The organism is Arthrobacter sp. ov407, from assembly GCF_900102895.1.
GTDB lineage: Bacteria > Actinomycetota > Actinomycetes > Actinomycetales > Micrococcaceae > Arthrobacter.
The window spans coordinates 166,633-224,303 of sequence record NZ_FNGD01000007.1 but is presented as its reverse complement, the minus strand read 5'-3'; the positions used below and the strand labels follow the sequence as shown (position 1 = coordinate 224,303).

The following is a 57,671-nucleotide window of genomic DNA, read 5'->3' as shown; positions in this document are numbered from 1 at the left end:
GGAGGCAGCGGCCCGCCGTGCGTCGCCGGGTTTGATGCCGACCTTCTGCGCCGCCTCGAGGTTGACCTCGACTTCGACGATGGGCGTCAAGGCGCTGGCATTGATCGTCGGGTTCTTCACGCCGTCGACCTTTTCGATCGCCTTGCGGACCTCTTCGGCCTTTTCGCGAAGGACCGGCAGGTCGGTTCCGTAGACGCGGACGGCGAATCCCGGATCCATGCTGCTGCGCTGTTCACCAATCTTTTGCTGGGAGTAGTTGACCACGTTGTGCGCAATGCCCGGGTATCCCTGGACGACGTCGCGGACCGCCTGCTCCGTTTCGCTGAAGTTGGCATCCGGTGTGACGGACACCCAGAGTTCCGCGGAGCTGTTCCCAACAACCTGGTCGGAGGAAATGGCGCGGCCGATATGCCCGCCCACTCCCGAAACACCCGGCAGGGTCCGCAGTTCGTCGGACGCCTTCGACGCCACCCTGCGGACTTCGTCGTTGGACGTGCCTGCCATCGAGTCCCACTGCACCAGGAGCGTTCGGTCCGGAATGGTCGGAACGACCGCCCGGTTTCCGACCACCTGGGATGCAGCGGCCAGTCCCAGCAGTCCCACGACGGCGACAGCGACGATGCCGAGCGCGGTGCGGGAGCGTGCGCCCTCGAGGGCCCGGTTGTAGTAGGACCTGGCCCGGACAACAGCCTGCGAGTCCGCCCGGCGGGCTTTCTCACCGGGAAGCAGGAGATATGCCAGGACCGGTGTCACGGACAAACCCACCAGCATGGACGCGGTAAGCGCCAGTGCCAGGGACCAGAAGAGCGGCTGGAAGAACGCACCGCCGACTCCCGTAACGAACAGCGTCGGAACAAGCGCAAGGGCCATGATGAGGGACCCGTGGAACAGCGGGGTGCGGACGCTGCGGACAAGCTGGACCATACGGAACCTGATGGTGGCATCAGTCTCGGTCTCGGTGGTCCGCAACGGCCGGCGCCGCTGCGCCTGCACATCCTCCACGATGTCTCCCACAATCACGGAAACACCCAGGACGATGCCGGCCAGGATCGAGATATTCAGTGTGGAATCGAGCAAGTAGAGCACGACTCCTGCCGCCATGACTGTCGTGGTGATGGCCACGAGGGCAATCACGGCGACACGCCAGGAGCGGAAGAGGACCCAGAAGAGCAGGACGGCGATCAGGAGGCTCACGAGCAACGCCACGCCGAGTCCGTCCACTGCATCCTGCAGGAACGAGGCGGGCCGGAAGACGGACGTATCCATCTGGACTCCGGAAAGTCCGGGCTGCATGTCGCTCAGGGCAGCTTCGATGTCCTTGGTGACTTGTAACGCGCTGGTACCGGGGAACTTCTCCACGACCAGCAGGAGGCCTGCATCCTGACCGACGACGGCGTCTCCGATCAGCGGCTGATGGTCCTCCTTCACCTGGGCAATGTCACCGAGGAGCATGGGAGGTTGGGCGTCCTCGACACTGACCTTGGCCAAGTCCGCGGGCGTTCGGATGGGCAAGACGTGCTGGATGCCAAGACGCTGGCTTGGCGACTCCACAAAGCCGCCCGTGCCGGGGGTAGACGCCTCGAGGAAGCTCAGGGGCGACACCCAGACTGCGTTGCCTGTGGTCTTGATGATCTGTTCGAGCGTGATGCCCTTGTCGCGCATCTGCGTGGGGGTCACCTCGACCTGGAGCTGCTGCTCGCGCTGTCCCCAAATGGATACGTTGGCGACACCGGGAATGCCGATCAGCCGCGGCTTGATCTTCCACCGGGCCAGCACCGACATTTCGATCCCGGAGAGCTCCTTGGAGTTCATCCGGACCATGAGGACGCGGCTGGTTGACGACAGCGGTTGCATGATCAGTGGCGGCGCGGAGACGTTCGGCAGTGCGTGGGCCTGGGTCATACGTTCGGCCACGAGTTGGCGCGCGCGCAGAAGGTCGGTGCCCGGTTCGAACACGAGCTCGATGGAGGACAGGCCGGGAACGGATTTGGACCGGATTTCATCCAACCACGCCACGCCGTTCAGGAGGTCGGCTTCCATCGGAGCGGTAATGAGCTGTTCGACTTCGGCAGCTGAGAGGCCCAAGGCCTCGGTCTGGATCTCGACGTGCGCGGGGGCAAACTCGGGCATGCTGTCGATGGCTACGTTGGGGACGTTCACTACCCCGAAGGCAATGAGCCCGGCGGCCACGGCGAGAACCAGGATGCGGAACTGCATACTGAAACGGGTGATCCAGCCGAACATGGCTAGCCCTGTTCCAGGGAGCCGGCGCCGCGAGTGCGTCCAGCGGGAGTTTTCGGCAGGCACGCAGAAGAATTACGCAAGTGATACATGACAGGCTCCTCAACCCGAGACCATTTGCGAATCCCCCCAAGAGATCCCATTTGCTGATCTTTATCGAATAGTGTTCCCATTCGAATCGTTTGGCAAGATTAAAATTATTGGCTCCGTCACCGGTTTTTCACAGGTTTTTCCCAGCGTGAAGACCCATAATGCATTTTCGGTGCAAACTTCGTGGAACTGCCCGGGCTCTCGCCGACAGCTACCCGAGTGCCGATCGTTCTTATACCCGTTTTTTCCTTGAGGAGCTCCCCGAATTTCCGTTTCGGTACCCGCCGAGGGCGTGCAGCAACGGGCTGTAAGTACCGCTAGTCCATAGGTATGGCATTTGTAACAATTTTGGACCTAGCGGCCCACGAAGGACGCCGGAGCGCGAGTCGGCTCCGACTACCGGGCAGCATCGGCGCTGTCGGTTGAGCGCGAACCAGCCCGAGGGGCTAAAGTGGTCCTATGCGCGCCGTGCTCCTGCTTAGATAGCCGCCCGGCATCCCGACGAGACCTCGATTTCGAAGAGTCCCCGGATTGCCGAGCGGCGGCCCCTCCATGTCGAGGGGCTTTTGTGTGTCCGGGGTAAATTCGGGGGCGCAAAGCACGAAGTAAGAGCAGGAGTACGACGTACGGACAGTATGGAGTCAGGGCCGGGCAACCGGCCGTGGCAGTGCAGACTTGATGGTGAACAGGCCTGGCGGCAGGCAGGCCTGAAGGTAGACAGGCCTGAGATAACAGGCCGCATAGAACAGAAGAGGCCAGCAGTGAGCGTTCAGCCGGAAACACAGACCGGATCACCAGCAGCCGCGGCGGAGGGGCCCGAAGAAGGTGCCTACAGCTTCGCGGCAATGGAAGCCAAATGGCCACAGGTCTGGGAAGACCTGAAGGTCTTCACGCCGCTCGACGACGGCTCAAGGGAACGCCGCTACGTGCTGGACATGTTCCCGTATCCGTCCGGTGACCTTCACATGGGTCACGCCGAGGCATTCGCGATGGGCGACGTCGTGGCGCGCTACCTGCGCCAGCAGGGCTACGACGTGCTGCACCCGATCGGCTGGGACTCCTTCGGCCTGCCCGCGGAGAACGCAGCGATCAAGCGCAACGCGCACCCCAGCGAGTGGACGTACGCCAACATCGACACCCAGGCGGCGTCGTTCAAGCGCTACGCAATTTCAGCAGACTGGTCCCGTCGGCTGCACACCTCCGACCCGGAGTACTACCGCTGGACCCAGTGGCTGTTCACCCGTTTCTACGAGCGTGGCCTGGCCTACCGCAAGAATTCGCCGGTCAACTGGTGCCCCAAGGACCAGACCGTGCTGGCAAACGAACAGGTAGTCAACGGCGCCTGCGAGCGGTGTGGCACGCCCGTAACCAAGAAGTCCTTGAACCAGTGGTACTTCAAGATCACCGACTACGCCGACCGTCTGCTCGATGACATGGACGAACTGCGCGGGCACTGGCCCGAGCGCGTCCTCGCCATGCAGAAGAACTGGATCGGCCGCTCCGAGGGCGCCCACGTCAACTTCGTGATCGAAGCCGACGGCGGCAAGGCCGCCAAGGAAGTCACGGTCTTCACAACGCGTCCGGACACCCTCTACGGCGCCACGTTCTTCGTCGTCGCCGCCGACGCGCCGCTCGCCGTCGAACTGGTCACCAACGAGCACTCCGCGGCCCTGGACGCCTACCGCGAACAGGTCAAGGCGCTGTCCGAGATTGAGCGCCAGTCCACGGAGCGCGAGAAGACCGGCGTCTTCACCGGGCGCTACGCGACCAACCCGCTCAATGGCGAGAAGCTGCCCGTCTGGGCCGCGGACTATGTCCTGGCCGACTACGGCACGGGCGCCATCATGGCCGTGCCGGCCCATGACCAGCGCGACCTCGACTTCGCCAAGACCTTTGACCTGCCCGTCCGGGCAGTACTGGACACCGGCCAGGAGGACCCCGCGGCCACTGGCATCGCCACCACCGGCGAGGGGACCCTGATCAACTCCGGCGCGCTGGACGGCCTGCCGAAGGCTGAGGCCATCCCGGCCGCCATCGAGATCCTGCGTGAGCTGGGCACCGGCGAGAAGTTCGTGAACTTCCGCCTGCGTGACTGGCTGCTCAGCCGGCAGCGGTTCTGGGGCACCCCGATCCCCATCATCCACTGCCCGGCCTGCGGCGAGGTCCCGGTCCCGGACGATCAGCTGCCGGTGACCCTGCCGGCGGACCTGCGCGGCGAGGACCTGTCCCCGAAGGGCACGTCTCCGCTGGCCGCGGTCGAAAGCTGGGTCAACGTCGAGTGCCCCAACTGCCACGGCCCGGCCAAGCGGGACACGGACACCATGGACACGTTCGTGGATTCCTCCTGGTACTTCCTGCGCTTCGTCTCCCCGCAATACACCGAGGGCCCGTTCGATCCGGAGAAGATCAACGACTGGATGCCGGTCGGCCAGTACGTGGGAGGCGTGGAGCACGCCATCCTGCACCTGCTCTATGCGCGGTTCTTCACCAAGGTCATCCACGACCTCGGCCTGATCGAGGCCGACGAGCCTTTCCGCGCGCTGCTGAACCAGGGCCAGGTGCTCAACGGCGGCAAGGCGATGAGCAAGTCACTGGGCAACGGCGTGGACCTGGGCGAGCAGCTGGACAAGTTCGGCGTGGACGCCGTACGCCTGACCATGATCTTCGCCTCCCCGCCGGAGGACGACGTCGATTGGGCGGACGTATCGCCGTCGGGCTCCGCCAAGTTCCTGGCCCGTGCCTGGCGCCTCGGCCAGGATGTGACGAGCGCACCCGGCGTCGACTTCGCCACCGGCGACCGTGCACTGCGCACCGTCACCCACCGCACGATCGCCGATGCGCAGGCCCTGCTGGACCACAACAAGTTCAACGTGGTTGTCGCAAAGCTGATGGAGCTGGTCAACGCGACCCGCAAAACCATCGACTCCGGGGCCGGCGGCGCCGACCCCGCAGTCCGCGAAGCCGTGGAGGCCGTTGCCGTCATCCTGAGCCTGTTTGCGCCGTATACCGCCGAGGACCTGTGGAACGTCCTGGGACACCCGGCCTCGGTCGCCAACGCCGGCTGGCCCACGCACGACGACGCCTTGCTCGTGGAGGACACGGTCACCGCCGTCGTCCAGGTGCAGGGCAAGGTGCGGGACCGCCTGGAGGTTTCCCCGGACATCTCTGAGGAGGACCTGCGCGAACTCGCGCTAGCCTCGGAAAACGTCCAGCGCGCCCTCGACGGCCGTGCCCTCCGCACGGTGATCGTGCGGGCGCCTAAACTGGTCAACATCGTCCCGGCCTAGCCGGGCGTACCATCCTGCACTGGCCGCCGGCTGATACCGGCGGCCAGTGCAGAGAACGCGTCGGGCACGGCTGCCCTGGCCGGAGAAAAAGTTCAGCGTCCCGATAGCAGGAGGTCCCTCGTGCCAGACCGCGAACCGTCAGGCTGGCCATGGCTGCGCGAGCGGCTTATTCGCCTTCGGCAGGGCACCCGGGGCGGCGTCCCCGATACGGCTCCCGCCGCCGTCGTCCAAGTGGCGGTGGTCACGGACTCTGCGGCCGCGCTGCCCGCGGACTGGATCCGGTCCTTCACTGCCGACGGCGGGCTGACCGTGGTCCCGATGCCCGTCATGGTCGGCGCCGAAATCTACGGCGAGGGTGAGGACGACATTGCCGAGACGATCGCCGTGGCCCTCGCCAGCGGCAAGCCCGTCAAGACCTCGCGTCCGTCACCTGGGCAGTTTGAACACGCTTACCGGGCGGCCAGCGAGCGTGGCTTCCAGTCCGTGGTCTCGATTCACATCTCCGGCGCACTGTCCGGGACTGCCGACGCCGCCCGCCTGGCAGCCCAGCGGGTCGGCATCCCGGTAGAGGTCCTCGACTCCCGGACGGTTGGGATGGCGCAGGGGATGGGCGTGCAGGGCGCCGTCGTCGCGGCCGCCGATGGCCGGAATGCGGCCGGCGTGTTGGCCTTCGCGCAGGAGCGGCTGGACCGCACCAAAGTGTATTTCTACGTTCCGAGCCTGGAGCAGTTGCGCCGGGGCGGCCGGATAGGGGCCGCGGCCTCGCTCTGGGGAACCATGTTCTCCATCAAACCCATCCTGGCAGTTGATGATGGCCGGATCATCCCGCTGGAAAAGGTCCGGTCCGCGGCGAAGGCCATCGCACGGCTGGAAGAAATTGTTGCCGCCGATGCGTCCACCCGCCCTGCCGGTCAGGCGCGGCTGGCTGTGCACCATTTCGGAAACCAGGCCGAGGCCGAGGAGCTTGCCCGGCGCCTGGCCGTGGCATTGCCGTCTTGTCCGCCGGCCCAGATCAGCGCACTCCCGGCCGTCCTGGCCGCCCACGCGGGGCTCGGTGTGCTGGCGGTGATCGTGGGGGAGGGCAGCACCCCCGCAAGCTCGAGCTCCAGCGAGGCCAGCGGCGCCACTCCGAATCGCGGGGAATCGGCGGCCGGCGAGCTGGACGGCGGGAAACCTGGCGCTGGCCGGGCAACCGCGCGGGCAGGCGACTAGCACCGGAGGCCTCCCCGTTGGGCGAAACGCTGGTCGCGAGGGGGCGCTGGCGGTACAGTCACTGCACCGAACCCCAGCGAACCCGGAGGCCGCCATGGCAATGCAGGTGCACCACGTAGCCCAGTTCGACCGCGACGTTGCCGAAGAGGTGACCAAGTGGCTGAAATACCTCAAGGGCCAAGTGACAAGTGTCCAATTCCTCACCACCACCGTGCCCGATCCCAAGGCCGCTGACAAATGGCGGGTGCAGTACGAGGCCTACATCACCTACCAGCAGTGAATCCCGGGCTGACGCTGCGTCTCACGGGGTAGGCGTGGGCGACTGCGTTAGCGCAGATGTCTCCTGGGAGGTCGGCGAGGACGTCGGCGTCGGCGGAAGCGTTGGCTCGAGTGTCTGCGGTGGCGTCGGCGTCGGCGTCAGTGGAAGTGACGGCGAGGGAGTCGGCTCGACCGCCTGGGGCGTCGGCGTCAGCGGTGTCGACGGCGAGGGGGGCGGCTGGAGCGCCTGCGGTGGCGTCGGCGTCAGCGTCAGTGGAAGTGACGGCGAGGGAGCCGGCTGGAGCGCCTGCGGTGGCGTCGGCGTCAGCGTCAGTGGAAGTGACGGCGAGGGAGTCGGCTCGACCGCCTGCGGCGGAGGCGTCAGCGTCAGCGGGGTCGTTGGCTGGAGTGTCTGCGAGGGCGAGGGCGAGGTCGTCAGAGGAGTCGTCGGCAGAGTTGTCGGCTGGAGCGCCTGGGATGGCGTCGGCTGGGGCGCCTGCGAGGGAGTCAGCGGAGGCGTCGTCTGGGACGACTGCCGGCCCGGCTTGATGGTGTAGCTGGGCTGCGGGCTCGAGCCGTTGACCCAAAGGGCCGCAGTCACCCTACGGGAGCCCCCAGGCTCCAGCCACCAGAGCACCTGGACGTTGCAGTGGTAGACAACCGTGAAATTACCGACGGCGCCCCCCGGCGGAACCGAGTGAATCGACGTGGCGGCCGTCTGCGTGGTCCAGATGAAATTCTGGTCGGCCCTCATTCCTGCCGTGCCGTCAACCGTCACATGCGCTATGCCGTAGAGGCCGTGCTGCGGGCAGAAACCGCCGTCAAGGGAAATGTTGACGATCTGGGTTGAGGTAGCTTGCGTTGTGTCTGCCACCGCAGGCGGGGCTGGCAGCATAGCGCCGCCAAGAGCCATGACCGCCGCCGGCCCAAACAACCACTTCATTGCACACCAGCTTTCGACGCTTGATGGTGACATCCAGGCGATCAGAGTTGCCCCCAGCCGGCAGTCTTCTCGATTGGATGCAGACGTTACCACCGGGTCCTGGTGGGCACCAGCGTAGGGAATACTTGCCCGGTGCCGCGAAATTACGCGTATTACTCAGGTATTTCCACATACGAGTGGTGCCGGATGTCGGTGCGGGTGAGGGTTTCCTAGAGTCGTTCCATGTCACGTCGGATCCCGGGAGCCACATCCGCCTTGGGCGTTGGGGTTGCCCGGGAACGCCTGGCGGCGACGCTGCGAGATGCCGGAGACGCCGGAGACGCCGTTGATTTACCGTCCGCAGGCGGCGCCGGAGATTCGTCGCAGGCCGGGAGTACGGGGATGTCGGTGGACGCGCACCGGGCGGCGGATCTGTCCTCGGGGCTGTTGGAAGTGCCGGCATCTGGCCTCCCCGTCGCGTCCCTGGCCGCCGCTCCCGTCTGCGCTTCTCTCTGCGCCGCCGGCAGGCGCCGTGCCGGCGGCGGCGCCGGAACGGATGCCGTGCAGCTCTCCGGAGGCGGGGACGTAGCAAGGGCGCCGCTCTCCGCATGGTTGCGGGCCAGGACGGGTCTGCGGGCGGCGGCTCTGCTGGGCGTCCTCGCCGCGGTGTTGGGCGGCTGCTTCTGGTGGCAGGCCGGCACCGGCGGCGCGCAGGTGGTCGCGCTCAGTGAGTCCGCCCCGGCCGCGGAGGAAGCACCCGATCCGGCAGCCGGCCAAAGCATCGCGCCGCCGGGAGAAGATCCCAGCCCGGGGCCGGAAAGCATCGAGGTTCATGTTGCCGGCGCCGTGCTCAGGCCGGGGGTGGTTCAGCTGCCGGCGGGAAGCCGGCTGTACGAAGCAATCCTGGCTGCGGGCGGGGCCAAGGACACGGCGGATCCGGACCGGCTCAACCTGGCAGCCGTGCTGGAGGACGGCCAGAAGGTCCTGGTGCCCATCCGCGGCGAACCCGATCAGACGGATGCATCCCCGGGCGGCTCACCTGCGCCCGGTTCCGCCACAGGCGGCACGAGGCCAGGCAGCGGTGGCGGAAAGATCAACCTCAACACCGCCAGCCTTGAGGAACTGGGGACTCTCCCGCGCGTCGGCCCGGTCTTGGCGCAGCGCATCGTGGACTGGCGTCAACAGCACGGGCGCTTCAAGACCGTGCAGGAGCTCGACGCAGTTGACGGAATCGGTCCGAAGTTGCTCGAGGCCCTGCTCCCGTTAGTGGGCATCTGAGATGGCAGGGCGGGACGCTGACGTAGGGCGGCAGGACATGGCACCGCATGATGTGGCACGCCACGCCGTGGCACCGCACGACGTGGCACGCCGTGGCGCGGGTCGGACCGGCCTGCGGGGTTCTGCGGCAGCCCCGCTGAGCCGCTGGCAGCGCTACGTCGACGCGGCCGTCCATTCCCCGGCGCACGCGGAACGGGATGCCCCGGCGGGCGACGGCCGTGTCCGCGGATCGGGAACGCCCGCGCCAGAAGCCCACGGTCTGCAGCCCGGTGGCAGCTCGCCTGCGAGCCAGGGTGCGAAGCGCCTCCCGGGCTCCCCAGGGCGCCTGGGGCGGCTCCCTCGCGGGCACCTGACCGGGTACGTCACCGAAAGCCTGCTGTCCCGGGCCGCGCGTGACACCGCCTTGCGTCGACGACTCACGGAACGGACACGGCGGACGGACCTTCGGCTGGTGCTGCCCGCCCTCCTTGTCTGGGGGACCGCGGCGTCTGGAAACTGGTTGTCCCCTGCAGGGCTGGCGGGTCTCTGCGCGGCACTGGCGGCGGCCGCGGGAATCTTGCTGTTCTTGGCCGGCCGCGGCAACACCGGCCGCGCTGGGTTCGGTCGCGGCACAATGAAAAGCGCAAGGGTTCGGAGCGCCAGGATTCGGAGCGCCGGGGTTGTGCGGGAAGCCGCCAGGCATGGCCCCCGTCCCCGGCTGGCGGCAGGACGCAGCCTTCGCGCCACGGTGGCTGTGGCGCTGTTGCTGTCCCTCGCGGCGGCCGCGCATGCCGCCGTCGAGGCGTCCTGGCGGCATGATGGCGCCATCGCTGAGGCCGTGGCCGCGCGCGCGGCTGTCGTCGCGGAACTGGAAATTGCGGGTGCCCCGCGGCGGCTCAGGATTCCCGGGGCCGGCGGACTGGCCGACCGTTGGGCAGTCCCGGTGATGCTGAAGGCGATGACCTTCGGCGGCCACAGGGTCGCCGGAGACGCCCGGCTCGTCGTCATGGGTGGAGCGGCGTGGGAACACCCAGTTCCGGGCCAGCGCCTGCGCGCTACGGGCAAGCTCCGGCCGGCCGCGCCGGGGGAGCCGGACGCGGGAATCCTAACGGCGACGTCCGCTCCAACGGTGTTGCGGGGACCCGGGCCCTGGCAACAGGGTCCCGGTGAGCTGCGCCGCGCCTTCACCACCGCGGCGGGACGTTTCGGCGGCGACGCCGGCGGGCTGCTGCCCGGGATGGTCACCGGCGACACCAGCGCCCTGGACGCGGAATTGGAAGCCGCCATGAAGACGGTGGGGATGACGCACCTGACTGCCGTCAGCGGTGCGAACTGCAGCCTGATCCTGGGCACGCTGCTGCTCGCTGCCCGCACGCTGCGCCTTCCGCGCATGGCAGCCGCCGTGGCCAGTCTCGCGGGGCTCGGCCTGTTCGTCCTCATGGTGGGACCGGATCCCAGTGTGCTGCGGGCCGCGCTTATGGGCAGCGTCGGGCTCGCGTCCATGGCCTTTGGTCGCGCAGGGCGCGGACTCAGCCTGCTGTGCGTTGCCATCATTGGTCTGCTGTTGGCGCAGCCGATCCTTGCCACCAGCTTCGGATTCCTGCTCTCTGTGCTGGCCACGCTGGGAATCGTGGTCACCGGACGCCGCATCATGGACTGGCTGCCACCCGCGGTGCCGCGCTGGGCGGCAGCCGGCGTTGCCGTACCCCTGTCCGCCCAGCTGTTCTGCGCTCCGGCGATCGTGCTGTTGCAGCCGCAGTTCGGCGCTTACGCCCTGCCAGCGAACGTGGCTGCTGCGGGGCTCGTGGCGCCAGTGACACTCCTCGGCACGGCCGCTGCGGCGCTCCTGCCCGCAGTCCCTGCCGCAGCGGAGCTCCTTATGATCGCTGCTGCTTTCTTCGCAGGCGCAGTAGCCGGAATCGCCCGGTGCTTCGCGGCACTCCCGGGCGCCGCGCTGCCCTGGCCGGAAGGGGCCTTCGGCGCAGCCACCATGGGCATCTTTTCCGCGACCGTGCTGGCAGCGGCGTGGCTGGCCCTGCACCCGGTCCCGGTTGTTCGGGCCGCCCTGGCGGCACACGCGCGGGTCGTCGCCGTCCTCGAAAGTCGCTCGGTTGCGGCGGCACGGCCAGCCTCCCGGCAGGCCGGCCGGCGCGGCTTGGAGCACCGGTCCGGGCGTGGGACGCTTAGAGTTCGCAAACCAACTTCCGGGAGGAATCACGAGTGGCTGCTGCCCAGACCCAACGGCCCAGGACCTCGGCGTCGAACACCGCCACCTGGCGCGACGTGACACCGGCTGCCGTAGTCCTGGTGGGCGGCCCGGAAGACTATTTGGGTTCGCGTGCAATGGACCGTATCCGCGGGCAGGTCCGCGAGGCGGCGCCCGACGTCGAAATTACCCGGCTCAATGCCGGCAGCTACGCGGCCGGGTCGCTGGCCATGAACGTCAGCCCTTCACTGTTCGGCGAACAGAAGCTCATCGAGGTCGACGGGCTCGAGGCGATGAACGATGCCTTCCTCGCCGATGCCCTGAAATATGTGGCGCAGCCGGAACCGGACGCCGTTCTGGTGCTCCGCCACGGCGGGGGAGTCCGCGGCAAGAAGTTGCTGGACGCCATCAAGGCCGCGGGCTGGCCCGTTGTCGACTGCCAGCCGCTCAAGAAAGACGCCGAGAAGATCGCCTTCGTCACGTCCGAGTTCAAGACCGCCTCCCGTCGTATCGAACCCGACGCCGTGCACGCCCTCGTCAATGCGGTCGGCGCGCAGCTCGCGGAACTCGCCGCCGCCTGCAGCCAGCTGATCGCTGACGCCACCACCGGCGTGGACGCTGCGATGGTGGACAAGTACTACGGCGGCCGGGTCGAGGCAACGGGCTTCAAGGTCGCCGACGCCGCGATGGCCGGCAACGGCCCGCTGGCCCTCTCCACGCTCCGCCACGCCCTGGCCACCGGTGCGGACCCGGTACCGATCGTGGCGGCCCTGGCGTCCAAGCTGCGTTCCCTGGCCAAGGTGGCCGGCGCGCAGGGGTCGTCCTCGCAGATCGCCAAGCAACTGGGAATGCAGCCCTGGCTCGTCGAACAGGCCCAGCGGGAAGTTCGGCGCTGGACGCCAGAGGGGCTGGTCCGCTCCATCCAGGTAACCGCCGAAGCGGACGCCCAGGTCAAGGGGCTTTCGCGCGATCCCGTCTATGCCGTTGAACATGCGGTAACGGTGATTGCCACCTCGGTCCGCAGGTCCTGACGCAGGGGTTCGAAACAACAGCGGTTCGGACGCACCCACCCGCCCGGCGTGTCGGGTCAGGCCCGGCCGCGGCCAGCTGGCGGCGGCCAGCTGGCGGCGGCCAGTTGGCGGCGGCCAGTTGGCGGCGGTGGGGAATGGGGACGGTTCCTGCGGCTTAGCGGAATGTGGCCGGCACCCACGGCTTAAATGGATGTGGCCGGCACCCATGGGGTGCCGGCCACAATCATCAGTTCAAGTGAACTGGAAACCTTAGAGTGCGTTGACCTTCTTGGAGATCGCGGACTTGCGGTTTGCAGCGTTGTTCTTGTGAAGAACACCCTTGCTGACAGCCTTGTCCAGCTTGCGGCCGGCGGCAACCAGTGCGGCAGCGGCAGCATCCTTGTCGGTGGACTCAACGGCGGTGTTGACGGCGCGGATGGCCGTCTTCAGCTCGGACTTGACTGCGTTGTTGCGCAGGCGAGCCTTTTCGTTGGTCAGGATGCGCTTCTTCTGGGACTTGATATTAGCCACGTGTGAACTCTCTTTTTCAATGCGGAAAATGGTCTAGAGGGCTTTCAGATTGGCCATTGACTGAGCGGCGTGGGGATACCTATGGCGACCAACCATCTGTGGCCGTCGACCTGCACGGACACACAGCTGTAAATAATAGCAGAGATGAACGAGCAGGCACGAGTACGGGTGGTGATCCGCCGCCGCACCCGGGCCCTGGCGGGTCAGCTCCAGCCGCGGCGCTCCCGCAGGGCCGCTGCGATGAGGTTGAAGCGGCCTACGTCCAGGATCGCTCCCTCGCGCCGGATGTCCTTGGCGTTGATCTGCAAAACGCGGTCCAGCTTCGCTTCGCTGGGCCGCCACTGGCGGTCCCAGGGCCCGGTGCCGATGTCCACGTAGTCATCCGACCGGCGTGAGTCGCCGTCGTGGTCCTTGCTCGTCAGCATCAGGCCGAGCAGATACCGGCCACTGGTGCCCACCAGCAGCACCGGACGGTCCTTGCCCTGGGAATAGTCCTCTTCATAGGGCACCCAGGTCCACACGACTTCGCCGGGCTCGGGCAGGCCGTTGGGAGCGGGGGCGTAGCGGACGGCCGCCCGCCCCAAGAAGTCGCCGGGATACGTCCCGGTCAGTCCGGCGGTCGGGGCGCCGGCCCGTGCCGGGCCCGGGCGCCGCTTCCCCGCCGGTTTTGCCGCCGGCCCGCGGGTGGTGCCCGGTGCGGAGCCGCCGAGTTTGTCCAGGTAGCGCAGTGCGTCGCGGACCGCGTTGCCGATTGATCGTAAGTTCCAAGCCATGGGGAAACCTTACCGGCAACCCCCACAGGGGAGAGGGGAGTGGGGGAGAGGGAAGGGGAGGGGAGCGGAAATTCCACGGCACGATGCGGCGTCCGGAACGCAATGCAGGGATGCACTGCCACCGGCCCGGACGTGGGAGACTATAGGAACGACAAATGCGCCACGTCGCAGGATGGGAAACCAGCATCCGCGCCGATCCGTGGACAAGCCAACCTTAATGCCAACAGTAAGGACCCTGCGTGTCTCCCATGGCCCGCACCGCCCCGGTGCCCGCCGCAACAGATCCGGCCATCATCCGGAACTTCTGCATCATTGCGCACATTGACCACGGCAAATCCACACTGGCCGACCGGATGCTTCAATTCACCGGTGTCGTCCAGTCCCGTGACATGAAGGCCCAGTACCTGGACCGCATGGACATTGAGCGCGAACGCGGCATCACCATCAAATCCCAGGCCGTCCGCATGCCCTGGGAACTCGACGGCACCAGCTACGCGCTGAACATGATCGACACCCCCGGGCACGTCGACTTCACGTACGAGGTCTCCCGCTCGCTCGCGGCCTGCGAAGGCGCGATCCTGCTGGTGGACGCGGCCCAGGGCATCGAGGCCCAGACCCTCGCCAACCTCTACCTGGCGATGGAAAACAACCTCACGATCATCCCGGTCCTGAACAAGATCGACCTCCCGGCAGCCCAGCCCGAGAAGTACGCGGCGGAACTCGCCAACCTGATCGGCGGCGACCCCGACGACGTGCTCCGCGTCTCCGGCAAGACGGGCATGGGCGTCGAGGTCCTGCTGGACAAGATCGTCCGCGACCTGCCTGCCCCCGTGGGTGACCCGAACGCGCCCGCCCGGGCCATGATCTTCGACTCGGTCTACGACACGTACCGCGGTGTGGTCACTTACGTCCGCGTGGTCGACGGCATGCTGCACCCCCGCGAACGCATCCAGATGATGTCGACCCGCGCCACGCACGAACTCCTCGAGATCGGTGTGAGTTCCCCGGAACCCACCCCCTCCAAGGGTCTCGGCGTCGGCGAAGTCGGCTACCTCATCACGGGTGTGAAGGACGTCCGCCTTTCCAAGGTGGGCGACACCGTCACCAACCTTGCCAAGCCGGCCACCGAATCCCTCCCCGGCTATGCGGACGCCAAGCCGATGGTCTTCTCCGGCCTGTACCCGCTGGACGGCACCGACTATCCGGTGCTCCGCGATGCGCTGGAGAAGCTGATGCTCAACGATGCCGCGCTGGTGTACGAGCCCGAAACGTCCGCCGCGCTGGGATTCGGCTTCCGCGTGGGATTCCTGGGCCTGCTGCACCTGGAAATCACCCGCGAGCGGCTCGAACGCGAGTACAACCTGGACCTGATTTCCACCGCCCCCAACGTGGAATACGAGGTGACGCTGGAGGACAAGAGAATCGTCCACGTCACGAATCCCAGCGAGTACCCCACCGGCAAGATCGCTGAAGTCCGCGAGCCGATGGTGTCCGCCACCATCCTTGCCCCGAACGAGTTTGTCGGCGCCATCATGGAGCTGTGCCAGAGCCGGCGCGGCGTCTTGGGGGGCATGGACTACCTCTCCGAGGACCGGGTGGAAATCCGTTACCGCCTGCCGCTGGCCGAAATCGTCTTCGACTTCTTCGACATCCTCAAGTCCAAGACCCGCGGCTACGGGTCGCTGGACTGGAAGGCCGACGGCGAGCAGGTGGCCGACCTCGTCAAGGTGGACATCATGCTCCAGGGCGAGCAGGTTGATGCCTTCTCCGCCATCACCCACCGGGACAAGGCCTACGCCTACGGCGTGATGATGACCGGCAAGCTGCGCGAACTCATCCCGCGCCAGCAGTTCGAGGTGCCCATCCAGGCCGCCATCGGCTCCAGGATCATCGCCCGCGAAAGCATCCGCGCCATCCGCAAGGATGTCCTGGCCAAGTGCTACGGCGGCGACATCACCCGAAAGCGCAAACTGCTGGAAAAGCAGAAGGAAGGCAAGAAGCGCATGAAGATGGTGGGCCGCGTCGAAGTGCCGCAGGAAGCCTTTATCGCCGCGCTCACCACGGACGAGTCCAAGGACAAGGCTAAGAAGTAGCGGTGCTGGTAATGACTGTTGCTGCAGTGTCGGCAGGGCGGGCCCGTGCCTAGCGTTCTTCCCCTCGGCGACCCGGCGCCGCCGGACGGGCTGCTGCCCGCCCAGGCGTGCCAGGGCGCCGATCAGCGCGCCTTCGGGCTGTACGTACACATCCCGTTCTGCGCGGTCCGCTGCGGGTACTGCGACTTCAACACCTACACCGCCACCGAGTTGGGCGGCGGGGCCTCCCAGGTTGCCTACGCCGCCACGGCGATCGCGGAAGTGGATTTCGCCGCCGAGGCCCTGAAGCGCAGCGGCCTACCCGCGCGACCCCTCAGCACGGTCTTCTTCGGCGGCGGCACGCCCACGCTGCTGCCGGCCGAGGACCTCGCGCGCATACTCACAGCCGCGATCGGCGCCTGGGGCCTGCAGCCCGGCGCCGAGGTGACCACCGAGGCAAACCCGGATTCCGTCACCCCCGAATCACTGCAGCTGCTCGCCGACGCCGGGTTCACCCGGGTGTCCTTCGGCATGCAGTCGGCCGTGCCCCACGTCCTGAAGGTCCTGGACCGCACCCACACGCCCAGCCGGGTGCCCGAAGTGGTGCAGTGGGCGCGGGACGCGGGGCTCGCGGTCAGCCTCGACCTCATTTACGGGACGCCGGGGGAGTCGCTGGAGGACTGGCGCTGCTCGCTCGAGACGGCACTGTCCTACGCCCCCGACCACATCAGCACCTACGCCCTGATTGTTGAGGACGGGACCAAACTTGCGGCGCAGATCCGCCGCGGCGAAGTGCCACAAATCGACGACGACGACCACGCCGCCAAATATGAACTCGCCGACGAGCTGATTTCCGCGGCCGGGCTCGCCTGGTACGAGGTCAGCAACTGGTCCCGCACCCCCGACCAGGCCTGCCGGCACAACCTCGCCTACTGGCGGGGGGACGACTGGTGGGGCATCGGACCCGGGGCGCACTCGCACGTCGGAGGGGTGCGGTGGTGGAACGTCAAGCACCCCACCGCCTACGCCAACCGCCTCGGCGCCGGGGTCTCACCCGCGGCCGGACGCGAAACGCTGGATACCGAAACCCGTAACGTGGAACGCGTCATGCTCGAGGCCCGGCTGAACTCCGGACTCGACATCCCGAGTCTCGGCGGCCTGGGGGACACCGGCCGGCACGCCGTCGCGGGGCTGATCGCGGACGGCCTGGTGGACCCCGCGGCCGCTTTCAAGGGCCGGCTCATCCTCACCCTCAAGGGCCGGCTGCTGGCCGACGCCGTGGTCCGCAGGATCCTGCCGGACTGAGCTGCCGTACCAGGGCGGCTGCCCGACTAAGGCACAACGGGGCAGCCGCACACAACGAGGCAGCCGCACAAAGAGAGCCGGCCGCTAACCCTGACGGGCAGCGGCCGGCTCTCGTGCTTGGGTCCGGGTTTGGTTATTTGATCCAGCGCAGGTTGAATTCGTAGCGGTGCGGCTGGCCACGGTTGACGTGGATGCCTGCCGCCACCGAGAAGCACGTCACGGCGATCCAGATCACCGTGGCGAGCACCGCGAAGAGGTTCCCCACCACGGGAATGAAGACCAGCAGATTACAGAGCACTGCTGCGAGGGTCGGCGGCAGCGTGAAATTGAGGGCTTCCTTGGATTCCTGCGCCGTGAACGGGCCGCGGTCCTTGAAGATGAGGTAGATCAGCAGCGACGGCACGCAGCCCAAGATCCCGCCGAAGTGCGCCAGCGTGGCCCACTGCCGGTCCTCGCCGGCCGTCAGCGGCAGCGCATTTGCCGGAACGCCATGGTACGGAGGCTGGCCATGGCCGGCCTGGTTGCCCGTGTGTTCTCGTGCGTTATCTGCCACGGTGTAGCCCTTCGGATTGCGGTGATGCGTTGCTGCCTGGGTTGTGCCTGGAATAGCCAAAACCGCGCTGGGAGCGCGGCCGCCATTTCAAGAATACTTGCTCGGGTGCGGAAATGGAGATTGGGGAGCGTCCGCGGCGGCCGACTAGGGCACGGTGAGGAAGTCAATGACCTCTTCCACGCGGCCCAGCAGGGACGCCTCCAGATCGGCATAGCTGCGGACAGCCCCCAATAGTTTCTGCCAGCCGAGGCCGATGTCCTCCTTCGTGGAGTGGGGCCACCCGAAAGCCATCAGGATGCCTGTCTTCCAGTCGACGCCGCGGGGGATCACGGGCCACTGCTCAATCCCCAGGACCGCGGGCCGGATGGCCTGCCACACGTCCACGTAGGGGTGGCCAACAATCAGGACGTTGCCTGCGGCGCCCGGTGAGGCCATGACGGCGTCGGCGATCCGTGACTCCTTGGAGTTGGCCACCAGGTGGTCAACGAGCACGCCGAGACGGCGGCCCGGGCCCGGACCGAACTCCGCCACGGCGGCCGCAAGGTCGTCGATGCCGTGCAGCGGTTCGACGACGATGCCCTCCACCCGGAGGTCATCGCCCCAGACCTTCTCCACCAGCTCGGCGTCGTGCTTTCCTTCCACCCAGATGCGGCTGGCCTTGGCCACCTGTGCGCGGTGCCCCGCCACCCGGACCGAGCCCGACGCCGTGCGGCCGGCACCGGCGGCCGGCGCCGCCTTCTTCGGGGCCGGAGGCATCAGCCGGATCGGCTGGCCCTCCAACAGGAAGCCAAAGCCGAGGCGGAAGGACCGGGACTTGCCGCGCCGGTCCTCCAGCGCCACCACATGCATGCCGCCGGACTTCTCCACCCGGGTCACGGCGCCCACCCAGCCGGACTGGACCTCCTCGAGGACCATCCCGCGTTCCACCGGGACTTCCGGCAACTGGGTCTTGGCGGGGGCGGACAGGTCCTGCGGGCCCCAGTTCTGGTACGACATCTCTACACACTTACTTTGCACTCGGAATGTACGGCGGTCGGTGGAACTCCCCGGGTCCGGTACCGGACCGCGACGGCGCGGCAACGGCAGCGGCTGCCACGGTCTCGGCACCGGCGTGACGGGAATCGCGACCCCGCGGGCCACGCCTGGAGCGAATCCAATGCTAACAACGCGGCGACTCATATTAGACTGGTTAGCACTTAGGCATGTCGAGTGCTAACCCTTGTCCCGCCGAGGGCCGTCTCAGTATTACTTCTGGGTACTACTTCTGGACGCGAACCGGACAACGCGGGCGGCACCGACTGCGGGACAGTCGATTGGAGGTGGAGCGTGAGCGAACCGCGCAAACTCGAAGTGCTGCGCGCCATCGTGGAGGACTACGTCCATTCGCGTGAGCCCGTTGGTTCCAAAGCGCTCGTTGAGCGGCACCATCTGGGCGTGTCCAGTGCCACGATCCGAAATGACATGGCGGCGCTGGAAGACGAAGGGCTGATCACGGCACCGCACACGAGCGCCGGCCGGATCCCCACCGACAAGGGCTACCGGCTCTTCGTCGACCAGATCTCAGCGGTGAAGCCGTTGTCCCAGGCCGAGCGCCGGGCCATCCAGGCATTGCTGGAAGGATCCGAGGACCTCGACGACATCCTCGACCGGACCGTGAGGCTCCTCTCCCACCTGACCAACCAGGTCGCCGTCGTGCAGTATCCGCTCCGCAGCCGCGCCCGGGTGCGGCACATAGAGTTCGTGCTGCTGGCCCCCCGGAAGGTGCTGATTGTCCTCATCGCGGACACCGGCAAAGTGGAGCAGCGCGTGATCGACGTCGGGCAGGACATTCCCGACGACGCCCTGGCGGAGCTGCGCACGCGCTTCCTGGCGAGCCTCTCCGGAACCCCGCTGAGCCTGCTGCCCCAGCTGCTGCCCGCCGTCGTCGCCAGTGGCCCGCCGGCGCGCCGCGGTGCGGCGCAGGCGCTGGCCCGCGGCCTGGAGGCCCTGGCCACGAGCAGCCGCGAAGAGCGCATGGTCATGGCCGGCACGGCGAATCTGGCACGCTCCAATGTGGACTTCCCGCTCAGCATCGGCCCCGTGCTGGAGGCGCTCGAGGAACAGGTGGTCATGCTCCGCCTGCTCAGCGAAATGGCCGAGGACCCGCGCGGTGTGACCGTCAGTATCGGCCGGGAAAACCCCTACGACGGTCTCGCCGAGGCCTCGGTCGTGGCCACCGCCTACGGGCCGGATGCCACGGCCAAGGTCGGCGTCCTTGGGCCCACCCGGATGGACTATCCCACCACCATGGCCGCCGTCCGCGCGGTGGCCCGTTACCTTTCCAGGATCCTTGGGCCCTGACGGGCCCGGGACCGAACGCGACTTCTTGCCCCACAGGCAGTGCCCCACCGGCAGTACGAAAAGGAAGAGATACACACTTTGAGCAGCCACTATGACGTTCTTGGAGTCTCCCGCGACGCAACGGGGGAGGAGATCAAGAAGGCCTACCGGAAACTGGCCCGGACCCTGCACCCGGACGTGAACCCGGGAGAAGACGCCTCGGACCGGTTCAAGGCCGTCACCCACGCCTATGAGGTCCTCTCCGATCCACAGAAGCGGCGGGTTTATGACACCACCGGCAACGAGAACGGTACCGACAACGGCTTCGGCGGCGGCAGCTACTCGGGCCAGGGCTTCGCCTTCCAAGACATCTTCGAGACCTTCTTCGGGGCGGGCGGCGGCCAGGGCGGCCCGGCGTCCCGTGTCCGCCGCGGCCAGGACGCGCTGATCAGCGTGCGAATCGACCTCCGCGACGCGGTGTTCGGTGTGAACAAGAAGCTCGAGGTCGACACGGCTGTCGTCTGCCCGACGTGCGATGGCTCCTGCTGCCGCGAGGGCACCCACCCGGTTCGCTGCGACATCTGTGGCGGCAGTGGCCAGGTCCAGCGCGCTGTGCGCTCCATCCTGGGCCAGGTCATGACCTCGGCTCCCTGCGGGTCCTGTGAGGGCTTTGGCACCGTCATCAAGGACCCCTGCAACGAATGCAGCGGCCAGGGCCGGATCCGCAGCCGCCGTTCGCTGACCGTCAAGGTACCTGCCGGCGTTGGAACCGGCACCCGCATCCAGTTGTCCGGCCAGGGCGAGGCAGGGCCCGCCGGCGGTCCGGCCGGGGACCTGTACGTGGAGATCCGGGTCAACAACGACGCCACGTACGTCCGCGACGGCGACGACCTTCACGCGAGCCTCAACATCCCCATGACGGCCGCCGCCCTCGGCACCGAAATTAGCCTCGACACCTTCGACGGGCAGCAGGAGATCGACGTCCGGGCCGGCACCCAGTCGGGCGAGATCATCACCCTCCGCGGGCTCGGCGTCACGCATCTGCGCGGCCACGGGCGCGGCGACCTGAAAGTGCACCTGCAGGTCGAAACGCCGGGCAAGCTCGATGCTGCCCAGGAGGACCTGCTCCGCCAGCTGGCCCAGCTGCGCGGCGAACACTTCACGGCCGGAAAGCTCGCGGCCAGCGGCGGCGTCTTCGCCAAACTCCGGGACCGGCTCGGTAACCTGTAGCGGTGAGTAACCCCGTCTTCTTCACCGCCCCCGGCACCCTGGACCAGCAGGTCCCCGGCTCCGCCTTCGTCCTGGAGGGCGCCGAGGCCCGCCACGCCGTCACCGTCAAGCGGATCGCCGTCGGCGAGGCCGTGGACATCGCCGACGGCGCCGGCAAGCGGCTGACCGGCACGGTGACCGCAGCCCTGCACGGTGAGCTGACCGTCGAGTGCCTCGACGTTGCAGATGAGCCGCGGCCCGAGACCCGGTTGGTCCTGGTCCAGGCCCTCGCCAAAGGCGACCGCGACGAACTTGCGGCCGAAACGGCCACGGAGTTGGGTATCGACGCCGTCATTCCCTGGCAGGCGGAGCGGTCCATTGTGCGGTGGAAGGCTGAACGGGCCGCGAAGGCGCATGCCAAATGGCAGTCGGTGGTGACAGCAGCCGCCAAGCAGGCGCGCCGGGCTTGGATTCCGGAGGTCCGGGCGGCAGTCGACGGCGCCGGGCTGCAGGCGGCCGTGGCGGCCGCAGACCTCGCGGTCATCCTGCACGAAGACGCCGTCCGACCGCTGCGGTACGTACTGGAATCCTGGCTGGAATCCGCGCAGCCTGGCGACGCCGAATCCCGTGAAGTGCTGCTGATTGTGGGCCCAGAAGGCGGGATCAGCCCGCGGGAGGTGACCCGGCTGTGCGATGCAGGGGCGGTCACGGCCCTGTTGGGGCACCACGTGCTGCGCTCGTCCACCGCGGGGCCAGCCGCCACCGTACTGGCCAGCGACATCCTCGGCCGTTGGTGACCGGTTGCCGGCGTCGTGGCGTCTCGGCGTGACTGCTATTTGACCCGCAAGACTATTTGACGCACCACCCTATTTACGCGCCACGCTATTTAGCCTGACTATTCAGCCACTCTATTTAACGCTGAAGCCGCGGGTGTCCTGGAAAACTTCCTTGGCGCTGTCCGCCGCGTCCACCTGGGACACCCGGACCTCGTAGCTGCCCGGGCCGAGGTGCACGGACAAGGTGAACAACCCGGCCTGGGTTGAGTCGGCCGAGGCCGTGGCGTTGCCGTTGAGATAGGACGTCTTGGCGTTGTCGCCGTCGCCGTCGACTTTGAGGATCGCCCAGCGGAGCTTCCCGCCCTGGACGGTGCTCCGGCCGCTGATCTTGACCGAACCGTCGGCCACGGACGTGCCTTCCTGCGGATCAATGATCCACACAGGTGCCACCATCCCGGCGCTGCGGGACGTCGGCTCGCCCAGCCGGACATGGTTGAAGGCCACGTAGTCTGTGTGACTGTCAACCAGCACAACCACCTGGGCCTGCTGTCCGGCATCGATGAGGCCTGCGCTGGCCGCGGCAGCCGTCGCCGTGTAGACCAGCTGCTGGATGGCGCGCTCGGCCATTGCAGCATCCACGTTGCTGTTGAAGGCATCCGCTGAGACATCCACGGTGATGACATTCTTACCGGAAATCGACGTCGCGAGCTTTTTCGGGTTTTGCCAGGGCGTGAAGAAATCCGGGTCCAGCGGCTTCTGCGACATCATCACCCGAAGGGCGCTGGTGACGGGGTTGTCCTGATCCGGAACGTCGAGGAACTCGCGATAGAGAAACGCGTTGTCATTGCTCCGGCCGATCCAATACACCGGAGCCTTGTTCGACGTCTGGGCTGTTTCGAGCGGAGCGCTGGTGGCGGGGACGCCCGACGCCGGCACAGGAATAAGCTCCGACGGGCTGCTGGAGTTCGTGATGCCGCTCTGCGGCGTCGCCACGCAGCCGGACAGGAGGAGGGCGGCGGGCAGAGACAGCGCCAGCGCGATGCGGCGGACGCGGCCCACCGATGACTGCTGAACTCCACGCTTCCTGATGCCGCTGTCCCTTCTTGCGCCCCGCGTTCCGCGGCGATGATCCGTTTGTGGCCGTCGTAGACCGCTGGTGGCCGCCCCATCCTTCATCTTCCGGAGAGCGGCCCGGCGGTCCTGGGACAGCCGGATTCCAGCATGGCACACGGGCGCGGCGCGAAGGCCGGTTTCGGCCCCGGCGCCGGAACTGCAACGGGAACGATATGAGGCCGATACAAAGTTGATACCTAATTCGCGCGAGTCTTAGGTTCCTGGCACCGGGGCGGAAGGCCGGCTCAGCTCTTATCCTGCGATGAGCTCCTTGACCGGCCCCTCATGCAGGGCCAAATAGACGTCGTCTCGGGTCTGATTTGCCTCTGGATCTGTCATGGTCCGGGCGAGAGGACGCAGCACTAGACGTATCAGCGCATTAGCCTGTCCATCGCCAATGCGGAGTCGTTCCCGCGCCGCCACGGGAAGGTCTCCATACGAAGTTAGGGCCAGGAGCACGACGCTTTCCAGGTCCTCGGCCTCTTCGCCTAATGCTGTTCGCACTCGGTCGCCGAGCACTTCGGTGTCCACGTCCGCGGGCACCACGATGGAGATGTCCCTGCGGATGGAGGGCATTTGAGAGACCGCTTTCCACGGGGACAGGTCCAACATCTGCTGTTCGATTCTCGCGTCCGTAGACCTGAGCAACCTGATGTCGGGAATGCCTTTGCGGAGCATCAGGGCCCGGTCCAAACCCATCCCTAGAGCCAGTCCAGACCACCTTGTGGGATCCAGGCCAGCTTCGGAGAATAGATGAGGCGCCATGAGCCCGCATTCTGCTAGTTCGAGCCACTCTCCGCCCATGAGGACATCGACCTGCAATCCTTCCCTGGTGTAGGGATGAACGGCTGGAACTGCGCGCCATCGGGCCCCCGGAAGCACAGCCTGCACCAGCGATCCGATCATTTCCTGCAGGTTGTCTGCGTCGACTTGTTTCCGCGAGTTGACCCGCCACAGGTCGACCTGGTGGGGAGTCCCCACGTGGGTGCGGTCGATGCAGTCGCGTCGATAGACCAGACCCGGGATCGCCCAGAGCTCGTCCATGGATGCGTTGTCGTCCAGTGCCCGCAGCAGCGACGGGATGGAAGCCGACGTGTGGCTGCGGAGCATCACCGTTGGGCTGACGTAGCGGGAGTATCTTTGATCCCGCGTGACATCGGATTCGTTGAACCCCAACCGATCGTAATTGTCCGCCACACTCACCAGAGGGCTGTGGCGGACGATTCGTTCTGGAACGCCCCAGTCACGGCAGAGAGCGTTGATGATGCCCTGCAACAGCGGCTGCATCGCATGGGGCCGGCTGTCCGGATCTGAAAGATCGCGGATGGTCAAAGCGTCGTGGAGCTCGGAGGGGCTGAGATATGTGAGCATTGCAGGTCCTTGTGTTCGGATTCGAGTGGTGGGTTTCCCCCCGACTCGACCCGCCGCCAGGACCTAGGCGCGCGCCTCAGAGCCCTCGCGACCGGAGACCGGTCGGGGGCAGATAAATCGACGCGTAGACAGCATGCGACGACTATACCCCCAGTGCTCACTGAGACGGCGTTCACGAAGCGGAACTCTGTGCTGCTACTTCAGCGCAGCGGACTCATTTATCTCGTACCTGAGGTTTTGCAGGTCCGCGTCGCTTTCGTTGACCTGGACGACGTACCCGTCAGGGTCTTCGACGGTGAAGTATCGTCCGAACGTTTCATCCAGAATGTCGGAGGGAGCGTACCCGGCAACCGTCAGGCGGTTCGCCGTGATTTCCAAATTTTCATCGGTGGTGAATTGAAGTACGACGGCGGCCGGGTCCTCATGGGTGGTCGCGTTCCTGGCGATCTAGCCATGAATCGGCAAGGCTTTTAGTTGGAATTGTGCGTCCCCGAATGCCAACGACGACTCTGTACCGCCTTCAGCGCTGAGGTCCGAGGAAGAGGAGACCGCCGTGCCAGAATGAGCCTGTGAGCGAACGGCCCGATTATGCTGCGTATGCAGCCAAGATGCGCCACCTCGCTGCCTCCGGACATGACCTCGAAGTTGATGCGCGGTTCGTGGACATGATAAGTCCGAGAAAGGCCCGCATTCTGGACCTTGGCTGCGGAATAGGATCGGCGGTTGGTGCCCTCCGAATTCGGGGCCACATCGCATACGGTGTTGATCCAACCGGATCTATCCTGGACGTGGCCTGCGAGCTCTTCGACCCGGCATGGTTTCGGTCCATGAATGCTGAAGGTGTCTCGGCCGCTGCACTGAGAGAGCAAAAACTGCCCGTCGCCTATGACCTTGTCCTGATGTCCGGAAACGTCGCCGCCTTTCTTACGCCTGAATCTCTGGTTCAGACCTTCAAACATGTCGCATCGCTGTTGAATCCGGGCGGGTTCCTCATTGTCGGCACCTCAACGCACTCAAGGGGCGGACCTGCGGCCCAAGAGCTGGCGGCCACCGGCTCTGGGCTCACCCTGACTCACCGCTATTCGGACTGGCATCTTGGTCTCTTCAGCGAGGAATCACCCTGGTCAGTAAGTGTCTATTCGAACGACGGCTCACGACGTGCGGCCGGCGGGCCCGACGGAATATTCGTACTCGGCTCATGACTTCGGGTCCCGCGACTCCCGGCACGATCTCTTTGCGCCGGTCCTGTGTTATCAGAGGTGCTGACCGCGGAAAAGACTAGAGAATCCCGCCACTGTCCCCGGATGAGCTTGTCCGCCCTCCGCAATCCGACCTGGAGCATCCCGATCTTTTCCAGCACTCTCGCCGAAGCGGAGTTTTCAGGCCTGCAGGTTGCTGTAATGTCCCGCAGCCTGAGGGTTTCTTTGCCGAACCTGAGGAGGGAGGCTGCGGCCTCAGTGGCATACCCGCGACCCCAGTGGTCAGCGTCGATCACGTATCCGAGCTCGCCCCGGTCACGATCAACGGCGAGCCCGACAGAACCAAATGGATCGCCACTGGGCAAAGTGACAGCGAGAGTGAAGTTTGTCCGGATCGCGCCGCGTTGCGCCGCCACGCACAGTTCGAGGAATTCCCGAGTGTCGTCGGCCGTATTCGGCCCCCACTCCACGTACTCGGCGATTCTCACGTCGGAAGCAAACGAATGCACTGCCGCGGAATCATCCAGAGTGTAGTCGCGCAGCAGGAGACGTTCAGTCTGCAATTCCATGTCACCATCATGCCGTAGCCGGCGCATCAGCCCAGCGGATGGCACCACGTCGCGGGTCAAAACCGGAGGATGTTCAATTCCCCGGCCGGCTCGAAACCCAGCCGTGCGTAAAAGTCGCGTGATTCGGCGGAGGGGGAAAGCACCATCCGTACGGCTTTGATGCTTTGCGAGAACTGGATCGATGCGTCCACGAGCCGGCCGCCGATTCCGGCGTTCCGGAATTCCGGAAGCACATAGACGTTTCCCAGATAGACCCACCGGGACGATTCCTTCCCTGGTTTGGGCATCCGCTCGAAAATCATCAAGTTGAGCATCCCGATTAGCTCGCCACCGTCCTCGGCCACAAAGAACTGTCGAGGACTGGCATCCATCCATTCCCTAAAGACGGCGTCGAAGGCTGGATCGTCCTTGAGCGCAGGCTCCTGTTCGGCCGCCCAGATGGCCCTTAGCGTCGCAAGCCCGGGCACATCACGTGGGAGTCCTTCGCGAATGATGAGCATGGAATTACCCTACGTTGGGATGCAGCCGCATCACTTCGCAGAGTCCGCACGGCGACATCGAAAGCGTCTAAAGCCCAATAGATTGAACATATGTTGATCACCAAGCTGCACAACGCAGAGCCTGACATCGACACTAAACAGGTCAGTCTCATGGTCGCGGATCAGTTCCCGGCGTGGGCCGGGCTGCCTCTGGAGCCGGTGTCATCCAGCGGGACGGACAACGTCATGCTCATGCTTGGTGACCGGCTCGTCGTTCGGCTTCCCCGCACGGCCGCCGCGGTTCCCTCGCTCTCCAAGGAGTGGAAATACCCGCGCATGCTCGCTCCCCAATTGCCCGCCCCGGTACCGATTCCGGTTGCACAGGGCGCACCGGGCCGGGGCTATGCATGGCCGTGGACGGTGTCTGGCTGGCTGGCAGGCGAGAACCCTTCCCCGGGGCACGCCTATGGAACCGAATTCGCCATTGATCTTGCAAACTTCATCCGCGCACTGCATGCCGCTGATGTCGGGAACGAAGCATCCGCCGGGCCACTGCGGTCCTACCGGGGCGGCCCGCTTGCTGCCAGGGACGCGCCGACCCGTTCGGCAATCACCAGCTGCGAGGGCCTGCTGGACGTCCGGCTCCTGACAGCGGCGTGGGACACGGCCCGGCAAGTGAGCGAGGGGGAAGGGAAGCCGGTCTGGATTCATACGGACCTGCAGCCCGGGAACCTGCTGACGGCCCACGCGCGGCTCGCCGGTGTTCTCGACTGGGGAGGCCTCGCCATTGGCGATCCGGCAGTCGACCTCATCGTCGCCTGGAACCTGCTCGAGGACGAAGGGCGCGCCGCATTTCGCGACGCCGTAGGCGTTGACCAGTCGACGTGGGAGCGCGGCCGCGCCTGGGCCTTGTCGATTGGCGTCATTGCCTATCCCTACTATCTCCACACCAAGCCTGCGCTGGCCCAGGTTTCGCGGTATCAAATCGAGCAGGTGGTTGCCGACATCTCGCGGACGGCGTGAGGCCGGGCATCTGCCAGCTGAGGGCCCGGACAAAGATGCCGGCCTATGAGGGCACGAAGGGTTTGTCGACGAGGATTGCGGCCTGCGGGTGATTCTCCATGGCCCTCGGCGAACGCACAAGCTGGGCGCGCATCACAAGACCCTGCTCGGTGAACCGGAGCGCCACGTCGTCGGGGGCGTGCAGTTCCGCACGGAGTTGGACATCGTGTCCGTAGGCACGGTCACTAGTGCGGTGACCGCTTCCGGCGTGGAAGGCGATGAGCGCCGAGCCGCCTGGGCGGAGCACCCGCCAGAACTCGCGCGCAATCGCCGACAGGGCTGTCGGGGGAGAATGGATGATCGAATACCAGGCGAGGATGCCGTCTGCGGCGGCGTCGGCTGCCGGCAGGTCGGTCAGCTCTCCGACTCCGAAGAACAGCTCGGGATGCAGCCGATGCGCGACCCGGACCATTTCGGGGGACAGGTCGACGCCGCTGACGTTTAGCCCTGCCTGGCTCAGGTAGCTGGTCATTCGTCCGGCACCGCATCCGATGTCGATCACCAGCCGGTCCGCGGTGGCGCGCATGTGGGCGATGAAGTGGTCCACCATGGCCATATCCAAAGGGGCCTCGAAGCTGGTATCCGGGATCACCGTTGAATAAGTCTCGGCAACTGTGTCTTATGCGGACCTGACGTCCATCAGGTTCTCGGAGTGTGCCATCGGACGAGCCTAGCGGCCGTGGCCGGGGAACCCCAGTTACCCGCATACCCCCGGCAGTCCGCGATCCAGGTCCCCGGCGTCCCCAGGGCAGTGCCGAAGTTTTACGTCATGCAACGGGTGCGTGACGCGCCGTGTCTCTGCGCGACGGTGCGTTGCGGCCGGGCTTGGGAACCCGTGTCCGCGGTGGTTGATTGGGGTTTCCAGCGTCGAAAGGACTCGCCATGACGGAACAATCTCACGTCAGCCCGAAGACACTCCGCCACATTCTCGGACACTTCGCCGGTGTTGACCACTCGCCGTCCGGCTGGTGGGCAGTCTTGCCCTTGACCGCGGCACGGCCGGGCCCCTGGGACGTTTCGGAGCCGGAGAACGCGGAACTGCCGTTCCCGGCAACCGGCGCCCACTGGCTGGATGGGTGGGTCGTCTCCGGAAACATCTACCTGTAACGCCCGACGCCGGATCCCCGCACGGCGTCGGGCGCGCCGCGCTGGCGTAAGATGGAAGGACCCGTTGACCCCGGCCGCGGGCGGTGCGAACCGCCGTCGGTACGGATCACGGCGACCGACCATATTCATACTGGAGGGGACCAGAGGCCCGCGGGCCAACACCATGACTGAAGCAGCGAACGGCAAGGCCCGGTTCAGCGCCCGAGAACGCACCGCAGGGGAATTCCCCCACTCCCTACCAGGGCTGCGGACGGAGGTGGTCGTGTTCGACGACTCAGAACAGATGGTCCAGTCGCTGGGCAGCCATGACGAGGCCTTGCGGTTCATCGAAAACCAGTTCCCCGCCGTCGATTTCCATGTCCGGGGGAACGAGCTCGCCATCAGCGGTCCTGCCGCTGACGTGCCGCGCATCATGCGCCTGCTCAACGAGGTGCGTGGGCTGGTAGCCAGGGGCACCGTCATCACCCCGGCCGTCCTGCAGCAGCTCGTCTCCCTGCTCCGCAGCCAGTCACTGCAGAACCCCGTGGAAGTGCTGACCACCAACATCCTCTCCACCCGCGGGAAGACCATCCGGCCCAAGACGCTGAACCAAAAGAACTATGTGGACGCGATCGACGCGAACACGGTGATCTTCGGGATCGGGCCGGCCGGTACCGGCAAGACGTATCTGGCGATGGCCAAGGCCGTCCAGGCCCTGCAGCAGAAGGAAGTCAGCCGCATCATCCTGACCCGTCCTGCCGTCGAGGCGGGGGAGCGGCTCGGCTTCCTGCCGGGCACCCTGAGCGACAAGATCGACCCCTACTTGCGGCCGCTGTACGACGCCTTGCACGACATGATGGACCCCGAATCCATTCCGCGCCTCATGGCCGCCGGCACCATCGAAGTCGCGCCGCTGGCGTACATGCGCGGCCGCACGCTCAACGACGCCTTCATCATCCTCGATGAGGCCCAGAACACCACGCCGGAACAGATGAAGATGTTCCTGACCCGCCTGGGCTTCGGCTCCAAGATGGTGGTCACCGGCGACGTCACCCAGGTTGACCTTCCCTTTGGCACCCGCTCGGGGCTCAGGATCGTCGAGGAGATCCTGCAGGGGATCGAGGACGTGAACTTCACGATCCTGGATGCCTCGGACGTCGTCCGGCACCGCTTGGTCGGGGATATCGTCAACGCCTACAGCATCTGGGACGAAGTCCAAAGGAGCCGGGTCAAGCACTCCGTTGCCCGGGAAACGCGGGGAGAACACGCATGAGCATTGAGGTCAACAACGAGTCCGGCGTCGTCGTGGACGAGTCGGAGCTTGTGGCTCTGTCGCGTTTCATCTTCGAGCAGCTCTACATCCACCCGCAGGCGGAACTGTCCATCCTGCTGGTAGACGAACCGGCCATGGAAAAGCTCCACCTCGAACTGATGGACGAGCCGGGCTCCACCGATGTCCTTTCCGTGCCTATGGACGAGCTCACCCCGGGCACGCCGGACAAGCCGACGCCGCAGGGCATGCTCGGCGACATCGCCATCTGCCCCCAGGTGGCCGAGGTCCAGGCCCGTAACGCCGGCCACTCCACCCAGGACGAGATGCTGCTGCTCACCACGCACGGCATCCTGCACCTGCTGGGTTATGACCACGCCGAGCCGGAAGAGAAGGAAGAGATGTTCGGGCTGCAGCGCGAACTGCTGACCTCCTTCACCGGCAAAGCGGCCCCGTCCGAGACGGTTCAGTGACCCCACTGATCCTGGCCGGCATGGCGCTGGTGTTCCTTAGCTTTGCCGCGGTGCTCACCGCTGCCGAGTCCGCGTTCAACTTCCTGCCCCGGCACGACGCCGAACAGGCGGTCCTGAACAGCAGGGGCACGTCACTCAAACGCATCCTGGCGCAGCCCGTGGGGCACATGCGCGCCCTCCGGTTCTGGCGGGTCTGGTTCGAGATGGCTGCCGCCGTCGCCGTGACTGTCCTTCTCTACAGCATGCTGGACAACGTCTGGCTCGCCGGGCTGGCGGCGACGGGCATCATGGCGGTGGTCGGTTTCGTGATTGTCGGGGTGTCACCTCGGCAGCTCGGCCGGGTCCACTCCGCCGCCCTGGTCCGGTTCAGCGCCCCGCTGGTCCGGTCCCTCTACGCTGTGCTCGGACCGATCCCGGGCTGGCTGGTGCGGCTTGGCAGCGTCGTAGCCCCCGGCGCCCCCGCCGACAGCGAGGCGTTCTTCAGCGAAGAGGAATTCCGCGAACTCGTGGACCGGGCCACTGAGTCCGACGTGATCGAGGACAACGAGGCCGAGCTGATCCAGTCGGTCTTCGACTTTGGGGACACCCTGGTCCGCTCGGTCATGGTGCCGCGGACCGACATCCTTACGATCGACTCCGGGTCCAGCCTGCGGCGTGCGATGTCGCTGTTCCTGCGCTCCGGGTACTCACGCATCCCGATCATCGGCGAAAACACGGACCAGATCCTGGGCATTGTGTACCTCAAGGACGTCGCCGCCTCGCTCCACAACCTCGGCCCGGACGAGGAACCGCCGGTCGTGGACGAGCTAGCCCGTGAGGTCCGCTACGTGCCGGACTCGAAGCTTGTCAGCGACCTGCTGCGCGAACTGCAGAAAGAATCCACGCACGTTGCGATCGTCATCGACGAATACGGCGGCACGGCAGGGCTGGTCACGCTCGAGGACCTCATCGAGGAGATCGTCGGCGAGATCGTGGACGAATACGACACCGAAAGCGCCGAGGCCGTGGCCCTGGGCGACGGAAGCTACCGGGTCAGCGCCCGGATGAGCATCGATGACCTCGGGGAGCTCTTCGACCTTGAGCTCGACGACGACGAAGTGGACACCGTGGGCGGCCTGCTCGCCAAGGCCCTCGGGCGGGTGCCGATTGTTGGCAGCGCCGTCCAGGTCCACGGGCTGTCCCTCCGCGCCGACCGGCTCGAGGGCCGGCGGAACCGCGTCAGCCACATCATTGCGGCCGCCGTAGCAAAAGAACAAACTGACCTTGAAGACCTTCTCGACGAGGCCGCACCAATCCAACAGGGAGTCTCACGTGAGCAAGCAGAATAAGTCCGACGGCGAAGCAGCCCACGGCGGCTACCGCGCCGGGTTCTCGGTGCTGGTGGGGCGGCCCAATGCGGGCAAGTCCACCCTCACCAACGCCCTGGTCGGGCAAAAGGTGGCAATCACCTCGGCCAAGCCGCAGACCACGCGGCACACGATTCGTGGCATCGTGCACCGGGACGACGCCCAGCTGATCCTCGTGGACACCCCGGGCCTGCACCGCCCGCGCACGCTGCTGGGGAAGCGGCTGAACGAACTCGTCGCCGACACACTCGCCGAGGTCGACGCGATCGGCTTCTGCCTGCCCGCCAACGAGAAGATCGGCCCCGGAGACAAGTTCATCGCCGCCCAGCTCGCCGCCATCGGCAACAAGCCGGTCATCGCGATCGTGACCAAGGCCGACACAGTGGACCGCCAGGGCCTCACCGAGCAGCTGCTCGCCGTCGCCGCCCTCGGCCGCGAAGTCCTCGGCGAGGACGGCTGGAAGGACATCGTCCCCGTCTCCGCCACTGACGGTTTCCAAGTCGAAACCCTCGCCGACGTGCTGATCAGCCACATGCCGGCGTCCCCGCCGCTGTACCCGGACGGGCACCTGACGGACGAGCCGGAAGCCGTGATGATCGCCGAACTCATCCGGGAGGCCGCCCTCGAAGGCGTCCGCGACGAATTGCCGCACTCCCTGGCCGTCGTCGTCGACGAGATCGTTCCGCGGGAAGGCCGGCCGGAAGACAGGCCGTTCCTGGATGTCCGCGTCAATCTTTACGTTGAGCGGCCCTCCCAGAAGGCCATCATCATCGGCAAGGGCGGCGCCCGGCTCCGCGAGGTCGGGACCAATGCGCGCAAGGCGATTGAGGCGCTGCTCGGCGCCCGGATCTACCTGGACCTGCATGTGAAGGTCGCCAAGGATTGGCAGCGCGACCCGAAGCAGCTCGTCAAACTGGGCTTCTGATCCTGGCTCTGTTTAGGCCTTATTTTGGCCGTTGGCCCTTCCCGCCGCCCCCAAAAGGGGGATGATCGGCGTTTTCTCAGATTCGGAGTCTAAAATGGGCCGACTCCCCGTTCGTGTAGGAAGGCTCAACAAGTGGTTCGACCCCGTGACAACCGTGCCGACGGATCCGCCCCGCCGGTCCGGGCAGCTGCCGCTGCCCGGCACACGGACGATCCCGCCGTTGGTGCGGCCCGCCACCTCGGAGCCGTCCGGCGGACCCCGACTTGGTTGAAAGTAACCACGGGCGTGATCGCGGTGCTCCTGGTAGGCGTGATCGCCTTCGGTGCTTACTGGGCCATCCGGCTCCAGGGCAACCTCACCAAGGCCCCGCTGAGCGCCGGCAGCATCAAGTCCGAGGACGGGGTGAACGAGTCGACGGACCGGATGCAGATCCTGATCCTCGGTTCAGACACACGCGACGGGAAGAACTCGGCGTACGGCTCCAGTGATGACGCGACCGGCTACGGACACTCGGACGTGATGATGCTCCTGGACATCTCGGCGGACAATAAACGGGTCAGTGTCATCAGCTTCCCCCGCGACCTGCTGGTCGACGTCCCCAAGTGCAAGGACCCGAAGACCAACCGGGAGTTCCCGGCCCAGACCGGCGTCATGATCAACTCGGCGATGTCCGAGGCCGGTATCGGCTGCGCCGTGGACACCGTCAACAAGCTCACCGGCCTCGAGATCGACCACTTCATGATGGCCGACTTCAACGCCGTCAAGGAACTTTCCAACGCCGTCGGTGGCGTGCAGGTGTGCGTCAGCGACGCCCTTTACGACCCCGACTCGAAGCTGCGGCTGCCCAAGGGCACCTCCACCGTCCAGGGCGAGCAGGCATTGTCGTTCGTCCGCACCCGGCACGCCTTCGGCGACGGCAGCGACCTCGGCCGCATCAAGGCCCAGCAGGGCTTCCTGTCCTCCCTGACCAGGAAAATCAAGGACGACGGCACCCTCACCAACCCGGCCAGGATGCTCGGCATCGCGGACGCGATCACCAAGAACCTGACCATCGACGAAGGCCTGGCCTCGGTGCCGACGCTGCTGACCGTGGCCAACCGGCTCCAGAACATCGACGTCAAGAAGGTGGCCTTTGTGGCCGCGCCGACCGTCCCAGCTGATTCCGACATCAACCGGCTGCAGCTGGCCGAGCCCAGGGCGTCCCAGCTATTCGCCGCCATGCGCAAGGACGTTGACCTGACGGATCCGACCGCCAAGCCGAGCGCGTCACCGGGCGCTCGTGCCAGCGCCACGCCGACGCCCAGCGCCCCCGCACCGGCCTACGACAAGACGCTGCAGCCCGTTACAGTGGCCAACGGCTCAGGCGCGCCGGCCCGGACTCAGGCGATCATGCAGGCCGTCAAGGGCGCCGGCTTCACCCAGGTGGGCCAACTGACGGCTCAGCCCGTCGCGAAAACGGCTGTTTATTATGGTGCGGACTACGCCGACGTGGCCGCTGACGTCGCGGCTCTCCTCGGGGTGGCGCCGGGCCAGGTGCTCCCGGCTGCCGGCGTTGCCGGGGTTCAGGTCTATCTGGGCAGCGACTTCGCCAACGGGAAGCCGACAGCAGCTCCCACGCCGCAGTTGCCCCCGGACATCGTTAACCAGACAGCCGGCGATACCGTCTGCCAGCAGACGAACCCGGCGCTGATCACCCGGTAGGAAGTCGGCTGTCGAAGGCCCCGTTCAGATTCCTTTGGACGGGGCCTTTTCGTCACCGCATTCATCGCAGCACGCCGACGTGGTGGCTGCCGGGAGGCTGTCGGCTGCCGTGATCGGAACCGTGCAGCAGACGTCTCCGCGCCAGGCGTTGATGCCCTCGCGAATGGCGATAGCGGCGATAACCAGCGCCGCGGCGGCATCGGCCCACCACCAGCCAAGGGTGCTGTTCAGCACCAAACCCACCAGCAGGACCGCCGAAAGGTAAGTGCAGAGCAGGGTCTGCTTGGAGTCGGCCACCGCCGTGCGCGATCCGAGCTCCCGGCCCGCCTGGCGCTGGAGCCACGAGAGCACAGGCATGATCACCAGGCTCAGAGCGGCAATCACGATGCCCGCGGTCGAGTGCTGCGCCTGGCCGGCGCCGAGAAGTGACCTGAGCGCGTCGGCGGAGACAAAGGCGGCCAGCGCGAAGAACGAAACAGCGATAATCCGCAGCGTGAGGTGTTCGCGCCGCTCAGGGTCCTTGGCGGAAAACTGCCACGACAGCGCCAGCGCCGAAGCGACCTCAATGACTGAATCCAGGCCAAAGCCGATGAGCGCCGACGAATCGGCCGCGCCCCCGGCCCACAGGGCCACAACAGCCTCGATGAGGTTATAGCTAATGGTTCCCGCCGCGAGCAGGCGGATCCGGCGGCTGAGAACGGTACGGCGGGCCATGGTCGGCGAGAGTTGGAGGGAAGTCATACCGTACACGTCCCGTCCGGTGCGCAGCAGGCTGGGTCCACTGCGAGGACGACGCCCAGGAGATCCTTCAGGGCATGGCCGAGGCGCCGATCGGCGAGCTCGTAGCGGGTCCTGCGTCCCTCCGGTACGGCAACCACCAGCCCGCATCCCCGCAGGCAGGTGAGGTGGTTCGACATGCTCTGCCGGGACACGCCGAGTGAATCCGCCAGCTCAGAGGGATACGACGGCGCATCCGTCAGAGCAAGCAGGATTTCGGCCCGCGTCGGGTCCGACACGGCATAGCCGAATCGCGCCAGCACCGGGGCATGCGTGAGAGTTTCCATGCACCGAAAGTACAGCTGAGGATGTATTCACGCAAGCGTGTACCGGCCACTGCTGTCCGCAGTGACCGGTAGCCCCGGGGTCACCAGATGCTGACGCGCTCCGCCGGTGCCATCCACATGCCGTCCTGATCGCTGACGCCGAACGCCTCGTGGAAGGCATCGAGGTTCTTGGCGATCGCGTTCGTGCGGAACTCGTTGGGGGAGTGCGGGTCGGTCGCCAGCCGGCGGATGGCTTCTTCATTCCGGATGACCTGCCGCCACCCTGCGGCCCAGGAAGCGAAGAAGCGCTGGACCCCGGTCAGGCCGTCGAGCACCGGGGGTTCCTGACCGTCGAGGCTGATCAGGTAGGCCTTATAGGCGATGGTGAGGCCGCCGAGGTCGCCGATGTTCTCGCCCAGGGTGAGTTTTCCGTTGACGTAGTGGCCAGGGGCGGCCGTGGGGGAGAGGGCATCAAACTGCGCCACCAGCCTCGAGGCCAGGGCCTCGAAGGCGTTGCGGTCGCCCTCTGTCCACCAGTTGCGCAGCAGGCCGTTGCCGTCGTACTGCGAACCTTGGTCATCGAAGCCGTGGCCGATTTCGTGGCCGATTATGGCGCCGATGCCGCCGTAGTTGACGGCGTCGTCGGCGTCGGCGGTGAAGAACGGAGGCTGCAGGATCGCGGCGGGGAACACGATCTCGTTGAGCAGCGGGTGGTAGTAGGCGTTGACCGTCTGCGGGGTCATGAGCCATTTCTCGCGGTCCACGGGTTTGCCGACCTCGTCGAGGTGGCGGTCGACGTCGGCGCTGTGCGCGCGCTCCACGTTCCCGAGCAGATCGGTGGGATCGACCTGGACGGCGGAGTAGTCGATCCACTTGTCCGGGTACCCGATCTTGGCGCGGAAGGTGTCCAGTTTCTTCAGGGCCTCGAGCTTCGTTTCCTCGCCCATCCAGTCCAGCCCCGTGATGGAGTCCCGGTACGCCGCGATGAGGTTGGCGACAAGGGTCTGCATGCGCGCCTTGTTCCCTTCAGGGAAGTGTTCGGCGACGTAGATCTGGCCGACCGCCTCACCGAGGCCGGCCTCGACCACCGCGACGCCGCGCTTCCAGCGGTCCTTGATCCGCGGCGTACCGCTCAGGGTGGTGCCATAGAACGCGAAGTTTGCGTCCACGAACGCAGAGGACAGGTACGGGGCGGCAGCGCTGACGACGCGCATGGCGAGCCATTCCTGCCAGGTCGCCAGCGGTTCGGTAGCCAGCAGTGAGGCCGCGCCGGAGAAGAAATCGGGGGTGCTCATCACGAGCTCGGCCCGCTTCTCCGGCTCGATGCCGGCGGCGTCGAACCAGTCGGCCAGCAGCGGGAACAGTTCCGCGGCCTCCCCGGCGGATTTCAGGTTGTACGTCTTTTGCGGATTCCGCAAAGTCACGTTGTCCCAGTGGTGCGAGGCCAGCGAAGTTTCCAGCGCCGTCACGCGTCCGGCCGCGCCCTCCGCGTCCGCCACATCCGCGAGGCCCAGCATCGCCTGAACGTGCTCCCGGTAGGCCTGGACCATCGGGGCGAACTTTTCTTCCCGGTAATACGATTCATCCGGCAGGCCGAGGCCCCCTTGGCCGGTGTAGAGCAGCACCCGGTCCGGGTTTCCGGCGTCAGGGGCGGGGTAGATGTAGAAGAGCCCCGAGACGTCGGCGCGGAACAGGCGTCCGGCCAGCGCCACGAGTGCGGGCACCGATGTTGTGGCAAACACCTCCGCCAGCCGGGCCCGGAGCGGGTCCAGGCCCTTGGCTTCCACCGCCGCTTCGTCCATGAAGCTGTTGTAGAGGTCCCCGATCTTCCGCTCGATGCCGGTGGCCTCTGCGCCACGCGCGGCGGCCCGCTCGATAATCTCCTTCACGGCGAGCTCCGAAGCGTCGCGCAGCGCAGTAAACGTGCCCTCCAGCGGCCGGTCGTCCGGAATGACCGTGCTGTTGAGCCAGCCGCCATTCACGTGCTGGTACAGGTCATCCTGCGGACGGACGCCGGCGTCGATGGTGGACAGGTCGATCCCCGAAAGTGGCACGGATGCTCCTTTGAGAGGCAGTCCGGCGCCGCAGCGTTTGTCGGCGCACGGTCTGCATGGTGGACGTTACGGTGGTCTGGCTCCTTCATCTTACGCACCCGTGTTACTGTGAAATTGTGCGCGCAGAACTGCTCCTTCTTAGCTGCCGCGGCGAGGCCTCAGACGCGATCTAGCGCAAGGCCCACCCTCGCTGCGGAGTTAGTGTTGCCCGGCCACCCTTTCACCAAGAACCACAGAAAAGGCCCCGATTGTAATGCGAAACGCACAGAAGCCCTCAGGAATGCCGGTCCACCGTTACATCCCGTTCCAGGACCAAATCACCGTTGAACTGCCGGACCGCACCTGGCCCGACAAGGTCATCACGAAGGCCCCGCGCTGGTGCGCCGTGGACCTGCGCGACGGCAACCAGGCCCTCATCGATCCCATGAGCCCGGCCCGCAAGCTGAAGATGTTCGAGCTGCTGGTCCGGATGGGCTACAAGGAGATCGAGGTAGGCTTCCCCTCGGCATCGCAGACGGACTTCGACTTCGTCCGGCAGCTGATCGAGGGCAACCACATCCCCGACGACGTGACGATCCAGGTGCTGACCCAGGCCCGTGAACACCTGATCGAGCGGACCTATGAGTCCCTGGTCGGCGCGAAACAGGCGATCGTCCATCTCTACAACTCCACGTCCGTCCTGCAGCGCCGCGTGGTCTTCAACCAGGACGAAGACGGCATCCTCGACATCGCACTCCAGGGCGCCCGGCTGTGCAAGAAGTACGAGGAAACCCTCGTCGACACCCACATCACCTACGAATACTCGCCCGAGTCCTTCACCGGAACCGAGCTGGAGTACGCCATCCGCGTGTGCAACGCGATCGCCGACGTCTTCGAGGCGTCGGCGGACCGGCAGGTCATCATCAACCTGCCCGCCACGGTGGAAATGGCAACCCCCAATGTCTACGCCGACTCCATCGAGTGGATGAGCCGGAACCTGCACCCGCGGGGAGGCATCATCCTCTCCCTGCACCCGCACAATGACCGCGGCACCGGCGTCGCCGCCGCCGAGCTCGGCTACCTGGCGGGCGCGGACCGGATCGAGGGCTGCCTCTTCGGCAACGGCGAGCGGACCGGAAACGTCGACCTGGTGACCCTGGGCCTGAACCTGTTCGTCCAGGGCATCGACCCGATGATCGATTTCTCCGACATCGACGAAATCCGCCGCACGGTGGAGTACTGCAACCAGCTGCCGGTGGCCGAGCGGTCCCCCTACGGCGGAGACCTCGTCTTCACCGCGTTCTCCGGCTCGCACCAGGACGCGATCAAGAAGGGCCTGGAGGCCCTCGAAAAGGACGCCGCCGCGGCGGGCAAGGACGTGGCCGACTACACCTGGCAGGTCCCGTACCTGCCGGTCGACCCGAAGGACCTCGGCCGCAGCTACGAGGCGGTCATCCGGGTCAACTCGCAGTCGGGCAAGGGCGGCGTCGCGTACCTGCTCAAGAACGAACACAGCCTGGACCTGCCGCGCCGCGCCCAGATCGAGTTCTCCGGCGTCATCCAGAAGCGGACCGACACGGTCGGCGGAGAAGTCAGCGGACCCCAGCTCTGGCAGGTCTTCCAGGACGAATACCTGCCCTCGGGTTCGGCCGACACCCAGTGGGGCCGCTACGCCCTCGGCTCGATCAGCACCGAGACTGACGAGGACGGCGCCATGACGCTGACCGCCGCCCTGAAGATCGACGGAAGCCAGGTCCGCCGGACCGGGACCGGCAACGGCCCCATCGCGGCCCTGCTGAGCATCCTGCGCGAGGACGGCGTGGACGTCCGGGTCCTGGACTACAGCGAACACGCACTCTCCGAGGGCGGCAGCGCCCTTGCCGCCGCGTATGTCGAATGCGCCGTTGGGGAGCGGGTGCTCTGGGGCGTGGGGATCGACGCCAACACCAGCACGTCCGCCCTCAAGGCCGTCATCTCGGCAGTGAACCGCGCCATCCGGGACGCCCGCGCCTGATTCGTCCGCCGGCACGGCGTCCGCCGCAAGGCACACACAGGCACGGCAGACACAGGCACGGCAAACACAGTTGACCCGACACACTGCGCCGCCGGAACACTCCGGCGGCGCAGTATTTTGCCGCAGTGTTTTACCGTTTTACCTCGGCGGCGCTGCCCATGCCGTGATTCCGCAAAGACAATGCGAAGATTAACTGTGGTCCAACAATCCTTCGCAGCGCGCGCCTACCGTGATGACGCCGTCGTACTGCGCACCCATAAGTTGGGCGAGGCCGACCGGATCATCACCCTGCTGACAAAGCACCACGGCCAGGTCCGTGCGGTGGCGAAGGGCGTGCGCCGCACCAGCAGCCGGTTCGGCGCCAGGCTGGAACCGTTCATGGTGGCTGATCTCCAGCTGATTTCCGGGCGCACGCTTGACGTCGTCACGCAGGCCGTGGCCAAGGGCGCGTACGGCGGAAACATCGCGGCGGACTATGGCCGCTACACGGTTGCGGCCGCCATGACCGAGACGGCGGAGAAGCTCACGGACGTCGACGGCGAAGCCGGAACCGCCCAGTACAACCTGCTGGTTGGTGCACTCGCGTCGCTGAGCCGGGGCGACCATGCCTCCGAACTCATTCTGGATTCCTACCTCCTCCGCGCCCTCGCGACCGGCGGCTGGGCGCCCAGCTTTACCGACTGCGCCCGGTGCGGTGCGCCCGGGCCCCACACGGCCTTTTCCGTGCCGCTCGGCGGCATGGTCTGCCCCGAGTGCCGGCCGCCGGGGTCCCCGGCGCCGGCCCCGGAAACCGTGCTCCTGCTTGGAGCCCTGCTCACCGGGAACTGGACGACGGCGGATGCCTCCGAGTCCGTTCACCGCCGGGAAGCGGCCGGCCTGGTGGCCAGCTACCTTCAGTGGCACCTGGAGCGAGTCCTGAAATCCCTCAAACATGTGGAGCGAACGTAAAAGTGGCCTTGGGAAGAAGCTTGGGAAGAAACCTGGAGAAGAGCCAGGGGAAGCAGGTCAAGGTCCGGCGGCGGACTACCCCGGTGGTGGCTCCCTATCCGCATCCGTCCGGCGCTGTTCCGCCCGCGATTCCCGCGGAGTTCATTCCGAGGCACGTGGCGATCGTCATGGACGGCAACGGGCGCTGGGCGAACCAGCGCGGCCTGCCGAGGATCGAGGGCCACAAGGCGGGGGAGCCCGCCCTGCTGGACGTCATGGCCGGCGCGATCGAGCTGGGGATCGAGCATGTCAGCGTGTACGCCTTCTCCACCGAGAACTGGCGGCGGTCCCCCGAAGAGGTGCGCTTCCTGATGGGCTTCAACAAGGACGTGCTGCGCCGTCAACGGAACCAGCTCGATGACTGGGGGGTCCGTATCCGCTGGTCCGGGCGGCGTCCGAAACTGTGGGGCTCGGTGATCCGCGAACTCGAAGAGGCCGAGGACTACACCCGCGGAAACAGCACCTGCACCTTGAACATGTGCGTCAACTATGGCGGACGGGCCGAGATTGCCGACGCCGTGGCCGCGATCGCGGAGGAAGTGGCGCAGGGCCGGCTCAAGCCGGGTGCCATCACCGAACGGACCATCCAGAAGTTCCTGGACGAACCGGACCTGCCCGACGTTGACCTGTTCCTGCGCAGCTCCGGCGAGCAGCGGCTGTCCAACTTCATGCTGTGGCAGTCCGCCTACGCCGAGTTCGTGTTCATGGACACCCTGTGGCCGGATGTGGACCGCCGGACGCTGTGGGACGCCGTCGAGATCTATGCCCAGCGGGACCGCCGCTACGGAGGCGCGGTCGACGCCGCTCCCGTCGCCGGCAACCAGGGCGCCTGAGCCGCTTGCCGGACCCCTGCCTCCGGAGGCGGGGAACTGCGTACCGGAGGCGGGGCACTGCCGCCGTCGTGGTTCGCGTCAGTCGAACACGTACGCCCTGAGCCACCGGGACAGCCGGGAATAGGCGTCCGCACGGACCCTCGGCGCGGAGAGGAAGACGTCATGCAGGGCGCCGTCAATCCGCTCCAGCGTGACGGTCCGGCCCAGGCTGAGCGCGCGAAGGGCGATCGTGTTCACGTCCAGGACCGCGTCCGTGCGGCGCATGGATTCCTTCCAGAACATCCCGTTGGCGCTGGCGCCCGAAATCAGCACGAGGATGGGCACATCGATGTTGAGGCCCCGCGCCACCTTGGACTGCCCGCTCAACACGGCGCTGAGCCAGCCGGCGCGGACCGGAAAGGCATGCGGCGGGCGATAGGCATCGTCCAGGGCCCATTCGCCCTCCGCAGAACTGCTGATGCTGCGCCAGTAGAAGGCACGCTCGGGCAGCCGGATCACCGACTCTGGCCAGAACCGGGCGAACGGCTCCACCATGGTCCGCGCGGCCCGGCGCAGGGCTGGGCTGCCGTGGACCTCCAGCCACGGGCTGTCCAGGACCAGCTGCGATGCCACCCCCGGATGCCGGTCGGCCCACAGCGCCGCGATCAGGCCGCCGGTGGAGTGGCCCATGAGTATCAGCTGCGGCGCCGCGCCGGCCGGCCGGAGCGAGCCGATGATGCCGATCGCTCCGGTGATTTCGGCGTCGTAGTTGTCCAGGTCCGCGACGTAGCCGCCGTGGGTGCCCGGCCGCAGGCTGCGGCCGTGGTTGTGCATGTCGAGGGCGAAAAACTCAAATCCCTGCCGGGCCCAGAATTCCGCGAGTTCCTCGTTGAAGAAGTAGTCACTCCAGCCGTGCAGGAACAGCACGGCCCGGGCCGGCAGCGCGGATGGTGCCGGTCCGAGCGGGGTATGGCGGATCAGGGTGGCGGTGCGCAGCACGCCGTCAGGGCCGGCGGCCTCGAAGGCGCACGCCTGGAAATCATCCCCCAGTATGTCGGTCCGCCACTGCATCGACTTTCCTCCTGCGCTGCTGACTATGCTGCGGAGGCCGCGGCGCGGCCCGCCGAACGTCCGGAGAAGAGGCACCCGCCCAGGAATGTCCCCTCGAGTGCCCGGTAGCCGTGGATTCCGCCGCCGCCGAACCCTGCGGCTTCACCGGCGGCGAACAGCCCAGGTACGGGCTGCCCGGTGATGTCGAGGACCCGCGACTGCAGATCCGTGTGCAGGCCGCCGAGGCTCTTGCGCGTCAGGACGGAGAGCCGGACGGCAAGTAGGGGACCGTGGCGCGGATCCAGCAGCCGGTGGGGCGGCGCCACGCGCATGATCTTGTCGGTGGCGAAACGACGTGCGGCCCGGATGGCCGCCAGCTGCGGATCCTTGCCCAGCCCGCTGGAAAACTGCCGGTCCCGGTCGCGGACCAGCTGGTCCAGGGCAGCGGGGTCAATGAGCTGTCCGCCCGTTAGGTCGTTCATTTGGCCGGCCAGCCCGGCGGGGTTCTCCGCCTTCAGGAAGTCGACCCCGTGGTCCAGGAACCGTTGCAGCGGCGTGTCGCTACCGGGCTTCAGCCTGGCGGCCAGCAGGCGGACATCCTTGCCCGTGAGATCCGGGTTCTGCTCCGATCCGGAGAGCGCGAACTCCTTCAGGGCGATGGTCCGGTTGAGGACGAACCATGAATGGGCGTGTCCAGTGGCCAGGATGTGGCGGAGGGCGCCGAGGGAATCGAAGCCGGGAAACAGGGGAGGGGGGAGCTTCCGCCCCGTTGCGTCCAGCCACAGGGCCGACGGCCCGGGCAGGATCCGGATGCCGTGCCGCGGCCAGACCGGGGCATGGTTGTGGATGCCCTCCGGGTAATGCCACATCCGGTCGCCGTTGATGAGGCTGCCGCCGGCCCGTGCCACGGCCGGCAAGAAGTCCCCGTCCACGGAAGCGGGCACGCCGCTCAACATCCGCTCCGGCGCCACGCCGCCGGGCCACTGCCTGCGGACCGAATCGTGGTTGCCGCCGATCCCGCCGCTGGTCACCACCACGGCCGCGGCCGTGGCCTCGAAACTGCCGGCCGGCCGCCTTGACGAACTTTCGCCCCGCCCCGCATGGCTGGCCTCGAGCAGTTCGCCGCGCACGCCGCTCACCCGGCCCGCGGTCTTGACGAGCTCAAGGGCGCGGTGGCGGAAATGGAAGGATACGCGCCCGGTGGCTTCGCCCTCGCGCAGTTTGGCAAGGAAGGGAGCCACCAGGGCCGGTCCCGTGCCCCATGCGACATGGAAGCGCGGGACAGTGTTGCCGTGGCCCTCCGGGCCGTAGCCGCCGCGTTCGGCCCACTGCACCAAGGGAAACAGCCGGACGCCCAGCGAGGTGAGCCACGCACGTTTCTCGCCGGCGGCGAAGTCCACGTACGCCGCCGCCCACTCTTTCGCCAGCGCGTCCTCGGGCCTGTCGAACCCCGCGGACGCGTGCCAGTCGGCGAGGGCCAGCTCTTCGCTGTCCCGCACCCCGAGCCGCCGCTGTTCCGGGGAGTTGACAAGGAACAGGCCGCCGAAGGACCAGTGCGCCTGGCCGCCGACGGAGGCCTCGGGTTCCTGATCGAGCACCGCCACCCGCCGGCCGGCGGCATAGGCTTGGGCTGCCGCGACGAGCCCGGCCAGGCCCGCCCCGACCACCACGACATCGGCCTCGATCCCGCGCCCCGGCGCCCCGCGGCCGCCCGTTCCGACACCATCATTGCTGGTCATGGCTTCATGCTAACTCGCCCCGGCGCTCTTCGGCCGCCCGGCCCAGGGCGCGCGGCGCCGCAGTCACAACCGCAGCCGGCGCGCGTGCTGGTTTGGTCTGCGCGGCCCGAACCGGAAAACTAGAGGCATGCGCGCATATCCCACATTCTTCCGGCTGGCCTTCTCGTGGATGGACGCCGAACGCGCCCACAAGATCGGTTTCAAGGCCATCCGGCTCGCCCACAGCTGCGGTGCCGGGCGGCTGCTGCAGAAGTTCACCGCACCCGCGGCGTCCCTGCAGACCCAGGCGTTCGGCCTGACCTTCCCCTCACCGTTCGGGCTTGCGGCCGGCTTCGATAAGGAGGGTCACGGCATCGAAGCGCTCACCGAGCTCGGCTTCGGCCATGTGGAAGTCGGCACCATCACCGGTCAGGCCCAGCCCGGGAACCCGGCACCGCGGCTGTTCCGCCTCGTGGAAGACAGGGCCGTCATTAACCGCATGGGGTTCAACAACGACGGCGCCGCGGCGGTGGCCCCGCGCCTGAAGTCCGCACGTGCCGCCCTGCAGCGCCACCAGCCCGGCGTGCGGCCCGTGATCGGCGTGAACATCGGCAAGAGCAAGGTGGTTGGGCTCGAGGATGCGGTGTCCGATTACCTCATCAGCGCGCGCAGCCTGGCGCCGGCCGCCGACTACCTGGTGGTGAACGTCAGCTCGCCCAACACACCCGGCCTTCGGCTGTTGCAGGACGTGGAGACGCTGCGCCCGCTGCTGGCCGCAGTGGGCGAGGAGGCGGACAAGGCCGCGGGCCGCCACGTTCCCCTGCTGGTCAAGATCGCGCCCGACCTCAGCGATGAGGACATCGACGACGTCGCGCGTCTGGCGCTGGACCTTAAGCTGGACGGCATTATCGCCACAAACACCACGATCGCCCGCACCGGGCTCGTCTCCAGCCCGGACAAGGTTGAAGCGTGCGGGGCCGGAGGTCTTTCCGGAGCGCCGCTGAAGAAACGGTCCCTGGACGTCCTGGCGCGGCTCAAGTCCGTGACAGGCGGGGCCTTGACCCTAGTCTCGGTGGGCGGCGTCGAAACAGCGCAGGATGTGCAGGAACGGCTGGACGCCGGCGCCACCCTCGTCCAAGGCTACACGGCTTTCCTCTACGAGGGGCCCTTCTGGGCCGCCCGCATCAACCGGCTGCTGGCCATGCACCCGAGCCGGCGCTAGGCATCACGGGGCGATCATGCCCCGGAACGTCGGTTGCAAGCGCGAAGCCCCCGGCAGTTTGAACTGCCGGGGGCTTCGCGGTTGAAGAAGACTAGGAGGGAATGTCAGGCGGGGAACTCGCCGCGCTTGACCTGGGGCTTGGGCAGGCGCAGGCGGCGGAACTGAAGGGAGCGCATGGAGCCGTACCAGACGGTGCCGCGCTCAACCTCGCCGAACTTTTCGCCAAGGCGCTTCCTGAGTTTGCGGGAAAGGATGAAGACGTCCACGAAGACCGCGAGGAACATGACCCAGAAGCCGCCCAGGACGTAGACCATCTGTGCGCTGGAGGCCGGCACGAGCAGCGAGATGATGACGAACAGCAGGGCCCCGAACATGAGGTACTCGCCCAGGCTGAAGCGGGCATCGACGTAATCACGGGCGAAACGCTTCTGCGGACCCTTGTCGCGCAAGGGCAGGAACTTCTCGTCACCGCTGTCCATGGCCTGCCGCATCTTGACCCGCTGCTCCGCGACGGAGGCGCGCTCGGCCGCCTTGGAAGCCTTCCGGTCCTCCGGCACGAGGGGCCGCTTGCGGGCCGCCACCTGGGCGCTGCGCTTGGGCGTGGGTGCGCCCTTGCCGGTCACGGTGCCCCGGGCTGCTGCCTCGGCTGCCTGCTGGTCAACTACGTCCTGCGCCGATGGCGCTTCCTTTTTACGTCCAAACACCCCTAAAGAATACCCCGCAGACGCGGGCCCGAGACCCAGCCCACACGGCGCCGCCCCGGCGATGACGCTGTTTGTCGTGATCCAGCGCACGGGTAGTGTTTTCGCCATGACTTCATCAACCGCGGGGAACCCGCAGACCACCATGGAACACGACGGCACCATCGATGCCGAGGCCCTCCGCCAGGCCGTTGCCGAATCATTCGACAAAACGATCGGCCAGCTGACGGATCTTGTTGCCATTCCGGGCATCGCCTGGCCCAGCTTTGATCCTGCCCCGCTGAACCGCAGCGCCGACGCCGTCGCCGCGCTCGTGCGCGCCAGCGGTTTCGACGACGTCCGGATCCTCCGCTGCGACAAGGAAGACGGGACTCCCGGCGGGCCCGCCGTCGTCGCGCGCCGCCCGGCCGCCGAGGGCAAGCCGACAGTTCTGCTGTACGCCCACCACGATGTCCAGCCCACCGGTGACTTGGCGCTGTGGGAAACCGACCCCTTCACCGCCGTCGAACGCGACGGGCGGCTCTTCGGCCGCGGTGCCGCGGATGACAAGGCCGGCATCCTCGCCCACATCGCCGCCTATTCGGCCGTGACGCGCGTGCTCGGGGACGAACTGGGCCTGGGCGTGACGTTCTTCTTCGAGGGCGAAGAGGAGGCCGGCTCGCCAACGTTCCGGTCGTTCCTCGAGACGCACCGCGAACTCCTCCGCGCGGACGTGATCGTCGTGGCCGACTCCAGCAACTGGAAGGTGGGCATTCCGGCCCTGACCACCAGCCTGCGCGGCCTCGTGGACGGCACCATCGAGGTCAAGGTCCTGGACCACGCGGTGCATTCGGGCATGTTCGGCGGCCCGGTGCTCGACGCGCCGACCCTGCTGGCCCGCCTGATCGCGACCCTCCACGACGACGAGGGCAGCGTCGCGATCAAGGGCCTGGTGAGCCGCGATGACGTGGTGGTTGACCTCACCGAGGAGGAATACCGCACCGACGCCTCCGTGCTCGACGGCGTGAAGCTCGCCGGGACCGGCAGCATTGCCTCGCGCATGTGGACCAAGCCGGCACTGTCCATCATCGGGTTTGACGCCCCGGCAGTGGACGTAGCCTCCAACACGCTGCTGCCGCGGGCACGGGCCAAGTTCAGCCTGCGCCTGGCCCCCGGGCAGGACCCCGCAGCCGCCATGGATGCTGTCCGCAAGCACGTCGAGGACAATGCGCCGTTCGGCGCGCAGGTGGTGTTCACCCCGGGGGAGAGCGGCAACTCTTTCCTGACGGACACCAGCTCGAAGGCCGCGTCGGTGGCCATGTGGGCCCTGGGCGAGGCCTGGGGCGTACCGGCCGTCGAAATGGGGATCGGCGGCTCCATTCCGTTCATCGCGGACCTGACCGAGCTCTACCCGGACGTGCAGATCCTGGTCACCGGCGTCGAGGATCCCGATTCCCGCGCCCACAGCGCCAACGAATCGCTGCACCTGGGCGACTTCCGGAACGCGATCGTCGCCGAGGCCCTGCTGCTCGCGCGCCTCAACAACGAAGGTGCGCTCTAGCCGCCGGGCCACTCCGGCCCCGGGGAACATCCAGGCGTCTCACACGGTTACGTCAGAAGTTAGAGCTAGAAGGCTGCGCGAAGTAGCATGTAGCTATAGCCCATACCGTTTAAGTAGGGGCGGGCACCGTGCTAGCGGAGCCGCCACCACCGTTGCAAGAAGGTAGGCCATGAGCACTACAACCAATGAAAACAGCGCCGACACCACTGCCGCCCAGGCCGGCGAGCTGGCCACGCACGAGGTCAAGTTGACCGACGTCGCGGCAGGAAAGGTCCGCAGCCTCCTGGAGCAGGAAGGCCGCACCGATCTGCGCCTCCGCGTTGCCGTGCAGCCCGGCGGTTGCTCCGGCCTGATCTACCAGCTCTACTTCGACGAGCGGCTGCTCGACGGGGACGCGGTGCGCGACTACGACGGCGTGGAAGTCGTCGTCGACAAGATGAGTGTTCCTTACCTCAGCGGTGCCAGCATCGATTTCGAGGACACCATCGCCAAGCAGGGCTTCACGATCGACAACCCCAATGCCGGCGGGTCCTGCGCCTGCGGAGATTCTTTCCACTAGTTACTTCCACTAAGGCCGGGCATTTTGCCCGGCCTTAGTGGCGCAGGATCCTCAACGAGCGGCACCGGCAAAAAGCTCCCGACGCACGGTGCGGACATGTGGGCGAAAACTCCCGGGGAGCGGTAAGCTCTACACCGAGTAGTAAAACTTTTCGTTTGCCCTGCCCGTAATTTGCGGGGCAACAGCAACAAGTAGGAAGGGCCGTCTGTGAGTTCGCAGAACCGAACCGGCAGCCGACGCAAACAGATCACTACGATCACTGGCTTGGCACTAGCCGGCGCGTTGGCTTTGACTGGATGTTCACCAGAGGTAGAGAAGGGCTGGTTGCCCACCGAGCGTGGCACCACCAATCACGTTGACCTCATCATGGACCTCTGGGTCAACTCATGGATTGCCGCGCTGGTCGTCGGCATCATCACCTGGGGCCTGATGATCTGGTGCGTCGTCGCTTACCGCCGCCGCAAGGGCACCGTGGGCTTCCCGCGCCAGAACAGCTTCAACCTTCCGCTTGAAGTGTTCTACCTGACGATCCCGCTGTTCATGGTCCTGGTGTTCTTCTACTTCACCGACCGCGACACGGCGCAGATCGATGACCGCTCCAAGCCGGCCGACGTCGTCGTCGACGTCCGCGGCAAGCAGTGGGCATGGGACTTCAACTACAAGAAGGGCGACGTCGTCACCGAGGACGTCCACGAAGCAGGCGTCCAGGCGCACCTGACCGGTAACGACGTGGACAAGGAAAAGCTGCCCACCCTGTACCTGCCGGTCAATAAGTCGGTTGACCTCGAGCTCAACGCACGCGACGTCATCCACTCCTTCTGGGTTCCTGCCTTCCTGCAGAAGCGGGACATGATTCCCGGCAAGACCAACTTCATCCGGTTGACCCCCACCAGGGAGGGCACCTACGACGGCAAGTGCGCCGAACTGTGTGGCGAGTACCACTCCGAAATGCTGTTCCGCGTGAAGGTTGTCTCCGAGTCGGAGTTCCAGGCGCACATGAACCAACTGCGCCAGGACGGGAACACCGGCCTGCTCGGTGAAGAGTACGACCGCAACCCGGCCCCGGCCGAAACCAAGTAAGGCGAGCGACGTGGCAACTTACACTCAATCCGCCGGGATCCTCGAGGCTCCCGTAGTACCGAAGTCCAAGGGACGCATCGTCGTCAACTGGATCACCTCGACCGACCACAAAACGATCGGGTACATGTACCTGATCGCGTCGTTCATCTTCTTCTGCTTCGGCGGCATCATGGCGCTGCTGATCCGTGCCGAGCTCTTTGAGCCCGGCATGCAGATCCTGCAGACCAAGGAGCAGTACAACCAGCTGTTCACCATGCACGGCACCGTGATGCTCCTGATGTTCGCGACGCCGCTGTTCGCCGGCTTCACCAACGTCATCATGCCGCTGCAGATCGGTGCCCCCGACGTCGCGTTCCCGCGACTGAACGCACTGGCCTTCTGGTTCTTCCTCTTCGGCTCCACGATTGCCGTGTCCGGCTTCATCACCCCGCAGGGTGCCGCGTCCTTCGGCTGGTTCGCTTACGCGCCGCTGTCCAACACGACGTTCAGCCCCGGCGTGGGCGGTGACCTCTGGGTCTTCGGCCTGGCGCTCTCCGGCTTCGGCACCATCCTTGGCGCGGTCAACTTCATCACCACCATCATCTGCATGCGCGCCCCGGGCATGACCATGTGGCGGATGCCGATCTTCACCTGGAACGCCCTCGTGACGTCCATCCTGGTGCTGATGGCCTTCCCGCCGCTGGCAGCCGCGCTGTTTGCCCTCGGTGCCGACCGCCGCTTTGGTGCACACATCTTCGATCCTGAGAACGGCGGCGCCGTCCTCTGGCAGCACCTGTTCTGGTTCTTCGGCCACCCCGAGGTCTACATCATCGCGCTGCCGTTCTTCGGCATCGTCTCTGAGATTTTCCCGGTCTTCAGCCGCAAGCCGATCTTCGGCTACAAGGGCCTGGTCTACGCGACGATCTCCATCGCCGCCCTGTCCGTGACCGTGTGGGCACACCACATGTACGTCACCGGCTCGGTCCTGCTGCCGTTCTTCTCCTTCATGACGATGCTCATCGCTGTTCCGACCGGCGTGAAGTTCTTCAACTGGATCGGCACCATGTGGCGCGGTTCCATCACCTTTGAGACCCCCATGCTGTGGAGCATCGGCTTCCTGGCGACGTTCCTCTTCGGCGGCCTCACCGGCATCATCCTGGCCTCGCCGCCGCTGGACTTCCACGTCTCGGACTCCTACTTCGTGGTGGCGCACTTCCACTACGTGGTCTTCGGTACCGTCGTCTTCGCCATGTTCGCCGGCTTCTACTTCTGGTGGCCCAAGTGGACCGGCAAGATGCTCAACGAGCGCCTCGGCAAGATCCACTTCTGGATGCTGTTCCTCGGCTTCCACGGCACCTTCCTGATCCAGCACTGGCTCGGCGTCGAGGGCATGCCCCGCCGCTACGCCGACTACATGCCGCAGGATGGATTCACCTGGATGAACCAGTTCTCCACCATCGCCTCATTCGTCCTCGGCGCCTCGCTGATTCCGTTCTTCTGGAACGTCTACATCACCTGGCGCAGCAACGAGCGTGTGGAAGTTGATGACCCGTGGGGCTTCGGTGCCTCGCTCGAGTGGGCCACGTCCTGCCCGCCGCCGCGCCACAACTTCACGTCCCTGCCCCGCATCCGCTCCGAGCGTCCCGCCCTGGACCTGCACCACCCGGAGCTCTCCCAGTCCTACACCGCGGATTCGCCTGCTCCGGCAGCAGCGGCTCTCGGTAACGCCGACCAGAAGGACACCGCCAAGTGAAAATCGAATCAAGGATCTTTGGCTTCGGCGTCTTCTTCTTCGTACCGGTGGCGTTCATCTACGGCTACCTGACTAACTGGACCGAATGGGTGGGCGCGCTGGCCATCCTGCTGGTCGGTGGTCTGGCCGGCATGATCGGCGCCTACCTCGGCTTCACCGGCCGGCGCGTGGGCATGCGCCCCGAGGACCGCAACGACGCTGAAATCCACGAAGGCGCCGGCGAGCAGGGACACTTCAGCCCCTGGAGCTGGTGGCCGCTGATGCTCGGCATGTCCTGCGCCACCGGGTTCCTCGGCCTGGCCGTGGGCTGGTGGATCGTCTTCATCGCCGGCGGAATGGCAGTAGTCGCCCTGGTCGGCTGGGTCTACGAGTACAGCCGCGGTGACCACGCGCACTAGCGTCCACCCGGACACAAAGTTCAGATAGCACGACGGCGGGCCCCACCACTGGTGGGGCCCGCCGTCGTTTGTGCCTACGGACTGGGTGTGGCGCGCCTGCGCGCGCCTAGCATGCCTTTAGTGCGGGCTTGAGGGCCTCAGGCGGCCGCTGCTGACTCCAGGAGGATCCGGAGTTCCTCCAGCGCACTCTCGGCCTCCGCGAGGCTACAGGAGGCCGGCAAGGCCTCCGCTGCGACGGTCAACTCCACTTCGCAGCCACACTCGAAGTCCTCGGTCATGACCTCCAGCAGCGAACGGGCGTCGACGCCTGGCCTGCCGTCCTTGCTGATGGTCACCGGGAGGCCGGTGGCGGTGACGGCCCGGACAAATACTGCGGCCGGCCGGGCGTGGAGGCCGATGGCGGCCGTGACGATTGCCTTGCGAGCTGGCAACGGGACTCCCTCATGCTGGTGTTGGTTCTTCAAGGGTAGCCGCGGGGGAGGGGCCGGGACGACTTGAGTCGGCCTGTGGTCTAGACCTGCCAGGCCGCGGGCTTACCCTTGAGATATGAGTGTTTTTCCCGCGCCGGGCCGCAATCGGAGACTGAACCATGGCGTCGTCTAACGCGGCCAAGATGACCGGCGAGATCGACCGTCAGAGCGGGGTGCCGATCTACGTGCAGCTACGGGAAATCCTTCGGGCGCACATCAATGCCGCCTGCCCGCCGGGATCCGCGCTGCCGTCCGAGCGTGAGCTCGCCCAGCGCTTCGGCCTTGCCCGGATGACCGTCCGCCAGGCCATCGACGCCCTCGTGGGCGAGGAGGTCATTGAGCGCGTCGTGGGGCTGGGCACATTTGTGCGCAAACCCAAACTGGATCTCCAGGTCAAGCTGACCTCCTACAGCGAAGAGATGCAGCGCCGCGGCATGGTCCCGGCCGCCAAGGTCCTGAGCTTCGAGCAGATAAGCGCCAGCGCCTTCCTGGCCCGTGAGCTCCAGCTGGAGGAGGGGACACCCCTGGTCCGGTTCCGGCGCCTCCTGCTGGCCGACAACGAGCCAATGAGCGTGGACGAGAACTTCATCCCGGCCCACCGGGTCCCCGGCCTGCTGGACGGCGAGCCGCCCACATCCCTTTACAACGTGCTGAGCGAACGCTACGGGCTGGTGATGGAATGGGGCGAGGACATGATCGAGGCGACGGCCGCATCGCCGTCCACGGCCCGGCTGCTGAATGTCGAGGTCGGAACTCCGTTGCTGAAGATCCAGCGCCACGCGTTTGTGGCCCGCGCCATGGTGGACTACTCCGTGTCCTACTACCGGGCTGACCGCTACAAGCTCTGGGTGCCCCTCCAGCGCCCCGGCGTCCGGCCCACGCGCAACTACGCCTCGGGGTACCGCCCGTAGCTGTTGTTCGTCTGGCTACATATACAGAGGAAGGCCGGTCCCCTTGGGGACCGGCCTTCCTCTGTATTCCTTGCTGCTGCCTAGTGGCTCAGCGTCTTCTGAGACTCTGCCGCTTCGACGGCCTCGTGGACGCCGTGGTGGCCGTGAGCGGCCTCCAGCTCTGCCGGGGAGGCCGGGGCAACCCGGTCCTCGAAGAACCAGCGGGACAGCTTCGCGCGGAGCTTTTCCTTGCGGTCTACGACGCCGTGGTCGTTCGGCACCGCGGGCAGCGGGGCCGGCGACTCGAAGCCGACCAGCATGTAGCGCTTGTATTCGTCCAGCGGGGCGTGGACCTCAATGAACTCTCCGTGCGGCAGGCGCACGATGCGGCCGGTTTCACGGCCGTGGAGGGCGATCTCGCGGTCCTTGCGCTGGAGCGCCAGGGCGACGCGCTTCGTGACGATGAACGCGATAACCGGTCCGATGAAGAACAGCGCGCGCAGCCAGTAGGTCACATCGTTCAGGGCCACGTGGAAGTGGGTGGCGATGAGGTCGGAGCCTGCCGCGGCCCACATAACGCAGTACCAGACGAAACCGGCCATGCCGATCGCCGTGCGGGTAGGAGCATTGCGGGGACGGTCCAGAACGTGGTGCTCGCGGTTGTCCTTGGTGATCCAGCGTTCAATCCACGGGTAGGCGAACATGACGGTGAAAAGGATGCCCGCGGGGACCAGGGCCGGCAGCAGCACGTTGAACGTGAACATGTGGCCGAACCAAATCTGTTCGACCTTCCAGTCACCGATCGTGCCCGGCATCAGGCGCAGGGCGCCGTCAACGAAGCCGATGTACCAGTCAGGCTGAGTGCCTGCCGAAACCGGCGAGGGGTCGTACGGGCCGTAGTTCCAGATCGGGTTGATGGTGAAGAACGCCGCCATGATGGCAACGACACCGAACACGATGAAGAAGAAGCCGCCAGCCTTCGCCGCGTAGACCGGTCCCAAGGGGTAGCCCACGACGTTCCCGTCATTGCGGCCGGGGCCGGGGTACTGCGTGTGCTTGTGCACAACCACCATGAAGAGGTGCATCACGATCATCAGCAGGATGAGCGCGGGAACCAGGAGGATGTGGAGCGTGTAGAGGCGGCTGATGATCATGGTGCCCGGGAATTCGCCACCGAAGAGGAAGAACGAGATGTACGTGCCGACGACCGGGATGGACTTGATGACGCCGTCGATGATGCGCAGGCCGTTACCGGAGAGCAAGTCGTCGGGGAGCGAGTAGCCGGTGAAGCCAGCAGCCATGGACAGGATCAGCAGGACGCTGCCCACCACCCAGTTCAGCTCGCGGGGCTTACGGAACGCGCCGGTGAAGAACACGCGGAGCATGTGCACGGACACGGAGGCGACGAACAGCAGGGCCGACCAGTGGTGCACCTGGCGCATGAACATGCCACCGCGGACATCGAAGGAGATGTCCAGTGAGGAGCTGTACGCCACGGACATTTCAACGTTCGTCAGCGGCGTGTAGGAGCCCGCGTAGTGCGTCTCGGCCATGGACGGATCGAAGAAGAAGGTCAGGAACGTGCCCGAGAGCAGCAGGATGACGAAGGAGTAGAGCGCCACTTCGCCGAACATGAACGACCAGTGGTCCGGGAAGACCTTCCGGCCGAATTCACGGAGGATTCCGGAGCCGCCGACACGCTGGTCGACGAAGTCCGTGATGCGGCCGCCAGTAGTCTTTGCGGCGAAGACGGGGGCATCAGGAGTTAGGGATGAGGACATGCTGCTCACGCTCCCAGTAAGTCGGTCCAACGGGTTCATGGAAGTCGCTCGTGGCAACCAAGTAGCCTTCGGAGTCCACAGCGATAGGCAGCTGGGGGAGAGGACGGCTGGCCGGACCGAAGATAACCTTGCATTGCTGGGTCAGGTCGAAGGTTGACTGGTGGCACGGGCACAGCAGGTGGTGGGTCTGTTGCTCGTACAGGGCAACAGGGCAACCGACGTGGGTGCAGATCTTGGAGTAGGCAACGATTCCGTTGTAGGCCCAGTCCGCGCGTTCGGGGGAGGGGTGGAGCTCCTCCGGGTTCAGGCGCATGAGCAGGACAACAGACTTTGCCTTCTCGTTCAGCTTGCCTTCGGTCAGCTCGTTCAGCCCTTCCGGGATGACGTGGAAAGCAGAGCCGATGGTGACGTCCGCGGCCTTGATGGGGGTGCCATCGGGGTCGCGGGCTAGGCGCTTCAGCTTTCCGTCCGGGCCCGGCGCCCACATGGTGTGGGCCAGCGTGTTGTCCGGCCGGGGACCGAGGTCACCGAAGATGGCCAGGGCCGGCAGCGGCGCGAGGGCGACGGCGCCGAGCAGGGTGTTGCGGATCAGCGGCCGGCGCTTGATGCCGGTTTCTTCCACAATGTCGTCGACGATCCGGACGGCAGCCTGGCGGTCGTCCTCGGTGCGGATTGCGTGGCGCTCTTCCGAGACCTCGTGGTCCGGCATGAGGGCCTTGGCCCAGTGGACGATGCCGGTGCCGATGCCGAGCATCGCAAACGCGGTGCCGGTGCCGAGCAATGCGTTCTGGAGGCGGATCGTGGCGATCGAGGAATCATTCCCCAGATCGATCGCGAAGTACGACACCAGGAATATCAGGGTGCCAACGACCGAGATACCGAACAGAAGGGCTACCTGCCGTTCTGCTTTCTTTGCGGCCCTCGGGTCCGTGTCAGCCAGGCGCAAACGGTGCGGGGGAATTCCAGGATCCTGGAACTTCTCCACCTCATTCTGACCAGCCGTAGCTACGGTGCCCGAGTGGCTCGGACTGCCGTCACTATGGTTGCCCATAATTCGCCTCATCCTTCTCTCGTCTCGGCATGTGCCGAGTTAGGTTTCAATTCAAACTGCTGACGGGTCAGCAGAAAATTCTTACAGGTGCAAGGTCCGCTTAGGAGGTGCGGGATGTGAGCCAGATCGTGAACGCAATGATGACGCCCAAGCCGGCAATCCAGACAAAGAGACCTTCGGAAACCGGTCCCAAAGCTCCAAGATCGGCACCGCCGGGTGAACCGTTGGCCTCGATCTGCTTCAGGAAGGTGATGATGTCGCGTTTTCCCTCGGGGGAGATGTTCGCGTCATTAAAGACCGGCATGTTCTGGGGGCCGGTAACCATGGCTTCGTAGATGTGCTGGCCGGAGACGCCCGCGAGGGCCGGGGCGAACTTGCCCCGGGTGAGGGCGCCGCCGGCAGCGGCAGCGTTGTGGCACATGGCGCAGTTGGTGCGGAAGAGCTCTCCACCCTTGGCTGCGTCGCCCTTCTCACCGAGAACGCCAGCTTCGGGAATGGCCGGGCCAGGACCCAGCGAGGCAACGTAAGCAGCCATCTGCTTGGTCTGTTCCTCGTTGAACTGGGCGGGCTTCTGTTGGGCCTGCGGGCCGTTCATCTCCATGGGCATGCGGCCGGTGGCTACCTGGAAGTCAACAGCGGCGGCGCCGACGCCAACAAGGGACGGCCCGGACTGGGAGCCGCTGGCACCCATGCCGTGGCAGGTGGCGCAGTTGGCGGCGAACAGCTTGCCGCCTTCCTCTACGTCGCTTGCGCTGTAGGTGGTGGTGTCCGCCTTGGCCTGGTTGACGGTGGTGGCAACGGCGTACAGCCCACCCGTGACCAAGAGGCCCATCAGCAGCAGCGCAATTGCTGCCAGTGGGTGACGTCGCTTTTGCGAGAGTGCCTTCACGTGGTGGTTCCTTTATTCGATCCTGCGGTGGCTCCGGGAGCCGCTTCTTGAAATTCTGCCTCTTGTAGAAAAAGAGTCAAGGCTGGACTACTTGAGGACGTAGATGACCAGGAAGAGGCCAATCCAGACGACGTCCACGAAGTGCCAGTAGTACGAGGTGACGATGGCCGAGGTTGCCTCAAAGTGTCCGAACTTCTTTGCGGCGAAGGAGCGGCCCATGATGAGCAGGAAGGCAATCAGACCGCCGATGACGTGCAGGCCATGGAAGCCCGTCGTGATGTAGAAGGCTGAACCGTAGGCGTTGGAGGACAGCGTGACATGCTCGGAAACGAGCATGGAGTACTCCGTCGTCTGGCCGGCGACGAAGAAGGCACCCATGAGGAACGTCAGGATGAACCATCCGTTCATCCCCCACTGGGTGAAGCTGAAGACTCCGCCGGTCCGGCGCGGTTGGAGCCGCTCGGCAGCGAAGACGCCCATCTGGCAAGTAAAGGAACTTGCCACGAGGACGATCGTGTTAACGAGCGCAAAGGGGAAGTTGAGCTTGGCTGTCTCTTCGGCCCACATCAGTCCGGAAGTTGAACGGAGTGTGAAGTACATGGCGAAGAGACCGGCGAAGAACATCAACTCACTGGACAGCCACACAACGGTTCCAACAGAAACCATGTTCGGGCGGTTCAGCGTCGGGTGCGCCGGGGTACTGGGGGCATGGGTCGCAGATGTCACATAGACATTATGTCTATAAAAGTCCGTCCTGCCCAACGCAAACCGCGTTTTCGGAGGACTTTTTCTACAAAGACGCGAATTCGCGCGGAAAAGTTCCCGGAGGGGTTCACATTGGTCTTTGCGGGGCCGACCTCGATAGCATCGGGAGGTGACTTCACAGGCATCTGCAGAGGCGGCAGGCAACACCTGGCCGCGGCTCATCAACGCGCTCATCAGCGGCGCCGACCTCACTGCCGGGAGCACTGAGTGGGCCATGAACTCCATCATGTCCGGCGAAGCGACGCCGGCGCAGGTGGCGGGATTCCTGGTGGCGCTGCGCTCCAAGGGTGAGACCGTGGATGAGCTGGCTGGCCTGGTGGA

Annotated in this window: 53 protein-coding genes (2 of these 53 only partly in view); 31 read left to right on the top strand and 22 right to left on the bottom strand. The window is 66.2% G+C overall.

Annotation, left to right across the window (positions count from 1 at the left end; genetic code table 11):
- Nucleotides 1-2,217: the 5' portion of an efflux RND transporter permease subunit gene (locus BLS42_RS11340; RefSeq protein WP_256336413.1), read on the bottom strand. It extends 933 nt beyond the left edge of the window; only the first 2,217 of its 3,150 coding nucleotides appear in the window; the start codon lies at nt 2,215-2,217; its stop codon lies off the left edge, out of view.
- Between the two features lie 875 nt (nt 2,218-3,092).
- On the opposite strand from BLS42_RS11340, the gene leuS reads away from it, so the two are divergent.
- The 7 genes from leuS (at nt 3,093) to holA (ending at nt 12,504) form a co-directional block, all read left to right on the top strand.
- The gene (gene leuS / locus BLS42_RS11335) at nt 3,093-5,618 is read left to right on the top strand and encodes a leucine--tRNA ligase (protein WP_090581039.1); all 2,526 of its coding nucleotides are present in this window, start codon (nt 3,093-3,095) and stop codon (nt 5,616-5,618) included.
- Between the two features lie 120 nt (nt 5,619-5,738).
- Entirely contained in the window at nt 5,739-6,830 is a 1,092-nt protein-coding gene (locus tag BLS42_RS11330) for a DegV family protein (RefSeq protein ID WP_256336412.1), read from the top strand.
- A gap of 94 nt (nt 6,831-6,924) precedes the next feature.
- On the top strand, nt 6,925-7,110 hold the full coding sequence (locus BLS42_RS11325; protein WP_090581036.1) for a hypothetical protein: 186 nt from the start codon (nt 6,925-6,927) through the stop codon (nt 7,108-7,110).
- Between the two features lie 34 nt (nt 7,111-7,144).
- Nucleotides 7,145-7,645, top strand: coding sequence for a hypothetical protein (locus BLS42_RS19990; protein ID WP_143019185.1), 501 nt, complete (start codon nt 7,145-7,147; stop codon nt 7,643-7,645).
- A 608-nt stretch (nt 7,646-8,253) separates the two neighbouring features.
- A complete protein-coding gene (locus tag BLS42_RS20595; RefSeq protein ID WP_256336411.1) occupies nt 8,254-9,288 on the top strand; it encodes a ComEA family DNA-binding protein in 1,035 nt (344 codons plus the stop codon).
- 37 nt (nt 9,289-9,325) lie between these two features.
- The gene (locus BLS42_RS11310; RefSeq protein WP_090581029.1) at nt 9,326-11,554 is read left to right on the top strand and encodes a ComEC/Rec2 family competence protein; all 2,229 of its coding nucleotides are present in this window, start codon (nt 9,326-9,328) and stop codon (nt 11,552-11,554) included.
- Entirely contained in the window at nt 11,488-12,504 is a 1,017-nt protein-coding gene (gene holA, locus BLS42_RS11305) for a DNA polymerase III subunit delta (protein ID WP_090581026.1), read from the top strand. Before BLS42_RS11310 ends, holA begins: the two co-directional genes overlap by 67 nt.
- Nucleotides 12,505-12,753: 249 nt before the next feature.
- Here holA and rpsT read toward each other — a convergent pair whose 3' ends face one another.
- Both rpsT and BLS42_RS11295 read right to left on the bottom strand, forming a co-directional pair.
- Nucleotides 12,754-13,014, bottom strand: a complete 261-nt coding sequence (rpsT, locus tag BLS42_RS11300; protein ID WP_090581023.1) for a 30S ribosomal protein S20 — start codon at nt 13,012-13,014, stop codon at nt 12,754-12,756.
- A 203-nt stretch (nt 13,015-13,217) separates the two neighbouring features.
- A complete protein-coding gene (locus BLS42_RS11295) occupies nt 13,218-13,787 on the bottom strand; it encodes a type II toxin-antitoxin system PemK/MazF family toxin (RefSeq protein ID WP_090581020.1) in 570 nt (189 codons plus the stop codon).
- Nucleotides 13,788-14,026: 239 nt separating this feature from the next.
- Here BLS42_RS11295 and lepA point away from each other — a divergent pair, with 239 nt between their 5' ends.
- The gene (lepA, locus tag BLS42_RS11290; RefSeq protein ID WP_176803361.1) at nt 14,027-15,880 is read left to right on the top strand and encodes a translation elongation factor 4; all 1,854 of its coding nucleotides are present in this window, start codon (nt 14,027-14,029) and stop codon (nt 15,878-15,880) included.
- A 45-nt stretch (nt 15,881-15,925) separates the two neighbouring features.
- Nucleotides 15,926-17,164, top strand: a complete 1,239-nt coding sequence (gene hemW, locus BLS42_RS11285; protein WP_090581015.1) for a radical SAM family heme chaperone HemW — start codon at nt 15,926-15,928, stop codon at nt 17,162-17,164.
- A 133-nt stretch (nt 17,165-17,297) separates the two neighbouring features.
- Here the strand turns inward: hemW and BLS42_RS11280 are convergent, their stop codons facing one another.
- The gene (locus BLS42_RS11280) at nt 17,298-17,717 is read right to left on the bottom strand and encodes a DUF4870 domain-containing protein (RefSeq protein WP_090581013.1); all 420 of its coding nucleotides are present in this window, start codon (nt 17,715-17,717) and stop codon (nt 17,298-17,300) included.
- A gap of 144 nt (nt 17,718-17,861) precedes the next feature.
- Nucleotides 17,862-18,713 carry a DUF3097 domain-containing protein gene (locus BLS42_RS11275; RefSeq protein WP_090581011.1) on the bottom strand — a complete coding sequence of 284 codons (852 nt, stop codon included), beginning with the start codon at nt 18,711-18,713 and terminating at the stop codon, nt 17,862-17,864.
- 330 nt (nt 18,714-19,043) lie between these two features.
- Between BLS42_RS11275 and hrcA the strand changes: the two genes are divergently transcribed.
- The 3 genes from hrcA to BLS42_RS11260 all read left to right on the top strand — a co-directional run bounded on the left by hrcA (nt 19,044) and on the right by BLS42_RS11260 (nt 22,042).
- Nucleotides 19,044-20,057, top strand: a complete 1,014-nt coding sequence (gene hrcA / locus BLS42_RS11270) for a heat-inducible transcriptional repressor HrcA (protein ID WP_090581008.1) — start codon at nt 19,044-19,046, stop codon at nt 20,055-20,057.
- 78 nt (nt 20,058-20,135) lie between these two features.
- On the top strand, nt 20,136-21,266 hold the full coding sequence (gene dnaJ, locus BLS42_RS11265; protein ID WP_090581006.1) for a molecular chaperone DnaJ: 1,131 nt from the start codon (nt 20,136-20,138) through the stop codon (nt 21,264-21,266).
- A gap of 2 nt (nt 21,267-21,268) precedes the next feature.
- Nucleotides 21,269-22,042, top strand: a complete 774-nt coding sequence (locus BLS42_RS11260; RefSeq protein ID WP_090581003.1) for a 16S rRNA (uracil(1498)-N(3))-methyltransferase — start codon at nt 21,269-21,271, stop codon at nt 22,040-22,042.
- A 111-nt stretch (nt 22,043-22,153) separates the two neighbouring features.
- On the opposite strand, the gene BLS42_RS11255 is transcribed toward BLS42_RS11260, so the two are convergent.
- The 3 genes from BLS42_RS11255 to BLS42_RS11245 form a co-directional block, all read right to left on the bottom strand.
- The gene (locus BLS42_RS11255; protein ID WP_090581001.1) at nt 22,154-23,080 is read right to left on the bottom strand and encodes a GerMN domain-containing protein; all 927 of its coding nucleotides are present in this window, start codon (nt 23,078-23,080) and stop codon (nt 22,154-22,156) included.
- A 306-nt stretch (nt 23,081-23,386) separates the two neighbouring features.
- The gene (locus tag BLS42_RS11250; RefSeq protein ID WP_090580998.1) at nt 23,387-24,505 is read right to left on the bottom strand and encodes a PheS-related mystery ligase SrmL; all 1,119 of its coding nucleotides are present in this window, start codon (nt 24,503-24,505) and stop codon (nt 23,387-23,389) included.
- Between the two features lie 195 nt (nt 24,506-24,700).
- A complete protein-coding gene (locus BLS42_RS11245; RefSeq protein ID WP_090580996.1) occupies nt 24,701-24,883 on the bottom strand; it encodes a hypothetical protein in 183 nt (60 codons plus the stop codon).
- A gap of 191 nt (nt 24,884-25,074) precedes the next feature.
- Between BLS42_RS11245 and BLS42_RS11240 the strand changes: the two genes are divergently transcribed.
- Nucleotides 25,075-25,707, top strand: a complete 633-nt coding sequence (locus BLS42_RS11240) for a class I SAM-dependent methyltransferase (RefSeq protein ID WP_256336410.1) — start codon at nt 25,075-25,077, stop codon at nt 25,705-25,707.
- Here BLS42_RS11240 and BLS42_RS20820 read toward each other — a convergent pair.
- Together BLS42_RS20820 and BLS42_RS11230 are read right to left on the bottom strand one after the other, a co-directional pair.
- Nucleotides 25,641-26,273, bottom strand: a complete 633-nt coding sequence (locus BLS42_RS20820) for a GNAT family N-acetyltransferase (protein WP_090580993.1) — start codon at nt 26,271-26,273, stop codon at nt 25,641-25,643. The genes BLS42_RS11240 and BLS42_RS20820 overlap by 67 nt on opposite strands.
- A gap of 56 nt (nt 26,274-26,329) precedes the next feature.
- Nucleotides 26,330-26,773 (bottom strand): GNAT family N-acetyltransferase, encoded by a 444-nt coding sequence (locus tag BLS42_RS11230; RefSeq protein WP_090580990.1) that lies wholly within the window; start codon nt 26,771-26,773, stop codon nt 26,330-26,332.
- A 90-nt stretch (nt 26,774-26,863) separates the two neighbouring features.
- Between BLS42_RS11230 and BLS42_RS11225 the strand changes: the two genes are divergently transcribed.
- Nucleotides 26,864-27,775 carry an aminoglycoside phosphotransferase family protein gene (locus BLS42_RS11225; protein ID WP_218122103.1) on the top strand — a complete coding sequence of 304 codons (912 nt, stop codon included), beginning with the start codon at nt 26,864-26,866 and terminating at the stop codon, nt 27,773-27,775.
- Between the two features lie 43 nt (nt 27,776-27,818).
- On the opposite strand, the gene BLS42_RS11220 is transcribed toward BLS42_RS11225, so the two are convergent.
- Nucleotides 27,819-28,406, bottom strand: coding sequence for a class I SAM-dependent methyltransferase (locus BLS42_RS11220; RefSeq protein ID WP_143019184.1), 588 nt, complete (start codon nt 28,404-28,406; stop codon nt 27,819-27,821).
- A 290-nt stretch (nt 28,407-28,696) separates the two neighbouring features.
- Here BLS42_RS11220 and BLS42_RS11215 point away from each other — a divergent pair, with 290 nt between their 5' ends.
- The 6 genes from BLS42_RS11215 (at nt 28,697) to BLS42_RS11190 (ending at nt 34,615) form a co-directional block, all read left to right on the top strand.
- Nucleotides 28,697-28,921, top strand: a complete 225-nt coding sequence (locus tag BLS42_RS11215; protein ID WP_090580984.1) for a hypothetical protein — start codon at nt 28,697-28,699, stop codon at nt 28,919-28,921.
- Between the two features lie 163 nt (nt 28,922-29,084).
- Nucleotides 29,085-30,173 carry a PhoH family protein gene (locus BLS42_RS11210; protein ID WP_090580981.1) on the top strand — a complete coding sequence of 363 codons (1,089 nt, stop codon included), beginning with the start codon at nt 29,085-29,087 and terminating at the stop codon, nt 30,171-30,173.
- Nucleotides 30,170-30,643, top strand: coding sequence for an rRNA maturation RNase YbeY (ybeY, locus tag BLS42_RS11205; RefSeq protein ID WP_090580978.1), 474 nt, complete (start codon nt 30,170-30,172; stop codon nt 30,641-30,643). The genes BLS42_RS11210 and ybeY overlap by 4 nt, the downstream gene beginning before the upstream one ends.
- Complete coding sequence (locus BLS42_RS11200) at nt 30,640-31,971, top strand: hemolysin family protein (RefSeq protein WP_090580976.1); 1,332 nt, start codon at nt 30,640-30,642, stop codon at nt 31,969-31,971. The genes ybeY and BLS42_RS11200 overlap by 4 nt, the downstream gene beginning before the upstream one ends.
- Complete coding sequence (gene era, locus BLS42_RS11195) at nt 31,955-32,914, top strand: GTPase Era (protein WP_090580973.1); 960 nt, start codon at nt 31,955-31,957, stop codon at nt 32,912-32,914. Before BLS42_RS11200 ends, era begins: the two co-directional genes overlap by 17 nt.
- A 132-nt stretch (nt 32,915-33,046) precedes the next feature.
- Complete coding sequence (locus BLS42_RS11190) at nt 33,047-34,615, top strand: LCP family protein (protein WP_090580970.1); 1,569 nt, start codon at nt 33,047-33,049, stop codon at nt 34,613-34,615.
- A 24-nt stretch (nt 34,616-34,639) separates the two neighbouring features.
- Here BLS42_RS11190 and BLS42_RS11185 read toward each other — a convergent pair whose 3' ends face one another.
- From BLS42_RS11185 to BLS42_RS11175, 3 genes are all read right to left on the bottom strand, one after another.
- Nucleotides 34,640-35,356, bottom strand: coding sequence for a cation efflux transmembrane domain-containing protein (locus BLS42_RS11185; protein WP_090580967.1), 717 nt, complete (start codon nt 35,354-35,356; stop codon nt 34,640-34,642).
- Complete coding sequence (locus BLS42_RS11180) at nt 35,353-35,679, bottom strand: ArsR/SmtB family transcription factor (RefSeq protein WP_090580964.1); 327 nt, start codon at nt 35,677-35,679, stop codon at nt 35,353-35,355. Before BLS42_RS11180 ends, BLS42_RS11185 begins: the two co-directional genes overlap by 4 nt.
- Before the next feature lie 80 nt (nt 35,680-35,759).
- Nucleotides 35,760-37,712, bottom strand: coding sequence for a M13 family metallopeptidase (locus tag BLS42_RS11175; RefSeq protein WP_090580961.1), 1,953 nt, complete (start codon nt 37,710-37,712; stop codon nt 35,760-35,762).
- A gap of 253 nt (nt 37,713-37,965) precedes the next feature.
- On the opposite strand from BLS42_RS11175, the gene leuA reads away from it, so the two are divergent.
- The 3 genes from leuA (at nt 37,966) to BLS42_RS11160 (ending at nt 41,525) form a co-directional block, all read left to right on the top strand.
- Nucleotides 37,966-39,705 (top strand): 2-isopropylmalate synthase, encoded by a 1,740-nt coding sequence (leuA, locus tag BLS42_RS11170; RefSeq protein WP_090580958.1) that lies wholly within the window; start codon nt 37,966-37,968, stop codon nt 39,703-39,705.
- A 195-nt stretch (nt 39,706-39,900) separates the two neighbouring features.
- Nucleotides 39,901-40,653, top strand: coding sequence for a DNA repair protein RecO (gene recO, locus BLS42_RS11165; protein WP_090580952.1), 753 nt, complete (start codon nt 39,901-39,903; stop codon nt 40,651-40,653).
- Nucleotides 40,654-40,673: 20 nt separating this feature from the next.
- A complete protein-coding gene (locus BLS42_RS11160; RefSeq protein ID WP_090580949.1) occupies nt 40,674-41,525 on the top strand; it encodes an isoprenyl transferase in 852 nt (283 codons plus the stop codon).
- A 78-nt stretch (nt 41,526-41,603) separates the two neighbouring features.
- On the opposite strand, the gene BLS42_RS11155 is transcribed toward BLS42_RS11160, so the two are convergent.
- Nucleotides 41,604-42,575: an alpha/beta hydrolase gene (locus BLS42_RS11155; protein WP_090580946.1), complete on the bottom strand. Its 972-nt coding sequence runs from the start codon at nt 42,573-42,575 to the stop codon at nt 41,604-41,606.
- A 23-nt stretch (nt 42,576-42,598) separates the two neighbouring features.
- Complete coding sequence (locus BLS42_RS11150) at nt 42,599-44,293, bottom strand: FAD-binding dehydrogenase (RefSeq protein WP_090580943.1); 1,695 nt, start codon at nt 44,291-44,293, stop codon at nt 42,599-42,601.
- Nucleotides 44,294-44,420: 127 nt separating this feature from the next.
- Here BLS42_RS11150 and BLS42_RS11145 point away from each other — a divergent pair, with 127 nt between their 5' ends.
- Nucleotides 44,421-45,494 carry a quinone-dependent dihydroorotate dehydrogenase gene (locus BLS42_RS11145; RefSeq protein WP_090580940.1) on the top strand — a complete coding sequence of 358 codons (1,074 nt, stop codon included), beginning with the start codon at nt 44,421-44,423 and terminating at the stop codon, nt 45,492-45,494.
- 104 nt (nt 45,495-45,598) lie between these two features.
- Here BLS42_RS11145 and BLS42_RS11140 read toward each other — a convergent pair whose 3' ends face one another.
- Nucleotides 45,599-46,198 carry a DUF3043 domain-containing protein gene (locus BLS42_RS11140; protein ID WP_090580937.1) on the bottom strand — a complete coding sequence of 200 codons (600 nt, stop codon included), beginning with the start codon at nt 46,196-46,198 and terminating at the stop codon, nt 45,599-45,601.
- 106 nt (nt 46,199-46,304) lie between these two features.
- On the opposite strand from BLS42_RS11140, the gene BLS42_RS11135 reads away from it, so the two are divergent.
- The 5 genes from BLS42_RS11135 to BLS42_RS11115 all read left to right on the top strand — a co-directional run bounded on the left by BLS42_RS11135 (nt 46,305) and on the right by BLS42_RS11115 (nt 51,504).
- Nucleotides 46,305-47,735, top strand: a complete 1,431-nt coding sequence (locus tag BLS42_RS11135; protein WP_176803360.1) for a dipeptidase — start codon at nt 46,305-46,307, stop codon at nt 47,733-47,735.
- 169 nt (nt 47,736-47,904) lie between these two features.
- Entirely contained in the window at nt 47,905-48,294 is a 390-nt protein-coding gene (locus BLS42_RS11130; protein ID WP_090580934.1) for a HesB/IscA family protein, read from the top strand.
- 207 nt (nt 48,295-48,501) lie between these two features.
- Nucleotides 48,502-49,374, top strand: a complete 873-nt coding sequence (coxB, locus tag BLS42_RS11125) for an aa3-type cytochrome oxidase subunit II (RefSeq protein WP_090580931.1) — start codon at nt 48,502-48,504, stop codon at nt 49,372-49,374.
- A 10-nt stretch (nt 49,375-49,384) separates the two neighbouring features.
- The gene (gene ctaD, locus BLS42_RS11120) at nt 49,385-51,106 is read left to right on the top strand and encodes an aa3-type cytochrome oxidase subunit I (protein WP_090580928.1); all 1,722 of its coding nucleotides are present in this window, start codon (nt 49,385-49,387) and stop codon (nt 51,104-51,106) included.
- Nucleotides 51,103-51,504 carry a cytochrome c oxidase subunit 4 gene (locus tag BLS42_RS11115; protein WP_090580925.1) on the top strand — a complete coding sequence of 134 codons (402 nt, stop codon included), beginning with the start codon at nt 51,103-51,105 and terminating at the stop codon, nt 51,502-51,504. The genes ctaD and BLS42_RS11115 overlap by 4 nt, the downstream gene beginning before the upstream one ends.
- Before the next feature lie 137 nt (nt 51,505-51,641).
- Here the strand turns inward: BLS42_RS11115 and BLS42_RS11110 are convergent, their stop codons facing one another.
- A complete protein-coding gene (locus tag BLS42_RS11110) occupies nt 51,642-51,935 on the bottom strand; it encodes an HPr family phosphocarrier protein (protein WP_090580922.1) in 294 nt (97 codons plus the stop codon).
- 158 nt (nt 51,936-52,093) lie between these two features.
- Here BLS42_RS11110 and BLS42_RS11105 point away from each other — a divergent pair, with 158 nt between their 5' ends.
- A complete protein-coding gene (locus BLS42_RS11105; RefSeq protein WP_090580919.1) occupies nt 52,094-52,885 on the top strand; it encodes a GntR family transcriptional regulator in 792 nt (263 codons plus the stop codon).
- 80 nt (nt 52,886-52,965) lie between these two features.
- On the opposite strand, the gene BLS42_RS11100 is transcribed toward BLS42_RS11105, so the two are convergent.
- The 4 genes from BLS42_RS11100 to BLS42_RS11085 all read right to left on the bottom strand — a co-directional run bounded on the left by BLS42_RS11100 (nt 52,966) and on the right by BLS42_RS11085 (nt 57,347).
- Nucleotides 52,966-54,645: a cytochrome bc1 complex cytochrome b subunit gene (locus BLS42_RS11100; protein ID WP_090580915.1), complete on the bottom strand. Its 1,680-nt coding sequence runs from the start codon at nt 54,643-54,645 to the stop codon at nt 52,966-52,968.
- Complete coding sequence (locus BLS42_RS11095) at nt 54,623-55,696, bottom strand: cytochrome bc1 complex Rieske iron-sulfur subunit (protein WP_090580912.1); 1,074 nt, start codon at nt 55,694-55,696, stop codon at nt 54,623-54,625. The genes BLS42_RS11100 and BLS42_RS11095 overlap by 23 nt, the downstream gene beginning before the upstream one ends.
- Before the next feature lie 100 nt (nt 55,697-55,796).
- Nucleotides 55,797-56,585 (bottom strand): cytochrome bc1 complex diheme cytochrome c subunit, encoded by a 789-nt coding sequence (locus BLS42_RS11090; RefSeq protein WP_090580909.1) that lies wholly within the window; start codon nt 56,583-56,585, stop codon nt 55,797-55,799.
- Nucleotides 56,586-56,672: 87 nt separating this feature from the next.
- Entirely contained in the window at nt 56,673-57,347 is a 675-nt protein-coding gene (locus tag BLS42_RS11085; protein ID WP_371129559.1) for an aa3-type cytochrome oxidase subunit III, read from the bottom strand.
- A gap of 112 nt (nt 57,348-57,459) precedes the next feature.
- Here BLS42_RS11085 and trpD point away from each other — a divergent pair, with 112 nt between their 5' ends.
- Nucleotides 57,460-57,671: the 5' end (the start) of an anthranilate phosphoribosyltransferase gene (gene trpD / locus BLS42_RS11080; RefSeq protein ID WP_090580903.1), read on the top strand. Its footprint extends 850 nt past the window's final position; 212 of the gene's 1,062 nt are visible here — the first part of the coding sequence; it begins with the start codon at nt 57,460-57,462; the stop codon falls past the right edge of the window.

Coding starts and splice junctions, on each gene's coding strand:
- BLS42_RS11325 (WP_090581036.1), top strand. CDS start 6,925: ATGGCAATGCAGGTGCACCACGTAGCCCAGTTCGACCGCGACGTTGCC.
- BLS42_RS20595 (WP_256336411.1), top strand. CDS start 8,254: ATGTCACGTCGGATCCCGGGAGCCACATCCGCCTTGGGCGTTGGGGTT.
- BLS42_RS11310 (WP_090581029.1), top strand. CDS start 9,326: ATGGCACCGCATGATGTGGCACGCCACGCCGTGGCACCGCACGACGTG.
- BLS42_RS11295 (WP_090581020.1), bottom strand. CDS start 13,787: ATGGCTTGGAACTTACGATCAATCGGCAACGCGGTCCGCGACGCACTG.
- BLS42_RS11275 (WP_090581011.1), bottom strand. CDS start 18,713: ATGTCGTACCAGAACTGGGGCCCGCAGGACCTGTCCGCCCCCGCCAAG.
- BLS42_RS11250 (WP_090580998.1), bottom strand. CDS start 24,505: ATGCTCACATATCTCAGCCCCTCCGAGCTCCACGACGCTTTGACCATC.
- BLS42_RS20820 (WP_090580993.1), bottom strand. CDS start 26,273: ATGGAATTGCAGACTGAACGTCTCCTGCTGCGCGACTACACTCTGGAT.
- BLS42_RS11230 (WP_090580990.1), bottom strand. CDS start 26,773: ATGCTCATCATTCGCGAAGGACTCCCACGTGATGTGCCCGGGCTTGCG.
- BLS42_RS11225 (WP_218122103.1), top strand. CDS start 26,864: ATGTTGATCACCAAGCTGCACAACGCAGAGCCTGACATCGACACTAAA.
- BLS42_RS11215 (WP_090580984.1), top strand. CDS start 28,697: ATGACGGAACAATCTCACGTCAGCCCGAAGACACTCCGCCACATTCTC.
- BLS42_RS11210 (WP_090580981.1), top strand. CDS start 29,085: ATGACTGAAGCAGCGAACGGCAAGGCCCGGTTCAGCGCCCGAGAACGC.
- ybeY (WP_090580978.1), top strand. CDS start 30,170: ATGAGCATTGAGGTCAACAACGAGTCCGGCGTCGTCGTGGACGAGTCG.
- BLS42_RS11185 (WP_090580967.1), bottom strand. CDS start 35,356: ATGACTTCCCTCCAACTCTCGCCGACCATGGCCCGCCGTACCGTTCTC.
- BLS42_RS11180 (WP_090580964.1), bottom strand. CDS start 35,679: ATGGAAACTCTCACGCATGCCCCGGTGCTGGCGCGATTCGGCTATGCC.
- leuA (WP_090580958.1), top strand. CDS start 37,966: ATGCGAAACGCACAGAAGCCCTCAGGAATGCCGGTCCACCGTTACATC.
- BLS42_RS11155 (WP_090580946.1), bottom strand. CDS start 42,575: ATGCAGTGGCGGACCGACATACTGGGGGATGATTTCCAGGCGTGCGCC.
- BLS42_RS11150 (WP_090580943.1), bottom strand. CDS start 44,293: ATGACCAGCAATGATGGTGTCGGAACGGGCGGCCGCGGGGCGCCGGGG.
- BLS42_RS11145 (WP_090580940.1), top strand. CDS start 44,421: ATGCGCGCATATCCCACATTCTTCCGGCTGGCCTTCTCGTGGATGGAC.
- BLS42_RS11135 (WP_176803360.1), top strand. CDS start 46,305: ATGACTTCATCAACCGCGGGGAACCCGCAGACCACCATGGAACACGAC.
- BLS42_RS11130 (WP_090580934.1), top strand. CDS start 47,905: ATGAGCACTACAACCAATGAAAACAGCGCCGACACCACTGCCGCCCAG.
- BLS42_RS11105 (WP_090580919.1), top strand. CDS start 52,094: ATGGCGTCGTCTAACGCGGCCAAGATGACCGGCGAGATCGACCGTCAG.
- BLS42_RS11100 (WP_090580915.1), bottom strand. CDS start 54,645: ATGTCCTCATCCCTAACTCCTGATGCCCCCGTCTTCGCCGCAAAGACT.
- BLS42_RS11095 (WP_090580912.1), bottom strand. CDS start 55,696: ATGGGCAACCATAGTGACGGCAGTCCGAGCCACTCGGGCACCGTAGCT.